The following is a 57,671-nucleotide window of genomic DNA, read 5'->3' as shown; positions in this document are numbered from 1 at the left end:
CTCTGCGTCCCCTCCGGCGAAGGCAGCGGCGTCGCCCTGCTCACCGGGCCGACGGTGCCCCTGACCGACACCACCTGGCTGGAGGCCCACTCCCGCGTCGTCGCCGCCCACGGCGACCGCCCCGCGGTCCGCACCCCGCAGGGCGACACCTGGGACCAGCGCACCCTCGACGCCCGCGCCGACGCCCTGGCCGCACTCCTGCACGAGCGCGGAGTGCGTCCCGGCGACCTGGTCGCCCTCATGCTCACCCGGTCCGCGGAATCGCTGGTCGCCGTACTCGCCGTCAACAAGCTCGGGGCGGCCTACGTTCCCATGGACTCCGAGCACCTGCGCCGCAACGCGGCGGACCTGCTCGGCGCGTACGACATCCGCTTCGCATGCGTCGAGGACGGCGACCACGACAGCTACCCGGTCCGCACCGTGACCCGCTCGGAGTTCCCCGCACCCGGTCCGGGCCTCACCCCGCCCGCGCACCATCCCGCAGGCACCGACCTCTGCTACGTGATCTTCACCTCGGGCTCCACGGGCCGCCCCAAGGGCGTGGCCGTCACCCACCGCGCGGTCACCAACTACCTGGCCCACAGCGCCGGCACCTACCTGGAACACGGTCCCGAGGAAGCGGTGGTCGTCGGCCCGCTCTCCTTCGACGCCACCGTTACCACCACCCTCTTCGCGCTCTCCGCCGGGCTGACCCTGCGGATCGTCGCGGAGGGCGACGAACTGCCCGGACTCGTCCGCGAGCTCGGCTCCGGCGCCGGCGGCCCGCGTCTGTTCAAGCTGACCCCGTCCCACCTCGTGGCCCTTGCCAACCTCGGCGTCACGCAAGAGGTCCGCGCCGACCGCCACACCTTCGTCATCGGCGGCGAGGACCTCAAGGCCGGCGTAGCCGCCCCCTGGTACCGGGCCTTCCCGAACGGAAGCCTGTACAACGAGTACGGCCCGACCGAGGCCACCGTCGGCTGCGTCGTCCACCGCGTCACCGCCACCGACCTCGCGCAGGGCTCGGTCCGCATCGGCACCCCGATCTGCAACACCACGATCGCCGTCGTGACCCGCGGCAGCCTGTGCGTCCCCGATCAGCGGGGCGAGATCGTCATTCTCGGCGAGAGCCTGGCCCGCGGTTACCTCGACCCTGAACAGACCGCGGCGGCATTCCGCCCGGTCGCCGCCCTCGACGGCGTGATCGGCTACCACAGCGGTGACCTCGCCTCGCTCACCGGCGACGACTTGCGTTACCACGGCCGCACCACGCGGGAAATCAAGATCCGCGGGTTCCGGGTGAGCCTGCCCGAGATCGAGAAGGCGATCGGGGACGTCGACGGCGTCACCGACTGCGTCTGTGCCGTCTCACCCGACGGCCGCAGCCTGCGCGCCTACGTCGTGACGGACGACTCCCTCCCGCGCACCACCGTCACCCAGGCGGCGCTGCGCGACACCCTGCGCAGGCGGCTGCCCGCCCACATGGTGCCCGACACGCTGCGCCTGCTGCCCGAGCTGCCGCTCACCCCGAACGGCAAGGTCGACCTCGACGGGCTCCACCGCGACGCGGCCGCCACCCCGATGGCCGCCGTGGCCCCCGCCGCGGCCGGTTCCGGGTCCGGTTCCATCGCCCGTCGACTGGAAGAGGTCTGGCAGGGAGTCCTCGGCACGTTCGAACCCCTGCCCACCGATGTGTCGTTCTTCTCCCTGGGCGGCAACTCCCTGTCCACCACGGTCCTGCTGCGCCGCATGAACGAGGATTTCGGCACCAGCCTCACCCTGGAGGCGCTCTACCGCGAGACCACCCTCGCCCACCAGGCCGAGCTGCTGGCCGCCGCAGGCCCGGACCGGGCCGCGGACCCGTTCCCCGTTCCCGACGGGAGCGACGTCCCGCACGAGTTCGAGCTGACCCCCGCCCAAAGCCGTCTGTACCTGCTGGAGAAGCTCGGTACCGGCGCCGACTACGTCAACCCGATCTGCTTCCGGCTCGGCCGGGGAATCGACCTCGCCCTGCTGCACCGGGCGCTGGAGGCCGTTCTCGACCGGCACCCCGTGCTCACCTCGCGGGTGGTGGAGGAGGGCGAGCGCCTGGTCCTGCGCCCGGGGAGCGGGACGGCCGCCGACCACATCGCCGAGCCGCACCCCTGCGCCGACGAGACCGAGGCCACCCGGCACCTGGGAGAGGCCCGCCGGGAGGCGGTCGACATCTTCGGCGGCCCCCTGTTCCACGCGGTCTGCCACCCACTGCCCGACGGATCGGCCCTCCTCCAGATGATCGTCCACCACGTCGTCTTCGACGGGTGGTCGGAGCGGATCCTCCTGGAGGACCTCGCGGCCCGCTACGCGGAACTCGCCCTGGGAACCGCGCCCGGCGACGCACCGAGCCCCGTCCACTTCGGGCACCACGCCGCCGCCCTCACCCGGCAGGACTCCGCCCAGGACACCTCGTGGTGGATCGACCTCCTCACCGGGGCACCCGCCGGCCACAACCTGCCCACCCGGGAAGGCGGCCGGAGCGACCGCGAGAACCCGGCCAAGACCTTTCACCGGGTCATCGACGGGACCGACACCGCAACCCTCACGGAGGCGTGCCGGACCTGGGGCGTGACCCCCTTCCACGCGGTCCACACCGCCCTGGCCCTGGCCGTGTGCAACATGAGCCACGAGGACGACGTCGTCATCGGCGTCCCTACGGCCAACCGCGGTGACACCCGCCACCACGACACCATCGGCCTCTTCATGGAGACCCTCCCGCTGCGTACCCGCGTCAGCGGGCCCGACGCCACCTTCACGGATCTCCTCCACGCCAACCGTGCCACGGCCACGGCCGCCCTCGGCCGCACCAACTTCCGCATCGAGGACGTCCTCAACGCCTGTGCCCCGCACCGCGACGGCAGCCGGAACCCGCTCTACCAGATCATGCTGTCCTTCAACGACGAGGGCGGCGAGAGCCTCCGGTTCGGCGAGGTTCGGGCCGACCGGTTCCTGCTCCCGAGCGGACCCGCGAAGCTCGACCTCATCGTCGACGCCAAGATCATCGATGGAACGCTGCACCTGTTCTGGGAGTACGACCCCGGCCTCCTCGCCGAGTCCACGGTCCTCGCCCTGGCCGACCACCTCGAGGAGTGGCTGCGGTGGGGCCTGGCCGACCCGGACCGCCCGCTCGGCACGTTCACCACGCGGGCCGGCCGCATCACGGCCGGCACCGCGCCCGACCGGGCCCCCGTCCGCCGCGGCGCGTACGAACGTTTCCGCTCGGCGTGGGACGGCCGTACCGGCGAACTCGCCTACACCGAACGGGACACCCGCCTGACCGCAGGCGAGCTCCACGACCGCGTCGACTCGCTCGCGGCCCTCCTCGCCGCCCGTGGCATCGGCCGCAAGTCACTTGTGGCCTGCCTGTCCGGCCAGGTCCTGGACCATGTCGTCACCCTGCTGACCTGCTCCCGCATGGGCGCCGTCCACGTGCCGCTGGACACCTCCAACCCGCCCGAGCGTATCCGCGAGATCCTCGAGACCGTCGACGCCGACGCGGTCGTCGCCGACGACCCGGCGGCGGTCCCGGCCCCGTACCCGGCGCTCACCACCGGGGACGACCCGGCCGGGCTCCCCGTTCCGCCGCCCTGCCCCGGCGGGCCGGCGGCGCCCTCCCACATCATGTTCACCTCCGGCTCCACCGGCCGCCCCAAGGGCGTCCGACTCGGCACCACCTCGCTGGACGCGTACGTCGACGGCATCAACGCCGCGTACGGCGGCACCGACGCCGTCATCGCCCAGTGCGGCAACCCCGCCTACGACGTGTTCATCGAGGAACTCGGCCTGTCCGTCCTCGTCGGCAACCGGCTCGCCGTACTCCCGCCCGAGGAGCGCGCCGACCCCGCCGCGTTCGCCGGCTTCGTCGCCCGCGAACGGATCACCCACCTGCCGCTGCCCACCTCCTACTGGGCCTTCCTCGTCGCCTCCATGAGCGACGAGGACTTCGACCGGCTGCGTGACGTCCGCGTCTGCGCAGTGGGCGGCGAGGACTACCCGACCAGCGCCGCGCAGACCTGGTTCCGCCATTTCCCCGCAGGACCCCGCCTGTTCAACGTCTACGGCCCCACCGAGAACGGTCCCGTCAGCCTCGTCGGCGAACTCCGCCCCAACACCCCGCCCTCCACCCTCGGCGCGCCCATGAGCGAGGTCGTGTGCGAGGTCAGATCCCGGTTCGGCGCCACCGTTCCCGTCGAAGGGCGCGGCGAACTCATCGTTCGCGGGCCGCAGCTGTTCGACGGGTACGTCGGTGGAGCGACCGTCGCCGCATATCCGACCGGCGACATCGTCCTGCGCGACGGCGTCCACGGCCTCCGCTTCGTCGAACGCGCCGGCGCCATGATGAAGATCTCCGGCTTCCGCGTCGAACCGGGCGAGTACACCGCCCTGCTCACCGGCATCCCCGGCATCGAGGACCTCCGCGTCACCGCCAACCCCGAGCGCACCGGCGTGATCCTCTACGCCCTCCTCCAGGAGGGCGCCGTCACGGAGGCGGAGATCGCCCGAACCGTCGCCCAGCGCGTGCGCGAGTCCCTGCCCGGCTACATGCGCGGCCATCAGCTGCGGTTCTGCCGGGAGATCCCCCTCACGCCCAACGGCAAGGCCGACTTCAGGGCCCTGGCCGACCGGTCCTGGGCCGCGCCCGAACCCGTACGCGCCCCCGAGACGGACGCCGACGCCGTCGGGCCCCGTGCCGACGTCCGGGAGCTGTGGCGGACCGTTCTGCCCGGCACCCCGCTCGACGACCACCGCGGCTTCTTCGACCACGGCGGCACCTCCCTGACGATGCTCCGGCTGCTCACCCTCTTGAACGAGCGGTTCCCCGGCTGCTTCGAGCTGATCGACCTCTACGAGAAGACGTCCGTCGACCTCCAGGCACGGCACGTCCACAAACGGAACCGGACCGAACGGGACACGGCACCGGCCGAGCCGTCCGCTCGGGAACGACTGGCCCGCAAGCGCAGGGCCCGACGCGAGACAGGAAGTGGGAAGTGAAGACCTTCGAAGCCTTCAAGGCCATGAGGTCGGGCCCCGTGGCCCGGCTGGTGCTGGGCTCCTCGGCCAGCCGGCTCGCCACCTTCGGCTTCAACGCCGCGATGGCCGTATACCTGCTCGACCTCACCGGCCGAGCCACCGACCTCGGTCTCGCCCTGCTGGTCGGCACCATCCCCTTCTTCGCGCTGAGCCTGGTCACCGGCGTCGTCTGTGACCGCTTCAACCGCAAGAACATCATCCTGGTGTGCGACGCGCTGCGCGTGCTCGTCGCTGTGGCGTTCCTGCTGGGGGCCTGGCTCCTCGACACCGACGCCACCGTCGCACTCGTCTACGCCACCGTCTTCTGCTTCTCCGTCTGCGAGGCCTTCGTCACCACCAGCTTCTCCAGCATCGTCCCCGATGTCATCGACGAGAAGGACATCCTGGACACCAACAACCTGCTCTTCGGCATCGGCGACTCCGTCCGCATGATCGGCCCCGTCGTGGGTGTCCTGCTCTACTCCACCGCGGGGTTCACGGCCACGGCGATCAGCACCGCCGCCCTGTTCGCCGCGGGCTTCCTGTGCCAGCGCGGAGTCGCCTACACCCAGGCCAAGGCGCCCGACGGCGGCGCTCAGGGCCTGCGCGCCGTCGCCCGCGAGGAACTGGGCATGTTCCGCAAGCTGATCACCGCGGACACCCGGCTGACCTCCCTGATGGCCAACGGGTTCACCACCCACCTGTTCATGTACCCCTTCATCACGGTGGGCCTGCCGTACGTCATCACGCAGGTCTTCCGGGCCGGATCCGTCGAGTACGGCTACCTGGAAGCCGTCTGCGCCGGCGCCGGCATCCTCTCGCTGCTGGTCGTGCCCCACACCAAACGCTGGGGCACCTCCACCAGCCTGGCCGTCAGCATGGGCGCGATGGTCGTCGGCGCCGCCGTCTTCCTGATCCTGCTCGTCGGCCCCGCCGTGGACCTCATGACCGACAAGGCACCGCTGCGCCTGGGCGTCCTCACCCTCGGCTGCTTCCTCCTCTTCCTCGCCTTCGGCGTCTACGGCACGTACTTCGTGAGCTTCATGCACACGAACGTCCCCAGCGAGATGCTCGGCAAGGGCCAGAGCCTGGTCATGATGTTCAACGCCCTCGGACGGATGCTCGGCTTCGCCCTCTTCGGCCTGCTCTTCGACCACTCCCTGCAGGCCGCGGTCGTCGTCTTCGTCGTCGGAATGAGCTGCAAGATCCTCGTCCACCTGCCCTTCGTCAAGGCCGACCGCCGCCGCCGCGCCGCCACGGCCACCGACGCACCCGCCTTCGACCCGGTGGAGGGACGATGACCTTCGACGACCGCATCGCCATCGTCGGCATGCACCTCAAACTGCCGACCGGCATCGACACCGCCGAGGGCTTCTGGCAGCTGCTGATTGACGGCCGGGACGTGTTCACGCGCGGTCCCGTCACCGGGGGCCGCGTCAACCTCACCTCCCACATCGCCGACGCCAACTGGTTCGCCGCCGAACCCTTCGGGATCTCCGAGTACGAAGCCGGCCTCACCGACCCGCAGCACCGGCTGCTCCTCGAACTCGCCTGGGAATGCCTGCGCACGGCCGGCTCCGGCCAGGACTCCGTGACCGGTGTCTTCTCCTCGTGCAGCCCGTCGTCGTTCTTCGAGGAGATCCTGCTCCACCGCCCCGACCTGTGGGCCCGCAACGTCAGCCAGATCCTGGAAGGCACCCAGGGCGACTACCTGGCCACCCGGATCGCCTACCGGCTCGGCCTGACCGGCCCCGCACTCCACATCGGCACCGGCTGCTCCTCCTCGCTGGTCGCCCTCAACCAGGCGATCCAGGCCCTCAATGCCTTCCAGTGCGACCGCGCCCTGGTCGCCGCCGCGAGCATCCACTCGCCGGGCGAGACCGGCTACGAGGTGCGCGAGGGCGGCATCTACTCGGCCGACGGCTACTGCCGGCCCTTCGCGGACGACGCCAACGGCACTGTCCCCGGCAACGGCGCCGCCGTGATCCTCCTCAAGCGCCTCGAGGACGCCCTGGCCGACGGCGACCCCGTCCACGCCGTCGTCCTGGGCAGCGCCGTCAACAACGACGGGGACCGCAAGGTCGGCTTCGTCGCCCCCAGCATCGACGGACAGCTCGACTGCGTCACCACCGCCCTCGACAACGCCGAGCTCGAACCGGCCCTGGTCTCCTACCTCGAGGCCCACGGCACCGGGACCCGGGTCGGCGACCCCATCGAACTGCGCGCCCTGGCCAAGGCGTACGGCACACCCGGACCCGGTGGCCGCCACCTCGGCTCCGTGAAGGCGAACATCGGTCACTGCGACGTCGCCGCCGGCCTGTTCGGCCTGATCAAGACCGCGTTGATCCTGACGCACGCCACCCTGCCGCCGCAGATCAATCTCACCGCCCCGACCACCGCCCACGACTGGTCCGACGGCTCGCTGAGCATCGCCCGCACCGCCGTGGACCTGCGCGCCGGGCGGGACGCCGACGCCCCGCTCATCGCCGGTGTCTCCTCCCTCGGCGTGGGAGGCACCAACGCCCACGTGCTGCTCCAGGACGCCCGCAGCCTGATCGGCGCCGACGAGGCCGACCGCCGCACCCCGCGTCCCGTGGTCCGCATCCCGGGCCGGATTCCGTACGAGGCCGTCGTCCACCCCGAGAGCAGCGGAGACGAGGCCGGGGCGGGGGTGCAGGCCGATGCCGACTCCGCGGCTACGGCGGCGCCGGTCGCCGACACGGTGCTGTTCGAGCTGTTCTCGCAGCACACCGCGGAACCCGTGACCGCGCTGGACGAGGACTTCTTCGCGCTCGGCGGGGACTCGTTCGGGCTGCTCCACCTCCTCGACGAGATCGACCGCCTCACCGGCGTGGAACTCTCCGTCGAGGAGTTCACGGCGCGTCCCACCGCGGCCCACGTCCGCGCCCGGCTCGATGCCGCAGCTGCCGCCGGTGCGGCCGCGGGCGCGGCCGGACCCGCCGCGGCCACCGGGGACCGCGGCGACAGCGCGGACGACGCCGGGGCGGACGACGCCGACGCCGACGGCGCGGACGCCGAGGCCATCCGTGCGATCGCCGACCGCCACGCCGGGCTGACCCTCGCCGACGCCGTCGCAGACCCGGACGGCCCCGTTCTGCTGACCGGTGCGACGGGCTTCGTCGGCGCCCACGTCCTGGCGGACCTCCTGGCCGCCGGACGGCAGGTCGTGTGCGTACTGCGCGGAGGCGAGGAGCGCCGCGCCGCCGTCGTGGAACAGCTGCGGTCGATCACCGGCTGGGACCCCGCCCGGGAGCGCCTCGTCACCTGCGTCGCCGGCGATATCACCCGTCCGCGCCTCGGCCTCGACGGCCCGGTGTACGACACCCTCGCGGACCGGGTCGCCTGGGTGATCCACAGTGCGGCCGCCGTCAACCACGTCTATCCGTACGCGGGCCTCGCCGCCGTCAACACCGACAGCGCGGCCGGCATCGTCGAGTTCGCCGCCACCACGCGACGCAAGGCCCTCACCTACCTGTCCACCACCGCCGTCTTCTCCACCGCCGCGTACGCGCCCGGCAGTGAGATCACCGCCGGGCCGGTGACCGCGCTCCCGCCGGAATCCGACGGCTACGGCCGGTCCAAGGCCCTCGCCGAGCACCACTTCCGCCACGCCGGCGAGCTCGGCCTGTCCGCTGTCGTCCTGCGGATCCCGAACGTCTTCGGCGACCGCACCAGCCGCCGGATCAACGCCGGCGACGCGATCTGGAGCTGGACCAAGGCCATCCTCATGACCGGCCACTACCCGCGCAGCTTCGACATGACCGGCGACGAACTCTTCCAGGCCCTGCCCGGCGACGTCGTCGCACGCGTCGTGACGGGGGAAGCACGACCCACGGGCGAGCCCGGCTGCCGCTTCGTCAACGCCGTTCCCAATCTGGTGTGCAGCTCCCGCGGCATGCTCGCCGGACTGCACACCGCCGGCCACCACCCCGAGTCGCTGGCCGACGCGGACTGGTACCGGATGGTCGCCGACCTCGACCCGCGCGACGTATGGGTGGCCAGCCTGGCCGGCAGGCTCGCCGACAGGCCCGAGACCGGGTTGCCCCTGCGCCTGCACCGCTTCCCGCTGGACGACGACCCGGCCGTGGCCGAGGCCGTCAACCACAACGCCGTGTGGTCGCCGGCCGATCTCGCCGGCTACCTGGCGGCCCCCGAACTCGTCTCCCCGACCGCCCTCACGCGCACGGAGCACTGAGATGGACACCAACGAGCTGCTGCGCCGCGCCGCCCACGAGCACGGCCCCCGCACGGCACTCATCGACGGCGCCGCCACCATCACCTACACCGGACTCCTCGCCGCCGTCCTCGCCCACGCCCACGCCCTGCGCGCACGCGGCCTCGGCCCCGGCAGCACGGTCGCCGTGTGTGTGAACCGGTCCACGGACACGGTGACGCTGTTCCTCGCCGCCCAGTGGATCGGCGCCGCCTTCCTGCCGATCGACGACCGGATACCCCTCGCACGGCTCCGGTTCATGCTGGCGGACGCAGGCTGCGACCTGCTCGTCCTGGAAGACGACAACCCCGACGCCGCCGCCCTCCGTGAGGGGGACACGCCCGTCCTGAACCGCTCCGTGCTCCACGCCGCACACCCAGGCGGTGCCGTGTCCGAGGCGGAGGTCCCCGCCACCCCCGGTCCCACCGCCTACGTCCTGTACACCTCCGGCTCGACCGGCCTGCCGAAGGCGGTGCCCGTTTCGGCCCGCAACCTGTCCTTCTTCACCGACTGGCTGCGTGACACGTACACCCCCGAGGAGATGGCCTACTCGGCGTTCACCATCTCCGTCGGCTTCGACGTCTCCTTCGCCGAGATCCTCGGCCCCCTCGTCCACGGCGGAACCCTCGTCCTCTTCGAGGACCTCTTCCGGATCGGGGACACCCCCGTCCCCCTCACCTCCCTGACCAACGTGCCCGGCAACCTGGCCCGCCACCTGGAGCACCACCGCACGTTGCCGGCCACCCTCAAGGTGGTGACCTCGGTCGGTGAGCCGCTGCGTGTGGAACTGGCGCGCCGGATCATCGTGGACCCGTCCCTCCGGCTGATCAACGCGTACGGGCCGACCGAGGCCACCGTCTACACCGCCCACCACGTCGTGACCCCCGACGACCTCGACGGCACCACGACCATCCCGATCGGCCTGCCGATGCCCGGGGTCACCGCCGAGGTTCTGGCACCGGACGGCGCCCCCTGCGCTGCGGGCGAAGCGGGCGAACTGGTGGTCACCGGCCCCAACGTCACCGCCGGGTACCTGTCCGCGCACGCCCGCGACAGCAAGGCCTTCTTCCGCCGCGCCGACTCCCCCCACCCCTCGTACCGCACCGGCGACATCGTCGTACGCGACGTGTCGGGGGTCCTGACGTGCCTCGGCCGGTCCGACCGCCAGTGCAAGGTCAACGGAATCCGCGTCGACCTCGAGGAGATCACCACCCACCTGCTGACCTGCCCGGGTGTCGCCAACGGGCACGTCGCCGCCCGCGAGACCCCCGCCGGCACCCGGCTGGCCGCCTTCGTCACCGCGACGCCCGAGGCCACCCCGCACCCGGAGGACATCCGGGACAAACTCGCCGCGATTCTGCCCCGCTACAGCGTCCCCCACGACATCCTGACCGTTGCCGCCCTCCCGACCACCATGAGCGGCAAGATCGACGAGAAGGCTTTGTCGGCGCTGCTCGCCGACGCCGGGAGTCCGGGTACCGACAGCGGCGCCGCCCGCATCGAGGACGTCCTCGCCCTCTGCACGACGACCGCGCCGGACCCCGCCTCCTACCGCCGCCGACTGCACGGTCTGACCTCCCTGGAGCTCATCTCACTGCGCCAGCGGCTGCTGCGTGACCACGCCACCGATGTGCCCCTGAGGGAGATCCATCGCTGCGAGGACCTCGGCGCCCTCGCCGATCTCGTCCACCGCCGGCGGGGCAACGCCCGCCCCACCCCGACCGAGGGGTCCCCGACTTCCGGCGCGGACGCCTGCGGCGTCGGCGAGCAGAACATCTGGCTCGCCGACATGCTCGCCCCCGGCAGCTGCGGCAACAACGAGGTCTACCGGCTGAACTTCACCCACGAGGTCCCCGCCGACCGCCTGGAGGCGGCCCTGCGGGACTGTGTCCGCGACCTCCCCTCCCTGCGCACCGCCTACCACCTCCGCGGCGGGCAACTCGTCAAGGAGGTGGCGGACCCGGCCGCCTGCGCCTTCCGGCTGGAACACCTCCCGGCCGACGGCCCCCACGGGGACGCCGCGGCCACGGCCGCTGCCCGCCGCCCGTTCGACCTCGCGGACGCCCTGAAGTTCCGCGCGTACCTGCTGCCCGGCCGACTGCCCACCCTCCTCCTCGTCGTCCACCACGTCGCCATCGACGCGCTCGCCGTGGACGTCCTGCTGGAGCACCTGGAGAACCTACTGCTCGACCGTCCCGCCGTCCCGCCGCAGCACGCTGCCGGCATCTGGCACGCGCCGGCCGACCCGGCCGCACTGCGCGCGTGGTGGCAGCAGCGGCTGGCCCCCCTCCGGGAGGGTTTCGCCGTCCCCGTGCCGCCCGGCGACGCCGCCACCCGCAGGCAGATCCACCTCGCCGGCCCCGCGCACACAGCCCTGTTGGCCACCGCGGACACGGCGCGCACCAGTGTCTTCGGCATCCTTCACGCCGCGCTGACCACGGTCCTCGCCCGCCGGCTCGCCACCGACGCGGTCTCCCTGGCCACGCCGATGACCAAGCGGAGCGCCGACGACCGACAGGTCGCCTGCCTCACCAACGTGGTGCCCCTGGTCGCCGGCCCCCGCACCTCCGACATCTCCGTCCTGGCCCACCTGGCGGAGCTGCGCCGCGGCCTCCTGGAAACCCTGGACCACTCAGACGTCTCCCTGAGCGACCTCCGGACGATCCAGGCTCGACCGGACGCCCCGCTGGTGCACGCCATGCTCGCCGAGGTCAGCCGGCCCGCCCCCGGGTCCACGCTCTTCGAGGCCGAGGAGGTGTTCACCGGCATCGCCAAACTGCCGCTCATCTTCCTCTTCGAGGACCGGCCCGACGCGCTCCACCTCGTCGCGGAGTTCGTACCCGGCCCGGAGGCGACCCCGTTCGTGGAGTCGGTGATGGCCGCGGTGGCCGGCGAGATCGAGGCCATCACCGACGCCGTCACCGGCCACTGACCCGCAGACCCGACCTCACCACCCACCCACCCACCACTCACTCACTCACTCACTCCGAGGGGAAACACACATGAGCACCGACAAGGTCACCGTCATCGAGACCTGGAAGCTGAAGGACGAGTTCGCGGGCCGGGCCCTGGAACTCATGCAGATCATGGACGACATCGTCGGCCCCGGCGCGCACGGAGACCCGGGCTGGTGCGAGCACGGGCGCTTCTACCAGCTCCAGGAGCGGGAGTCCGAGATCTGGATGATGTACAGCTGGCGCAGCCGTGCCGAACACGAGGTCTTCATCAAGAAGGAGGAGGAGCTGCTCGGCGGCTTCTACGAGGAGTACTGCGACGGCCCCCGCGGCATCGTCTACTTCACCGAGCTTCCCGTCGACGTCGAGGCGGGCGACCACGACGGCGCGCACCACAACGGGCATGCGCATGGCTGAGCCCACCACCAGGCTCGAAGCCACCGGCGACTGGGCACCCGTCGACTTCGAACGGCACGGCCGTGAGCTGCTCGCCTCCCTCCGGGACCACTTCGAGCACGTCCGGGACGTACCGGTCGCCCGCCCCTACGATCCCGGGGAACTGACGGCCCGCCTCGACACCGCCGCCCCCGAACAGGGCGACGACTTCTCGCGCATCCTGGCCGACACATGGGACAAGGTCGTCCCCGACCTGGTCCAGTGGAACCACCCGGCCTTCCACGGCTACTTCTCCACGTGCGCCAGCTTCCCGGGGGTCCTCGCCGAGACCATGACGGCGGCCCTCAACGTCAACGCCATGCTGTGGAAGACCAGCCCGTCGGCATCCGCTCTCGAGCTGATCGTGCTGCGCTGGCTCGCCGACATGGCCGGCTACCCCGCCGACGCGGACGCCGTCCTCGTCGGCGGGGCCTCGCTGGCCACGCTGTACGCCCTCGGCGCGGCTCGGGACGCGGCGTACTCCCACGACATCCGTGAGCAGGGCCTGGCCGGTCCGGACGTGCCCACCCCGCGGATCTACACCTCCGACCAGGCTCACAGCTCCGTCGACAAGGCGGCCATCACACTCGGCGTCGGCCTGCGCAACGTCGTGCGCATCCCCTCCGACAGCGGCTACCGGATGCGCCCGGACCTGTTGGAAGAGGCCGTCGTCGGCGATCTGGCGGCGGGCCGGCGTCCCGTCGCCGTGGTCGCCACCGTCGGCACCACCTCGGTGGCGGCGGCCGATCCGCTCGGCCCGATCGCCGACATCTGCCGGCGCCACGGCGTGTGGCTCCACGTGGACGCGGCCTACGGCGGGCTGTTCGCCCTCTCCACCGCCCTGCGCCCGGCCCTCGAGGACGTGTCCGTCGGTGACTCCCTCGTCGTCAACCCGCAGAAGACCCTCTTCGTCCCCCTCGACGCCACGTCCCTCCACTGCCGCCGCCGCGGGGCCCTCGCCAACACCTACCGGCTCGTCCCCGAGTACCTCACATCCACCCACCCCGGCGGCACGTCCGACTTCATGGACCTGTCGCCGCAGCTGGGGCGGGGCTTCCGCGCTCTGAAACTGTGGTGGGTGATCCGGACCTTCGGCCTCGACGGGCTCCGCAGCCGCCTCGACCACGCCGTCGACCTCGCCAACTCGCTCCGGGCCCTCGCCGACGCGCACCCCGACTGGCACTGCCCCGTGCCGTCCGACTACCCCCTGGTGTGCCTGCAGTACCAGCCGTCGGACGGGCCACGGCCCGGCACCCCGGAGGGACGGGCCGCCCTCGACGCCCTCAACGCCCGAGTCGTCGCGGAACTCAACGACGCCGGGGAAGCCTTCGTCTCCCATTCCGTCATCCGCGAGGGCTACGTCATCCGTGTCTCCCTCGCCAACATCCACACCACGCCCGAGGACATCGCCCGCCTCTGGACAGCCCTGAACCGCAGCGCGGAGAAATCCAGATGATCCACCACATCGTCCTCTTCCGCCTGAAACCCGGCATCACCTGGGACAGCCCCGAGGCCCGCGCCGCGGAGGAGCTCCAGGAACGCATGGGGGAGGAGATCGAGGAGCTGCGGGCCTGGACCTGCGGGCGGAACGTCTCGGACCGCCCAGCCGCCTACGACTACGCCGTTCTCGGGCTCCTCGACGACGAGGACGCCCTCGCCCTGTACCTCGCGCACCCCTTCCACCGGCGAGCCGCAGAGGCATGGACCGCCCTCAGCGACCGCGTCCTCGCGGACATCCCGGCCCGGCCCACCCCGTCCACGACCCCGCTGCCGCACCACCCGGAAGGAGACCCCCGTGTCCGCACCCGCTGATGCCTTCACCCTCACCCACGAGGAGCGAGACCTCCTCCCCGCCGACGCCGACGTCGCCTTCTACGCGGAGCACGGCTGGTACCTGTCGAAGAAGCTGTTCACCGACGAGGAGACGGCCCTCCTGCGCAGCGCCTCCGAGGAGTTCTACGGCGGCGCCCGCAGCCGCACCCTGCCCGCCCGGCCGCCGCGCCTCGCGTACTGGACCCCCGAGAAGGGAGCCGTCCAGCGCCACAACGACTACATCCACTACGAGAGCGACGAGATCGCCCGCGTCCTGCGCAAGCCCCTCCTGGGAGCCGTCGCCGCCCGCCTCGCCGAGGCCGACCGGATCCGGGTCTTCCAGTCCACCCTGATCCTCAAGCCGCCGAGCCCGCAGGAGCCGAGCAACCTCGTCCCCTGGCACTTCGACCGGGACTACTGGGCCACCTCCAGCTCCGAGCGCATGCTGACCGCCTTCATCCCGTTCCACACGTGTGACGAGCGGATGGGCACCATCACCATGATCGATGGCAGCCACCGTTGGCGGGAGCTCGACCGCGACGCCGTCACGGCCCGCCACTTCGTCGAACTGGGCCGCGATGCCGAATCGGTCCTGCACCGCACCGCGGAAGCCAACGGAGCCGAGGTCCGCAAGGTCCCGATGGTCATACCCGAAGGACACGTCAGCTTCCACCACTGCCGCACCTACCACGGCAGCGGCCCCAACCTCTCGACAGAGCCCCGCCGCGCCATCTCCCTCCACCTCCAGGACGGGGAGAACGCCTACCGGGCCTTCCCCCTCGCCGACGGCAGCTTCGCCACGTACAACCACGACGCCCTCGTCCGCAGGACCCCGGAGGGCACGCCGGACTACGCGGACCCTGAGTTCTGCCCCGCCGTCTGGGACGGGCAGCCGCCCTCTCCCGCCGCCTGACCGCGGGGACACGCCACACCGGGGTGGCGGACTCCGCGCCACGCACCCGGCCCGCCACCCCCGGCGCCCCACGTCACCTCCAGGAAGAAACGGATCACGCACCCATGACCACGGCAGCAGACATCGTCCGCCACGACGCCGGACTGCCCGTCGACGACCTCCGCCTCGACCACGTGGAGTTCTATGTCGAGGACCTGGAGCGCGCGAGCGCCCACTGGATCTCCCACTACGCGTTCACCCCCGTCGGCACGGCCCAGGGCCCCGGCCACCGGTCGCTCGCCCTGCGCCACGGCCGCACCCTGCTGATCCTCACCCAGGGCATCGACGACAACCACCCGGCCACCGCCTACGCGCACCAGCACGGCGACGGCGTCGCCCGCATCGCCCTGCGCACCGCCGACGCCGCCGCCGCGTACGAACACGCCGTGGCCCACGGCGCCGATCCCGTGGCCCCGCCGACCCGGCACCCCGGCCCCGGAACCCGCGCCACCGCCACCGTGTCGGGCTTCGGCGACGTGGTCCACACCCTCGTCGAACGGGACGACGGCGACGACCTGCCCCCCGGCTTCGAGCCCCTCGCCCCGGGCGACACCGAGCGGCCCGCCGATGGCCCGGACCTCCTGGAGATCGACCACTTCGCCGTCTGCCTGGCGGTCGGCGAGCTCGCCGACACAGTGGCCCACTACCGCCAGGCCCTCGGCTTCCGCGAGATATTCGAGGAGCGGATCGCCGTCGGCGCCCAGGCCATGCTGTCGAAGGTCGTCCAGAGCCGCTCCGGTGACATCACGTTCACCCTCATCCAGCCCGACCCCGAGGCCGAGCCCGGCCAGATCGACGACTTCCTCAAGAACCATGGCGGCTCCGGCGTCCAGCACGTCGCCTTCTCCAGCGCCGACGCCGCCGCCACGGTCCGCGTCCTGGCCGGCCGCGGCGTCGAGTTCCTCACCGCGCCCGCCACCTACTACGAACTCCTCGGCCACCGCGTGGCACTGCGGCACCACGACCTCGACACCCTCCGCACCCTGAACCTCCTCGTCGACGAGGACCACGCGGGCCAGCTCTTCCAGATCTTCACCCGCTCCACCCACCCCCGGCGCACCCTCTTCTTCGAGGTCATCGAACGACTCGGGGCGAAGACCTTCGGCTCGTCCAACATCCGAGCCCTCTACGAAGCCGTCGAACTGGAGATGTACCGACGCAACGGCCCCGGGCGATGACGGACACCACCCAGGCCGCCCCCGCGACGGCTGTCGAGCACCTCCACAGCCTCGCCGACATCGAACAGGCCGCGAGCCGGCTGCTGCCCGCCCCGGTACGGGACTTCGTGGCCGGCGGCGCCGGATCCGAACTCACCCTGGCCGCCAATCGCAGGGCCTTCGACACCACCCACCTGGTTCCGCGGGCCCTGCGTGACGTGTCGGGCTGCGAACCGGCGACGACCCTGCTCGGCCTGCCCGCCGCGATGCCCGTGGCCACCGCCCCCATCGGCTACCAGGGGCTGGTCCACCCGGACGGCGAACTGGCCGGGGCCCGCGCCGCCAAGGAAGCCGGCATCCCCTTCACCGTCGCCACGCTCAGCAGCCGCACCATCGAGGACGTGGCCGCGGTCGGGGCCACCACCTGGTTCCAGCTCTACTGGCTGCGCGACCGGGCCCGGACCTTCGACCTCGTGCGCCGCGCCGAGGACGCCGGCTGCACGGCCGTCATGCTCACGGTGGACGTCCCCTGGATGGGCCGGCGCCTGCGGGACGTCCGGGGCGGCTTCACCCTGCCCGAGGACGTCGTCGCCGCGAACCTCACCACGGGCGCCGCCTCCGCTGCTCACCGGGCTGCCACGGGGACCTCCGCGGTGGCCCGCCACACTGCCGCCGCGTTCGACCCGTCCCTGTCCTGGTCCGACCTGGAGGAACTGCGCCGCCGTACCCGACTGCCGCTGATCGTGAAGGGCCTGCTGGACCCCGAGGACGCCGTCCGCGCCGCCGAATGCGGCGCCGACGCCGTCGTCGTGTCCAACCACGGCGGCCGCCAGCTCGACGGCACGGTCCCCACCCTGGACGCCCTGCCCGAGATCCGCGCGGCGCTCCCCGCGGCCTGCGAGGTCCTCCTCGACTCCGGTGTCCGCAGCGGCGTCGACATCGTCAAGGCGCTCGCCCTGGGTGCCCGCGGCGTCCTCCTCGGACGGCCCGTGCTGTGGGGTCTCGCGGTCGCGGGGGACGACGGCGTCCGCCGCACCCTCGACCTGCTGGCCGCCGAGTTCCGGGACGCCCTCGGTCTCGCCGGCTGCACCGATCCCGCCGCAGCCGCCCTGCTGCGGACCCGTCGCGCGACGGAGCCCCTCGGCCGGCCCTGGCCGCAGCCCGACGCGCGCACGGCCCACCGGCCCCCGAGCAGTGGAGGACCCCAGCCGTGGTGACCGCACGCCGGACGACCACCGACACCCGCCCCGCCGTGCCGGCGTCCCTGAACCTCGCCGACCTGCACGCCTCGCTCACCGATCCGGCCCTCGGATCGATGACCTTCCTCAACGAGATCGCCCAGCGCTTCCCCGACGCGATCTCGTTCGCCCCCGGCCGCCCGTACGAGGGCTTCTTCGAGACCGCCCTCGTCCACCAGTACCTCTACCGCTACGAGCGCCATCTGCGCGAGGAGCGGGGCCTCGACGAGGACCAGGTCAGGCGCACCTTCTACCAGTACGGCCGTACCAAGGGCATCGTCCACGAGCTGATCGCCCGGCACCTCGCCGTCGACGAGGGCATCGTGGCCGATCCCGAGGCCCTGGTCGTCACCGTGGGCTGTCAGGAGGCCATGTTCCTGGTGCTGCGGGCCCTGCGCGCCGACGCCCGCGACGTACTCCTCGCCGTCTCACCCACCTACGTCGGCATCACGGGTGCCGCCCGTCTCGTCGACATGCCCGTTCTGGAGGTCCGCGGCGGCCGGCACGGCGTCGACACCGCCCACCTGGAAGAGGTGGTCCGCGATGCCCGGGCGCGAGGCCTGCGCCCCCGCGCGTGCTACCTCATCCCCGACTTCGCGAATCCCTCGGGCGTCAGCATCGACGTGCCGACGCGGCATACCCTGCTCGACCTCGCCGAACGCCTCGACCTGCTGCTGGTGGAGGACAACCCGTACGGCTACTTCACCGCCGACGGCGAGCCCCTGCCCACTCTGAAGTCCCTCGACACCCGGGACCGCGTCGTCTACCTGGGGTCCTTCGCCAAGACCGGCCTGCCCGGAGCCCGCGTCGGCTACGTCCTGGCCGATCAGCGGGTGACCGCCGCCGACGGCACGACCGGACTCCTGGCCGACGAACTGTCCAAGCTGAAGAGCATGCTCACGGTGAACACCTCGCCCATCGCCCAGGCGGTGATCGCCGGGAAGCTCCTCACCCACGACTGCGCCCTCCGCGAGGCGAACGCCCGGGAGATCGCCCTCTACCGAGACAACCTCAACCGGCTGCTGGCGGGGCTGTCCCGACACTTTCCGCCGGGCAGCGGGTCGGGCGTCACCTGGAATGTCCCTCACGGCGGTTTCTTCGCCGTCGTCACCGTGCCCTTCCCCGCCGACGACGCGCTGCTGGAGGTCTCCGCCCGCGAGTACGGCGTGCTGTGGACCCCGATGCGCCACTTCGGCACCGGGCCCGGGACCGAGTACCAACTGCGCCTCTCGTTCAGCCTGGTCACCGGGGCCCTGATGGACGAGGGCCTGCGCCGCCTGGCCGCACTGATCAGGAGCACCGCCGCCTCCGAGTGACGACGGCAGCGTCCGATCACGGTGCCCCTACCGGCGGGGCACCGTGATCGCGGTGGTCAGCAGCCCGTCCCGCATCACCCACCGGACGTGGAAGCCCCCGATCCGCCGACCCTCGACCACCGGCCCCGGCACCGCGAGCCGTGCGGCCAGCACCCCGTCACCGACGGGCCACAGCTCTGCCTCGTGAAAGGCCAGGAACCGCCCCGTCAGCGGGGACCACGCCTTGTAGACGCACTCCTTGGCGCTGAACAGCAACCGGTCCCACCGCACGCCGTCGTCGGCCGCCAGCGCCCGTCCCACCCACCGCTGTTCCCGCGACCCGGCCACGCGCCGCATCACCCCGTCCGGCACCGGCTCGTTGCGCTCGGCGTCCAGCGCCACGACGTGGAACTCCGCCGCCCGTGCCACCGCGGCCGCCCGGAACCCGGGGCAGTGCGTCATGCTCCCCACGACACCCTCCGGCCACACGGGAGCACCGAACGCCCCCGGCAGCAACGGCTGGTAGGCGACCCCCAGCCGCGCCATGGCCCGACGCGCGCAATCCCGCACGGTGGCGAACTCCCGCCGCCGCGCGGCAACCGCTCCGGCAACGGCACTCTCCTCCATGGGTTCCAACCGGGCACCGGCCACATCCCCGAACACGTGCTCAACTACGACACCGTCAGCCACCACTACCTCACCCACCACCCACACCCCTCGACCAGCCCTGTCCAAGCTATCCAAGCGTCCCGAATGGGGTTATCAGAACTTCCTCTCAGGCTTGACTCCGTCGGGGATCTTGGAGTCCCCCGGTGCGGCAGCGTGATCAACGGGCATGCTCGGCTGTTCCGGTGACCGATGGAATCGTCGAGGTGCCCGTTGTCTCTCCGCCCCCGTTCCCGTGAGCGAGCAAGCTCCTTAGCAGGGAGCGCGGTTGCCGCCTCCACCACCCGGATTCCTGATCGAGGAGGACGAGCCAGGTTCGGGGGTGTGCCGCTGGCCCCCGAGGCGTTCAGCTGGCCGGTGTGCGGCGACCACTGCGGAGGGCCGATGCAGTTCTTCGCGCACCTGCCGGTCGAGTACGGCGTCCTGTCGGTGTTCGTGTGCCAGAACGATCCGGGCGCCTGCGAGCTGTGGGACGCGACCTCCGGGGCGAATCGGGTACTTCTCTTCCCGCCCGCGGGACTGGTACCGGTGGCCGTACCCGAGAAGGGCGTGACGCTGCTGCCCGCAGTGTCGGCGATCACGACCCGGGTCGTGACGCTCGAACCCGAGGAGGATGACGGCGACGATCTCCCGCGCGACGCATACGACCTCGCCCGTTCAGGGTGGAAGCGGGAGCCCTACGAGCGGTTCGGGATGCAACGCGAGGTGCTCGGATCGCTCGGCGGCAGCCCCTCATACCTGGACGACGACCGGTTGCCCGGGTGCCCGTCCTGCTCCGGCACGACGGAATTCGCGGCACACGTGGAAGAGGGGATCGACCGGCAGACCCAGATGAACCTCGGTGGCCGGTTGGGCTACGTCTTCGTCTGCCGCCCCTGCTCCGAAGGCGCCTTCCTCACGGGCTGAGCGCGCCTGTGGTGGCAGGCCCCGCCGCTTCGCGGATGCGCCGCCCCCACTCTCCTCCTCCACCGCAGTCTCCTCCGTGCCGCCGCTGCCGGGGGCCGCACCGGCCCATAATTGCCCGTAGGGCACCCCGTATGCACCGCCGGGCAGCAGAAACGGCCTGCGGCCCCGCTGCCCGCAACCGTAGGCGTCCTCAACTGTCGAAACACCGGCATCCCCCCGGTTGCGCGTCTGTCTTCCACTGCGTCTTGGGGCCCGCTCTCGGCGGGCCCCAAGGATGTGCGAGTTATCCGGCGATTTCGATCTTGCCGTTGGAGGAGTTCGGCTCGGGCATGGCGGACGTCTTGGCGGCGGTCAGCCCGCCCAGGAGTTGGGCGAGGTCGACGCCGGTGGTGGAGGAGAGAAGTTCCATGCCCTGGGCGACGTTGTCAGTGACCGTGCGGGAGAGCTTGCTCGCGCCATCGGTGGAGATGACGGTCATCTTGTCGATGGCGGACAGCGGTTCGGCTGCCTTGGCCACGACCTGGGGCAGTGCCTCGACCATCATCTGGATCATCGCGGCGTCACCGTAGCTCTCGAAGGCGTCAGCCTTCTTCTGCATCGCCTCGGCCTCGGCGGCGCCCTTGGCCAAGATGGCCGCCGCTTCCGCGTCGCCCTCCAGGCGTACCGCTTCGGCGATGGCCGCACGGCGGGCGCGTTCGGCCTCACCGCGCTTGGCACCCTCGATGGCCTCGGCCTCGGCGAGGGCGGAGCGACGCTGCTTCTCGCCCTCACCCGTCAGACGGGCCCGCTCGGCCTCCGCCTGGGCGGCCGCGATGGCCGCCAGACGCTCCGCCTCGGCCTGCTTCACGCGGGCGACCCGCAGCGCTTCGGCTTCCTGTTCCGCCTGGTAGCGGCGGGCGTCGGCGGGCTTGCGGACCTGAGTGTCGAGCTGGCGGTCGGTCAGCGCCGCTTGGCGTTCGGCGACCTTCTCCTGCTCGGCCAGGATCTGCTGCTGCCGGTCGGCGTCCGCCAAAGGGCCTGCCGCGTTGGCCTGGGCGGTCGCCGCGTCGGTCTCCGCCTTGATCTCGGCCTGCCGCAGGTACAACGTCCGCTGGGCGACGGCGATCTCCTCCTCGGCCTTCAGGCGGGCCTGTTCGGCGGCCTGGCGGGAGTTGGCCTCGGCGATGTCGGCCTCCTGCTTGGCGCGGGCGGCCTCGGGGCGGCCGAGGTCCTCCAGGTAGGAGCCCTCGGTGGTGATGTCCTGGATCTGGAAAGCGTCCAGGACCAGGCCCTGGCCGGACAGGCTGGCCTCGGCTTCCTCCGCCACCTGCCCCGCGAAGGCGGCCCGGTCGCGGATGATGTCCTCGACCGACATCCGGCCGACGATGGCCCGCAGCGCGCCCGACAGAACTTCTTGGGTGAAGCCGACGATGCCTTCCTGCTGCTGGAGGAAACGCTGGGCGGCGGCGCGGATGGCGTCCTCGTTGCCGCCGACCTTGACGATCGCCACGCCTTCGAGGTTCGCCTTGATGCCGCGCAGCGTGACCGCTCCCCGCACGGCGATCGGGATGTGCCGGCTGGACAGGTCGAGGGTGTAGCGCTGCTGGACGAACGGGACGACGAACACGCCGCCGCCGACCACGACTTTCTGGCCGGTGTTGTCGGTCGATATCCGCCCCGTCTCCGGATCGGTGGACCGCTTGCCCCGGCGTCCGGTGATGATGAACGCCTCGCTGGGGCCGGCGACCTTGTAGCGGGTGACGACGACGAGGGCGAGCAGGACGAGGAGTACGGCGACTCCTACGACCGCGGTGACAACAGGACTCATGGCGGTTCCCCCCTGCCTCCCGGAAGGAGGCGGACTCAAGGGCTGATGGAAAGAGGATCGGAGGGTGGAAGGCTTTGGTTGGCGCTGCTCAGCGGTGCACGGCGCGGACGCTGACCGAGGTCGTGGACGGCGTGGCCGTCACCCAGATCTCGGCCCCCCGCTCTATCGGGGCATCGGCGGTCGCGGCGTACTTCAGCGGCTGGCCGCCGAGCGACAGCAGTACCTCGCCGTAGCCGTCGGCCGGGATGGCGGTGACCACCCGGCCCGCTGAACCGACGAGGTCCGCTTGACGGGGGGCGCTGCCGTCGCCGTCGCGTTGCAGGGCCCGGCTGAAGCCGTACGTCGCCCAGCCCGCGCCTGCTCCGGCCACGGCCCCCGCGGCGGCTGCCGCTCCCTGCCCGAGCCCCGTGGACCCGAGCACGATCGCCCCCGTGAAACCGAGCATCGAGACGAAACCCGCGATCACCGGCAGCGACAGCCACCCGTCGAACAGTCCGTCCAGGACGCCGTCCAAGGCACCCTCGAGGACCCCGTCGAACACCAGCGAGGCAGCAAGCAGGACGATCCCCCCGATGCCGAGACCCAGAAACAAGCCCATGAGCACCTCCCCGTGCGACTTCCTTTTCCCGCTGGACGACAGCAGATTGCCAGGAGGTCCCAGGCTCACACATTGCCTGTCGTCGGCAATCTTTACGCCTCTTTGACGCAGATGGGGGAGGCGTCGAGGATCGGGGCCCGCTTGTCAGTCGGCTGCGGCGCCGCGCGGAGCGTCGTAACCGGAACGGGGGCGCGCGTGGCTGCCGGGTACAAGGCATCCTGAGGCCGTGTCGAATTCCCTGCCGGCTCAACTTCTGCTTCCCGCTGGTCAGATGGCCGTCTGTGGCGACGACAGCCGGCGGCTCCGCCACCCTCGTCGGCGACCCGCCCGACATCGTCATCGCCAGCCGGGCCGGCCTCACCTTCAACTACTTCCCCGGCGGCTCGCAGGAACCGCGCGCCCTGAGGCGGGGGCTCACCCCTGGGTGTCGGGCCAGTCCAGCAGGCGGGCGCCGATCACCGCGGTCTGGAGGGTGTAGCGGTTGACCGGGTCGGCCGGGTCCGCGCCGGTGAGGCTGTGGATCCGCTCCAGCCGGTAGGTCAGCGCCCGCACGCTCAGCGACAGCCGGCGCGCGGCCTCGGTCGCCACGCAGCCGCTGTCGAAGTACGCGGTGAGGGTGTCGATGAAGGTCTGGGCGCCGCCGCGCCCGTTGCGGAGAGGGCCCAGTACGTTTTCCACCAGGTCGGCCATCGCCTGCCGGTCCCGCGTCAAAACCGGGTAGACCAACAGGTCAGCGGCGTGTAGCACCGGCCCGTCGAGGCCCATCCGCTCGGCCAGGTCGAGGGCGTTGAGCGCTTCCTCGTAGGAGTGCACCACGCCGCCGGCGCCGGGATGGGAGCGGCCTATGGCCACTTTGCCGCCGTCAGTGGCGGCGTACGCCTGCTTGGCGATGAACGCCAGAACGTCCGGCTGGTCCCCGGGGGCCACGCAGATCAGGCGCCCGTCCTTGGTGGTGAGCAGGATCTGCCGGCCCGCGAACCGAGTCAGTACCGCCGACTCGATCCTGCGTGCCACCTGGTAGCCGTCGCCGTACGGCTCCGGGCCGCTCGCCACAGCCACCGCGTGGGCCTGAGAGAGGCGCAGCCCGAACCGTTCGGCGCGCTCCGCCAGCCTCCCGAGATCGCTGCGCCCGTAGAGGAGGTCGTCGATGAACTCGCGACGTGCGGCCTCCTCCTGGCGCACGGCCTGGTGCTGGGCGCGCTCGTAGCCTTCGACGAAGGCGTCCACTGCTTGTTCGGTCACGGCAAGAAGCGAACCCGCCTGCTGGATCGGCACCCGGGTGAGGACCTCCTGGGACACGGCCAGGTGCTCGCGGATCATCACGCGCAGCATGAGGCCGAGCTCCGCGGCCCGCTCCCCCTCGGCGCGGCGTGCCTCCAGCTCGGAGCGCGTCATCCGGCGCCCGGTGCTGCAGGCGTCGCGCAGGCATTCGGCATACCCCGTCAGCTGGACCTGCGGTGCTTCCCGCTCCGTCACGCACTCCCCCGTTCTCCTCGCGCCGGCGAACCCATTGACGCGCAATCAGGGTGCCACAGGCAGCAAAGGGTCCTCCCCCGACCCCGAATAGCGGGTAGAGACTGCCGGGCGACGGCAATGCGCTACCGCAAAGCGACCGAGATGATCAAGAAACGCCCTTGTGTCGAGGAGAGCTGCGCCGTGCCCGGCATCCGATGGTCGCTGCCGCGCGGCAGTTGGACGCGGCAGGCACTGACCCGCGGCCGCCCGCAACTCCCAGACGTCGTCGGCCCGTGGTTCGTCAGCAAGCATGGGCAGCCTGGCCACAGAGACGAACACCGTCGTCTCCCCGGGTCCGGGCGGTCAGCCGGTCGATCCCAGCGCTTACGTCTTCCCGCAAGGATGGGCGTAAGCCGTGGCGGCCAGGGCCCTCTGGGCCAGGTGGAGGAGGCCACCCCCTGCTGGGTGACGACGCGGGTCGCCTCGACGGCGAGCAGGCCGCTGGTACCGGCGAGGTGCACGCCGATGGCTGGGGCGCTGACCGGGGTCCACTTCGCCCAGTCGACGCAGGCGGGGCGGTCTGGGCGTTGTCGCGCTGACTGTCGCTGTGGCCTTTGGCCGCGCAGTCCAGGCCCACCGGTCCCCCTCAACGGCCCTGCGAACCACGCGGCGGGCCCCGCATCGGTCATGCTGCGCGGGACAGTGCTGCGTTCGGACATGAAGGCTCTACGAAGAGACACGGCGCAGGCCGACATAAGTGTCGGCACCGCAGTCACCGTCACCCCCGCCCTGGGCAAGCCGCCATGCCGGCCGCGCCGAACGGCCCTGCCTTCGAGCTCTACGGCCACAGTCAGGTGACCTGCCCACTCGGATGGGCCTTGCGACCGGTCGCAGGGGTCAGGGCACAGGGCTCACGGCCCCCGTCCGGCCGACGGAGCCGCCGCTGCTGAGTCCGGCCGCCGGCCCCGTACCACACCGCGGCCACGACCGTGGCGAGCGCGGCTTCGAGCAGGTCGCCGCCGTAGTACATGACCTGGGCTCCGGCTCGCAGATCTGCCGGCGCGAACGCGGTGCCGGGGGGTGGCACGGAGTAGAGAGTCTTGGCCAGGACTCCGTGCGCGGCGCCGGCGGCCAGCAGCGTCGCCCCGCGCACGGCGACGTTCCAGCGGTGGTTCACGGGGTCGAGCTGGCAGATGGCGGCGGTGAACAGCAGCCCGGCCGCCAGGACGTGTGCGTTGACCAGAGCGTGCAGCCACGGCTCGTGCCGTACGGCGGCGATCAGCGGTGTGCGGTACAGCACCCAGAGCCCCCCGACGTCCACCAGTGCGGCCAAGGGCGGGAAGACCAGCCAGGCAACGGGACGGGACCGGGCGAACGCGATGACCCCCCGACGCGCCGGCCCGGGAGCCAGGGCGCGCAGGGCGAGGGTGAAGGGGCGGGCCAGGACGAGCAGGAACGGGACCGCCATCCCGACGATCACGTGCTGGACCATGTGCGTCGTGAAGGGCCTTCCCGGCAGCGGGCCCACGGTCGCCCAGACGACCGCGAAGCCGCCGGCGCAGAACACCGCATCCCGCCACCACGGCCAGGCATCCCCGCGCCGGCGCAGACGCCGCGCGGCCCCCAGATAGGCGACGGTGACCAGGACCGCGGCCACCACCGCGATCAGCTCGGTCAGCCCGCGGCCCGGGGCAGGACCGGAATGGACGTGCGCGAAGATCACGTCGTCGGGCTCGGCCGGCTGCCACGCGCCGCGCGGACGGCCAGCGCTGTGCCGAGCAGCAGCAGGGTCACCGCGGCGGAGTTCCAGGCCCAGTCGTAGGGGGTGACGTCCACGCCGTAGCGGATCTGGTGCAGGCGCAGCAGCTTGTGGTCCACGATCCCGTCGAACAACTGGAACATCCCCAGGCCCAGGACGAACCCGGCCCAGGCGTGGGCGGGGGCCAGCGCGCGGCGGCGGCGCAGATCGGCGTACAGAAAGAACCCGGCGACCAGGGCCAGCAGTTCGGCCGTGTGCAGCAGTCCGTCGGACATGAGCCCCACGCCGGGGGTCGACCGGTCGTAGAAGTGGTGCCAGCCCAGGATCTGATGGAAGACGATCTCATCCACCGCGGCCATCACCGCCACCCCGATCAGACCGCACACCACCATCGACCTGCGCGGTTCAGGCCGAACGCCGGGGACCGTGTGCGGATGGGCCGATGAGCTCATGAAGTGCCTTCCGCCGTGCCGAAGATCGGTCTGCTGCTTGAGTACGCCTACCCCAGCCCACGGTTCGTGCGCGCGGGGCGCTGCATTCGGGTGACGTCGACGTGGCCACGGCTGCATGGGGACAACCCCGGCAGCGGGTGGCCGCACAGCATGCAGGCACCCCCTTGCGGGGAACGGGGCCCTGCACTTCGACCAGGCCGCGCTGACCGCGTTGTTCGATGTGGCCAAGCCGGAGACGCCCTGGGTCATCTTCGGGCCTCGCGAAGCGGTTGAAGACGACGTCCGCGCCGAGGAGTTCGCCGCGGGGGTCAAGGATCCCGACGTCGTTCATCCGTATGGAGGGTGACTTCCTCACGTGGCCCTGGACCTCGATGTCTGGCGACCCGAGGCCGCCGGGCGCCCGAAGGTTTCCTGAGTCCGGGCCGTACGGGACCCGGTTCGACTCCTCGGACCGGCCCAGAACCTGGACCGTCGGCATGCCGGCGTGCCCGCCGCCCACCGACCCGACCAGGGGGTTGGAGGAGGCTCACTGTGGGACAGTCCGCGTCTGCGGCCCTCGCGGCTACGCGTCCGTAGGGCCGGGTACCGCCACCGGATCGAGGGAGTCGACGTCCTCCATGAAGCTCAGCATCCGGGCGTTGACCAGGTCGGGGTGGTCGATCTGCGGCCCGTGGCCGGTCGCGGCGATGATCTCGGCGCGGGCGCCATGCATCAGACGCGGTACGCGCTCCAGCTGCCGCTTGGGGTGTACGAGCAGGCTGCGCTTGCCCATGATCAGGTAGAACGGCGTCCGGATGGAACCCAGTTCCGCGTCCGACAGCGGCAGCGGCGCGGGGCGGCGGATCTTGAAGGCCTTCACGCCAGCCTGGATCCACGTACGCAGCTCGGGAACGATGATCACCGGCTGCTCCAGCCACTTGGCGAGTCGCGGTCGCCACGCCTTGGGGGCGTAGGTGGCGAAGAGGCTGGCGAAGATCCATACGAAGAAGCGCAGCCCCACCTTCTCCAAGCCGCCCGGGTCGAGGGCGGTGACCGAGGCGAGGCGTTCGGGCCGAAGGTGGGCCTGGTTGATGACCAGCCAGCCGCCGTACGAGGAGCCGACGAGGTGGACCTTGTCGAGGCCCAGCGCGTCGAGGGCCTCATCCATCCACTGCGCCGCGCGCTCGGGCTGCCACATGGGCTCGCGCTGGACGCTGCGGCCGGGGTCGCCGGGAGTGTCGAGGGCGTAGACGGGGCGCTCGGCGCTCAGCGCGCGGGTGTTGGGGTACCACTGCGCGGAGCAACCGCCCGAACCGTGTATCAGGACCACGGGCGTGCGTGACGCGGCTGCCGGGTCGGCGGGACCGTACCGGTAGACGTGGGTGGTGCCGAAGCTCGTCTCGACGTCCGTCTCGGAGCGGACGGGCGCTCCCTTGGCGTAGAGGACGTCGCAGGTGGCGAAGTAGAGGTCGCGCAGCTCGTCGCTCACGTAGCGGCCGATGTCTCGTCGCACTCGGGGCGCGTTCTCGGGCACGGGGCACCTCCAGGAAGATCCGTTTTTCGTGATACGAACGTACCACAGTGTTGATACGGCGGTACCATGAAGATGTTCGGACCGAGCCGGACTGTGAGCCCTGAACCACCCACCCCACCCACGGCCGGAGACAGCACTGATGCCCAAGCGCGTGGACCACGAGGAACGGCGCGCCCAGATCGCCGAAGCGCTCATCCAGGTCGCGGGGCGGCGAGGGCTGCACGCCGTCGGCATGCGCGACGTGGCCGCCGAGGCCGGCGTATCCCTCCGGCTCGTGCAGTACTACTTCGAGACCAAGGAGAAGCTGCTCTTCTACGGACTCCAGCACCTGACCGACCGCTTCACCGCCCGCGTGGGCGCCCGCCTGGCCGCCGCCGGCCCGGACCCGGGCCCACGCGCGACGATCGAGGCGCTGCTGCTGGCATCCCTGCCGACCGACGAGGAGAGCCGGACCTTCCACCTCCTGTACAGCTCCTACTCGATCCTGTCCGTGACCGACGGAGCACTCGCCGCCCAGCCCTTCATCGACAACCCCGACGCGGCCGAGAATGCGCTCACCGGCCTGATCGAAGGAGCCCAGGCGGCAGGTCTGGCCGATCCCGGCGCCGACGCACGCACCGAGGCCATCAGCCTGCTCGCCATGACCGCGACCATGGGCACCAGCATCCTCGTCGCCCAACGGACAGCAGAGTCAGCTATCGCCGTACTCCGCCACCACCTCGACCGCATCTTCAACGCCAGCGGCCACACGCCCCCGGACGCCGGACAACGGACAGACCCCAACACCTGTTCATGATGTCGGCTCGTACCAGTGCCCGGACCCGCGCGACAGCACGGGCGCCGGACGGGCAAGCACGACTGCGAGCGGGAAGTCCACCCGCCCAGCCTGATCCCGGACCCTGATCGGCCTGGACACCGCCGGGGCCAACGGCAACCACGGCGGCCGCCCGTCCGCGGTCGACGGCGACGTCCTCGCCGTCGCCCTGCATCGCCGCGACGCCGCGGAGTCCGGCACCGCCATCACCAAGCACCTCGGCGTCGGCCACTCCACCCTCTACCGCACCCTCGCCACGTACGACGAAGCCGCCGCGACCACCGCGGATGTCTGCGCCCGGTGACCTCGATCGGCCCGACCGCGTTGGAGGATGTGTGAGTACCCAGCGGACGATCTCCACCTCGCGTCGTCCGGCATCAGGCGCCGAGGCCGGGCTGGGCCGCCCCCATCGCCGGGCACCTCGACACCGGCCGGCCCACCCTGTACCGCACGCTCGCCGCATACGACGAGGCCATGGCGGCCACCCGCCCGACGGCCGCCGGCACGTGACGAGCAACCCCACGACCAGGCATGACGGGCTGGGGCGAGATATTGCGTTGCGGGAAGGCCCGGGGCCCGCCTAGCCTGTTTCAGTTCCGTCGGTGCCCGTTCCGGGGCCCGGCGCTGTGTTTCGAGGTGATGACGTATCTCCCAGGCCAAGTAAGTAGCCGCTCGTTCTGAGGCTCTTTTCCAGTTGTCCGCCATGGCGGACAACTGACGCATGCCTCGACGGCGGTGCCCCCTCATGGCCTGGGCCCGTTGCACCCTGCTTCCCCCCTGTCGCGCTGTCGGCGTGCGGGGGCATGCCCAGGCCTGCCCCTTTTTCCTTCTGTACGCGAACAGGACTCTTCTCCGTGTCAACCGACACCCATACAACCGGCCACCCACGCCCCACCGGGGCCAGCCGGGCCGCCACGATCGCTTTGGTCGTGGTGCTGATCGCCGAGCTGATGAACGCGCTCGACGGCTCGATCGTCCACACCGCACTCCCGTCGATCCAGGCGGACACCGGCGCCACCAGCGCCGCGGTGCAGTGGATCCCCGCCGCGTACACCCTCACCTTCGCCCTCGCCTTGATCACCGGCGGGCGCCTGGGCGACCAGTTCGGGCGCAAGCGGGTCTTCATCGCCGGCACCACCGTCTTCACGCTGGCGTCGCTGCTGTGCGGGATCGCGACGAGCCCTGAGCTCTTGGTCGCCGCGCGGGCCCTGCAGGGGGCTGGAGCGGCGGCGATGGTGCCGCAGGTCATGGCCGTCATCGCGGTGACCTTCCAGGGCGAGTCCCAGGCCAAGGCCTTCGGCATGTACGGCATGATCATGTCGCTGGGCGGCGTCCTGGGACCCGTCCTGGGCGCGGTCCTGACCGCCGCCGACATCGCAGGTCTCGGCTGGCGGGCCATCTTCCTGATCAACCTGCCCATCGGCCTGGCCACCGTGCTCTTCGCCCTCCGGTTCCTCCCGGAGTCCCGGGAGCAGCAGGCCCGGCGCCTGGACCCGCTGGGCATGCTGCTCTCGGCCGCGGGCATGCTGCTGATCGCCTACCCGCTCACCGTGGGCGGCGAGCACGACTGGCCCGTTTGGAGCTTGGGCATGCTCGCCTCGGGTGTGGTCGTGCTGGCCCTGTTCGTGGCGCAGCAGCGGGCCAAGACCGCCAAGGACGGCTCCGCGCTGGTGGCGCTGTCCCTGTTCGAGAGCAAGGCGTTCGCCGGCGGGCTCGCCGCCCAGCTGGTCTTCGGGCTGGTCTCCGGGACGTTCCTGCTGACGTGGGTGCTGTTCATGCAGTCCGGCCTCGGCCTCACACCCGGACAGTTCGCCCCCGCGTCCGTCGCCATCTCCATCGGCGGCATGGCCGGCGCCATGCTCGCCTCCACATGGGCGGGCCGTCACCTGCGGCGCGTGCCGCAGACCGGCGCGGTCCTCATCGCGCTCACCCTGGTCGGCTACCAGCTGCTGGTCTCCGCCCAGCAGACCGGGATGCCGTTCGCGGCAGCCGTCGCCCCGATGATCCTCGTCGGCGCCGGATTCGGCATGGTCGGCGCGGGTCTGGCCGGTCTGACCCTCAGTCAGGTCGGCCACCAGGACGCGGGATCCGCGGCGGGACTGTTCAACACCGCCATGCAGCTCGGCACCGCCCTCGGCATCGCGATGGCCTCGGTGGTGTTCTTCCAGTACGCCCCCGCGGGCAGCCACGGCACCACCGTGACCGATGCCTTCGCTGACAGCGTCTGGTACGTCATCGCCGCCCTCGCGGTGATGTGGGCGCTCATGTTCCGGCTCCCCAAGCCGTCCAAGGCCACCGCCTGACCCCGTCGGCGGCCCGCCCTCACCGGGTGGGCCGCCGGCCCCCTTTCCCCTTGGCGGATGTGTTCCGCCGCAGTCGATGTGAGGTGATGACGTATCGCCCAGGCCCGGTAGCCGTCCCTTCCGGCACGGACAGCACCCCCGCGGTGCCGCATCGGCATGCCGGAAATGACGGCCTCGCTTCGGCCTGGGCCCCTTCTTCCCGTGCGCTGTCGGCGTGCGTGGCGGCCCTGGCCTGCCCGCATCCCCGAACGCACCGGAACAGGAACTCCTCCCGTGTCCCACGACACCCACCAGACCATCAGCAGCCCGCCGCAGGGCGCAGTCCGCGCCGCGGGCCGTACCCGGGTCGTCACCCTCGCCGTCGTCCTGACCGCCGAGCTGATGAACGCCCTCGACGGCTCCGTCGTCTACACCGCACTGCCCACCATCGCCGCCGACACCGGCGCCACCACCGCCGCCCTCCAGTGGATCCACGCCGCCTACACCCTGACCTTCGCCCTCGGCCTGATCACCGGCGGCCGGCTCGGCGACCTCTACGGCCGCAGGCGGGTCTTCCTGACCGGGACCGCCGTCTTCACCCTCGCGTCGCTGCTGTGCGGGATCGCGACCGGCCCCGAGCTGCTGATCGCCGCCCGCGTCCTCCAGGGCGCGGCGGCCGCGGCGATGGTGCCGCAGGTCCTGGCCACCCTCCACGTCACCTTCAACGACGGTTCCCGGGCAAAGGCGTTCGGGCTGTACGGAACCGTCATGTCGCTCGGCAGCGTCACCGGCCCGGTCCTGGGCGGAGTCCTCACCCAGGCCGACCTGTTCGGCCTCGGCTGGCGCCCGATCTTCCTGATCAACCTGCCCATCGGGATCGGCGCCGTCGTCCTCGGCCGACGCTTCCTGCCCGAGTCCCGCGACCGCGCCGCCCGCCGACTGGACCCCTGCGGCATGCTCCTGTCCGCGCTCGGTCTGCTGCTGATCACGCTCCCGCTCACCGTGGGCGGCGACCACGGCTGGCCCGCCTGGACATTCGCGACGATGGGCACCGGCCTGCTCATCGTGGCGCTGTTCGTGGCCCAGCAGAAGGCCAAGACCCGTCAGGGCGACTCGCCCCTGGTTGTCCTGTCCCTGTTCACCGGCCGCGCCTTCAGTGCCGGGCTTGCCACACAGCTGGCGTTCGGCCTGCTGTCCGGGGTGTTCTTCCTATCCTGGTCCCTGTTCATACAAGACGGCCTCGGCCTCACCCCGGGCCAGGCCGCCGCCGGGTTCGTCTCCGCCTCCCTGGGAGAGATGGGCGGCGCCTGGTTCGCCATGAGCCTCGTCGCCCGTTACGGACGAGCCGTCCCTCAAGCCGGAGCGCTGCTCGCTGCCGCCACCCTGGCCGGCTACCACCAGCTCATCACCACCGAAGGCACCGGGATGGGAACCGTGCTGGCCGCGGCCCCGATGCTCGTCGTCGGCCTCGGCCTCGGCATGATCGGCGCCCCCCTCGCCGACCTCACCCTCGGCAGGGTCCCCAACAAGGACGCAGGATCGGCCTCCGGCCTCTTCAACACCGCCACCCAACTCGGCATCGCGCTCGGCACCGCCCTGACCAGCGTCATCCTCTTCAACCACCTCAGCGCCGGCACCCGAGGCCCCGCTGTGAACACCGCCTTCGCCACCAGCCTCTGGTACGTCATCGGCACCCTCATCACCATGTCGGTGCTGATGCTCCTACTCCCCAAGGCGACCCACTCCAGCTGACTGACAGGGAGAGCGGCGTGCCCCGCGCTGTCGCCCTCCCCCAGCAAGAGGCCACTGACGAAGGTAGGGGGATGCACCCCGCACCCGGCTCTCCGAGTGGCCGGGTACGGGCCCTGTTCGAGCGGCTCGGTGCCCCGAGGTGTGCCGGACGAGACGAGAGGTCGGGCAGGCCTGGGCCGGGGCCGACGACGTCGGACTGTTCGGCCGTTCGGAGACCTTCAGCCCCAGCACAAGCCGGCCTCCGGCTGCCGCAGTCCGCCTCCGCGCGGTGACCGCACGGCTGGTCAAAGCCGCCGCGCCATCGCAGGCGACCACCCCCGGGTCCCGTGCAGCCGCTCTCCGGTGGCCGCTGTCCACCAGTATGCGAGCGTCCGGGGGCGCGGGCCTGGCGCACCGTTCCTGCAGCGCTTCGGGCCGCGAGGGGCCCCGTACGCGGGGGCCGCGCACGGGGAACGGGCCGTACCGGGCAGGTCCCGCCCGCCTGATCGGGCCCCGGGATCCCGCGCAGGCATGCCGTCGCCGGGACGGGGCAGAAGCCGATCGCGAGATGGGAGAAAAGACATGATCGCACTTGGAATCATCCTGTTGATCGTCGGCTGGCTCCTCGGCATCTCCATCCTCTGGACCATCGGCATCATCCTGCTGGTCATCGGTGTCATCCTGTTGATCATGGGGTCCGTCGGTCACGCGGTCGGCGGGAGGCGTCACTATTGGTAGTCGTCCGGTCTCACGCGAAGGCCTCCCGGCCACGGGCCGGGAGGCCTTCGCGTTCCGCCGCCCGGGCCAGGCCGGCGTAGACCGAGGCGAACGCCGACGCGGCTGCTTCGATCGAGTAGTCACCCCGGACGGTCTCGGCCGCCCGCGCCGTCATCGCCGCGACATCGCCGTCCGGCAGCGCGAGCAGCCGTTCCACCCCCTGTGCCAGCCGCGCGGCCGAGGACGTGTCCAGGAGCAGGCCGTTGACCGTGTCCCGGAGGTAGTGCGGGACGCCCCCGCGGCCCGTCGCGGCGACGGGCAGACCCGCCTCCATGGCCTCCAGGACGGCGATGCCGAACTCCTCCTTGGCGCTGGGGCAGACGTAGTGGGCCCGGCCGGTGGTGGCGGACCGGGCAAGGGCCCGTTCCAGGCAGCGCACCTCCGCGTTGGGCAGGGCGGGGACCAGGGCGAGGCGGGCGGCGGCCTCGGGGTGGGCCGCGCGCAGGCCCGCGATGGCGGCGCGCACCTCGCGTTCCGCGTCGTCCGCCGTGTCCGCGCGGGCCGATCCGCCGACGACGACCAGCGTGGAGCGCAGGTGCATCCCGGACTCGATCCAGGCCCGGACCAGCACGTGCTGCTGCTTGAGCGGGTGCAGCCGGCCGACGGTCAGCAGGAGCGGCAGTCCCCGGGCCGCCGGGTCCAGCGCCGACGGCCGGTCGCCGGCGCCGAAGAGCAGCTCCAGCAGCCGTTCGCCGCGCGGGCGCTCGTCGGGGTGGGACCGGTGGGCGGTGATGCCCTCCGGCGGCGCGGCGGGGCCCCTGCCGCCCCGTACGCCCGCGAGTTGCGGAAAGTGGCGGACCAGCTCGGCCGTGCCGCCGGGGCCCGGGATCCCGACGACCTCGTCGGCCCGCTCGACCAGCCGGTCGGCCGCGAAGACGCGGTGCAGGTCCTGGCGCAGCTCTTCCCGGTCGGCCGCCGTACGGACCCCGTCCCCCGTGTGCCGTTCGCTCACGCGGCGGTGCGGGTCCGGTGTGGCCGTGAACACCACGCGGGCCCCCAGCCGCCGGGCCGCCTCCGCGACGGCCAGGGAGCCGTCGTCGGCATACCGGACGTGCACCAGGTCGGGCCGACGGGGCAGCTCGCCCAGGAGCCGTCCCGTCCACCAGGCGACCGCGCCCGCGGTGTCGGCGGCGGTTTCGGTCCCCGCGTGGGTGTCGGCGGGCAGGCCAAGGGTCCAGTGCCCGGGGCCGCGCGGCCGCAGGAGCCCCTGACCCGGCTCCCGGTCCGGGTCGCCACCCCCGCCGGTCACGAGGGTAACGACCGCATCGACGGGGGCGGTGCACGCGAGCGCGTCGCCCAGGCTCCCCAGGAGCACCCCGAGACCGCCGCTGGCCCCCTCCCCGGGGCTGTCCATGGCGCCGAGGAGCATGGACTGGACGACCAGGAGCCCCCCGCCCCCGGGGATCCGCGGCGGGTCGAGCAGCCGCGCGCCCGACACGGCGGCGAGCAGGAGCCGTTCGTACGGGTCGGCGGCCGTCTGGGGTGCGGGCAGCAGGCCACGGTCGTGCGGGTGCCGCGCGAGGTGCCGCCACAGGGCGTGCCGGGCGGGACGGGCCGTAAAGGGCTCCCGTTCCCGCAGCCGCGCCCAGCGGACGGCGTCCAGGGGCCTCAGCCGGCCCGCCGTGGCCAGGTCGAGGAGGAGCGCGGCGGTACGGGGATCCGTACAGCGCGGCAGCTCGTCGCCCAGGGCGCGCCGGGCGCGTTCGGCACCGTAGCGGCGCAGGGAGTCCGGCCACGCCTCGGTGACCGTGGCGCGGGTGCGCCGGTCCCCGCACCGGGCGGCGGCCACGAGTTCCTCCGGGGGCGTGGCCAGGCCGAGGCGCAGGGACCGCCGCATCCGGGCGATCCGGCGGTCGACGGGATCGGAGAGGGCGCCGAACTGCCCGGAGGGGAGGTACTCGGCCCGCAGATAGGGGGCCAGCGGACCGGCGGGGAGCGGGAGCCCCCGGGACGCGCCGGGCGTCCAGAACGCGTGGCGGACGGCGACGAACGGATCGGGCCGGTCCTGCGGGGCGGCTGAGTCCACGGGGCCTGCTCTCTCGCTCGGGTGGGGGGTCACCCGTGCTTCCGCCGACCCGGCGGCTTCGGATGCGGACGGCCCCCCGGCTGCTGCGCGACGGGGCGGACGTCCTGCTGCCGGCCACCGGCCGCTGCGTGGCCGAGGCCCTCGCCGCGGCCCGTCGGCACGCGAACCGAGGGCGGGCCCCGGGCGGGCTTCGCGGACCCGGCGCGGTGGACCGGTCGCCCGGCCCGCACCGGCACCCCCCGGGGCCGGGCTCGGCCCGGCGGGGCCCCTTTTGCCGGACGGTGCCTCCGCGGCGGGCCGGGCGGCGGAAGAGCAGCCGAGTGCCGAGTGCCGAGTGCCGGATACCGCGTACCCGTGCCGAGGGCCGCAAGCCCGGAGCCGAACCTACGGAAGTGAGCCCCGCATGCCCCGCGTCCACGTGATCGCACCCCCCTTCCGGTCCCACGCACAGCCGCTGTCCGTACTGGCCGGCGAGCTGCGGGCCGCGGGGGCCGAGGTGCGCTTCGCCTGCGCCGAGGCCTTCGCACCCCTGGCCGGGGCCGCGGGCGTGGACTTCACACCGCTGACGGTCACCCGCAACGCGAACACCGGCATCGCCCGGCGCACGGCGCAGGGCCGGGAGGAGGCGGCGCGCCTGGAGGAGTTCCTCGACGCCACCCGCGCGGGCGCCGTTCCCGCCCTGCTCGCCCAGGCCCGTCACCGCCGGGCCGACATGCTCGCGGAGCCCGAACGCGTCCTGGCGGAGTTGCGGGCGCTGCACGCACGGTGGCCCGCCGACTGGTACGTGGTGGACCAGCTGAGCTACGCGGTCACGCTCGCGCTGCACTGCCTGGGCCTCCCGTACGCCACGTTCTGCCCGGGACACCCCAGCTACCTCACGCACTCCGCGGGCGCCCTGTTCGGGGTGCCGTACGCCTGGCCGCGGGCAGTGCGGCCACCGGCGGCGGACCTCCTCGCACTGCGCCGGGAGGCGCAGGCCAACGACATCGCCTTCACCGAGCTGTTCGCCGCGTTCGCCGCGCGCCACACACCGCACCGGCCCGCGCCGGGCCGGGCGTTCGCCCTCAGCTCCCCGCACGCCGTGGTCCTGAACTATCCGCGGCTGGACTGGCTGCCCGGGCCTGCGCAGGACCCCCGGTACGTCTTCAGCGGGCACTGCACGCGCGCGGAAGCGGCCGGCCCGGGCCCGTTCTGGGAGACGGAACTGCGCAGGCTGCGGCGGGCCGGCCGCCGCGTGGTGCTGGTGGCGCTCGGCACCTTCCTCTCGGCGCGGGAGGACGTGCTGGAGACGGTGTGCCGGGGCATCCTCGCCGCGCGGCCGGACGTGTCGGTCGTCCTGGCCGCGGGCGACCGGGCCGACGTACTCGCGCACCTGGCGGGACCCCGTACGGCGATCGCGGCGACCGTCCCCCAGCAGGCCCTGCTGTCACGGGTGGACGCCATGGTCCACCACGGCGGCAACAACTCCTTCACCGAGTGCCTGGCCGCCGGGGTTCCGGCCCTGGTGCTGCCGTTCTCCAGCGACCAGTTCGCCATCGCCCACGACGCCGAGCGGGCGGGCGCCGGCCTGTGCCTGGACCCGCACGGGCTGCGCCCCGACGACGTGGGCAGGGCCGTGTCGGCGCTGCTGGACGCCCCGGGGCACGGTCTGGCGGGCCTGAGCCGTCAGGTCCGCTCGCTGGGCCCGGCCCGGGCGGCCCGGCGGCTGGTGGCGCTGATGGCCTGAGCGGGACGTACGGAGCGGACACGCCGCGCGGGGCAGGACGTACGGAGCGGGCACGCCGCGCGGGGCGGGACGTCAGCGTGCCGGACCGCCGAGGTCCGCCAGGACCTCGCGGGCCGCCCGGGCCCCCGAGGCCAGCGCGCCCTGCACCGAGCCGGTGGCACGGTGGTCCCCGCACACGTACCGGTGCGCGCCGAGCCGGGCGGGGCGGGAGAGCGGCCACGGGCCCGTCATCGCCGGCAGCGCCTCCTCGACGGTGCGCACGGCCACCTCCTCCCACGAGGCGGAGTCCGTCCCGTACACCTCCGCGAGCGTCCCGAGCAGCGCCGTCCCGGTGCCGGACGAGCCGGTCCCGAGCACGGAGGTGGCGACGAGGGACGTCCCGGCGGGCGCGTAGCCGGGCGACACCTCGCTCAGGACACAGGTGTTCAGGAACCGGCGCGCCACGTCCGTGACCAGGTCGGGACCGTACCCGCGCAGGCCCGGTGCCGCGTGGTACCAGGTCGTCACGGTCCGGTACGGGGGCGGCTCGACACCGTCCAGCAGGCGCCGGGCCACACCCGGCCCGGTGGCCACGACCACGGCGGCGGCCGCCAGTTCGCCGTGCTCCGCGGTGAGCACGCCGTCGTCGGTGAGCGCGGTGACGGCGGTCTCCAGGCGGACCGTGCCCGGGGGCAGGCCGTCGGCCAGCTGCGCGGGCACCGCCCCGATGCCGGCGGCGGGCAGGCACAGGGTGCCGCGCAGCATGCTGCGCCATACGAGGTGGAAGACGCGGCCCGACGTCTCCAGTCCGTCCTCCAGGAACACCCCGGACAGGAACGGCCGGAAGAACTCCTCGACGAACGTCTCCGAGAACCCGGCCCCGCGCAGCACTTCGAGGGTCGTACGCTCCCGGCCGCCCCTGCGGAGCAGCGCCGCCGGGGCGCACACGTCGCGCGCGGCCAGGGCGCCGAGGGCGGCCAGGTCCCGGAGGGACACGCCGCTCGCGAGCAGTCCGCGTGCCTCGCGCGGGCGCCGGCTCGGGTCGACGAGCCGGCGCATCCGCCCTTCGCCCGTATGGGTCACCACTCCGGGGGTGAACGGCGAGAGCCTCAGGGCCCGCAGGTCCATCCGGGCCTTGACCTGCGGGTAGGACGTGTTGAAGACCTGGAACCCGCGGTCGATGACGAAGCCCCGCACCCGGTCGCTGCGGACCCGGCCGCCAACGGCGTCACCGGCCTCCAGTACCTGTACCGGCAGCCCGGCCGCCGCGAGGTCGCGGGCGCAGGCCAGCCCCGCCAGGCCCGCTCCGACGACCAGTACGTTCCGACTCGTCCGACGCGTGTCCACGGTGTCCTCCGCTCTCCGTCCGTCCCCGTACTCCTGGGTACCGGATACCCGGTCCATTCCCCCGCCGACGCCCCGGGGGATGCACGCCCGGTCCGCTCGGGATCCGCTCCGGGACCCGTGCCAGGACCATTCCGGGACCGCCGCGGACCCGGTGCGCCGGCCCGCCGCGCCGTCGGCCGCGGGCGGACCGGGTGAACTCCGCGGTGATGGTTTCGCCTGATCGGGGCAGGCACGGCGTATGACACATGCAACTGCCCGTCTGCTGCACCTCGTACGCCGGTACCGGGAGCCGGCCGTCGTCCAGGCCGTCCGGTCGACCGCCGCCGCGGTCGTCTCCTACGTCATCGCGCTGCGGCTCAGCAGCGAGCCGGCTCCGCTGACGGCGCCCCTGACCGCGCTGCTCGTCGTCCAGGTGACCCTGTACACGACGCTCACGACGGGCGTCCGGCGCGTGAACTCGGTCGTCGCCGGGGTGCTCCTCGCGATCGGTTTCAGCGCCCTGGTCGGACTGACGTGGTGGAGCCTGGGCCTGATCATCCTGGCGTCGCTCGTCGTCGGCCGGGTCGTCAAGGCGGGCGAGTTCGTCCCGGAGGTGGCGATCAGCGCCATGCTGGTCCTCGGCGTGACGCGGGTCGCGGACACGGCCTGGGACCGGGTGCTGGAAACGCTGATCGGCGCGGCGGTCGGCCTCGCGTTCAACGTCCTGTTCGTCCCGCCGGTCTGGGTCGGTCCCGCCAGCGAGGCCATCACGGACCTGGCCGCGCGCATGCGCACCCTGTTGCTGCACATCGGCGACGAGTCGGGCGATGCGACGACGGTGGAGAAGGCGGCCGCCCGCCTCCACGAGGCCCGCCGGCTCGACAACGACATCGCCGAGGTCGACGGCGCGCTGCGGCAGGCCGAGGACAGCCTGCGGCTCAATCCGCGCGTCCGCGAAGGTCTCCTCTTCCGGCTGGTGCTGCGCACCGGGCTGGACACGCTGGAGATCTGCGCGGTGGTGCTGCGCGTGTCCTGCCGTACGCTCACCGACCTCGCCCGGTATCGCGGCGACGAGCCGCTCTTCCCGCCGAAGACGGCCCTCGCGCTCAACGACCTGTACCAGCACACGGCGGTCGCGGTGGAGTCCTTCGCCCAGCTCATCACGGCCCAGGTCAGCGCCAACGCGGAGGCGGCCGAGTCCCGGCTCTCCGAGGAACTGGCCACCGCCCGCCACAGCCGCGAGCGCCTCGCCGCCCTGCTGCCGGAGGAGATGGAACGCAACCCCGGGCAGTGGCAGCTGTACGGGGCCCTGCTCGCCGAGGCGGACCGCGTACTGGACGAGCTGAGCGTGGAGAAGCGCTCCGAGCGGTTGATGGAGGAGCTGGACCGGCACGCGCGGGCGCGCCGCGAGCGCTATCCCCGCCTGCACCGCCTCACCCGGCGCACCCGCTCCCTCACCCGGTCCCTCACCCGCTCCCGGTGAGCGGGCGGGTGCGGGAGCTCCGGGTCAGGGCGCGTGGCCGGGCTCCACGTCCCGGACGTCGCCGTACCGGAGCGGGGCGGGGCGCGTGCCCCCGGCGGGACGCTCTCGGGCGGGACCGTCCCCGGCGGGCCCGCCCTGGTCGGGACGGGGACGGCCCTCCGCCACGGGAGCCAGGAGGAAGCCCACGTGGTCGCCGCCCTCGATCTGTCCCTCGACGCGGCCGGTGAACCAGGTGTCGGCCTCCACGAGGACCGGACTGCCCTCCGTCCCGGGCCGCCAGGCCGTCCCGGCGAACGTGTCCACGCGGTCCCCGGTCCGGCTCCCGAACCTCTCGGCCAGCGTCTTCTGGTCCGCGCGCAACAGGTGAACGGTCAGGTGGGAGGCATCACGGGCGACGCGGTAGGTGTGGTTGGCAGTGGACAGCCAGACCACGAACCGCGGGGGGTGGATCGAGCACTGCGAGGCGAAGCCCACCAGGCAGCCCGCCCGGCGGTCCCCGGCGGCGGCCGTGACCACGTACATCGGACCGTCCAGATCTACGGTGAAGGCGTCCAGATCCGTCACAGTGGCTCCTCGTGGTGCGTCCCGTACGGGGCGGCTGCCCGCGTTACCTCCGGTCAAGCGTGCGCCGGGGCGACCGGCCGACGTGGTTGCCGCGGCGCGTTCCCCCGGCGGTGGCGAATCCGACGGGCGCCCCGGGACAGAAGGAAGGACGTGAGGCAGGTGCGGCAGTCACATCCGCGCGGGCGTCACGACCCCGGAGCACGCCGACCCCCAGGAGTACAGCCGTGGCAGCATCCGCGACACCGACACCGACGCCGACCCCGACCCCCGCGCGGCGCGGTGGGGCGAGGAGCTGGGCGGCCCTCGCCGCCTTCCTCGCCGTAACCTTCTGCGTCGCCGCCTTGGGCGCCCTCGCCTCCGCCGACGCGGGCGACGTCTACGGGGCGCTGCGACGACCGGCGTGGGCGCCGCCCGCCTGGCTGTTCGGCCCGGTGTGGACCGTCCTGTACGCCGCGATCGCCGTCGCGGGGTGGCTGGTCTGGCGCCACCCGGACCGTTCGCGCGCCCGGCGCGCCCTCGCCTGGTGGGGTGTACAGCTCGCCCTCAACCTGGCCTGGACGCCCTTGTTCTTCGGCGCCCGCCAGTACGGGCTCGCCCTGCTGGACATCGCGCTGCTGCTGGCGGCGGTGGCCACGACGCTGGTCCTCTTCCGGCGTCTGAGCCGCACGGCGGCGCTCCTGTTCTTCCCCTACCTGCTGTGGGTGGCCTTCGCGGCCGCCCTCAATGCGGCCGTCTGGCAGCTGAACACGTAGCCGGGGGCGGGCGGGCACCCCGCCCATGCCGGATATCGGGCGTTCTCCTCACCATGGCCGACGGGCGCCGGCTCGCCGGCGCCCAGCGCGGCCCCGACGGCGCCGACCGCGCGGCGCCCACCGTTCGTCCGCCGTACGCGACGGCCTGACGGGGCCGCCGCCCGCCGCATCCGCATCCGAGGTCAGACGCCGGTGAGGGCCGCCGCGCCGAAGGAGACGTCGAAGCGGTCACACCAGATGGTGACGCTCGTGTAGTCCGCCGGGTTCACGCCGGCCGGGAGGGCGTAGTTCTGGTCGCCCTTGTTGCCCTTCAGCTTGCCGAGGCTCACATGCGCGCCGTCGTCGAAGACGCGCCAGCCCGCGACGCCCTCCAGGACCGGGGCGTCGGTGAGCCACACCCGCAGGTCCGGCCCGTCGCTGGTGTCGAGGTCCTCCAGCCGCAGCGTGTGGGAGCCGTCGGGCAGCCGGATGAGGGCGGCCTTGCCCGTGGTGGCGTGCTCGTGGCTGGTGAACGTCCCACCGGACAGCGTGGCCGGCGTGGCCGGCGTGGCGGCGGGAACGGTCGGGGACGCGGCTCCGGGCGGGGCCACGGCCGCCGGCGCGGTCGGCAGCGCGTCGCTGACGGTCGTGTCCTGCCACAGCTTCCAGGGCTGGAACCAGTACAGCCCCACCCCCGCCACCAGGGTCCCGGCGACCAGGCCGCCGGTGAACAGCCTGCCGCGGCGCCGCTTCGTCTCTGCCACTGCCACTGGTGTTGCCTCCTCGAAGGGATCCGTTCCCCGTATTCAACGGGTCCGGGGCACGTGACACCAGGTCAGAGGTGATGACGGAATCCTTACACGGTCCGCACCGGCCCTCCATCCGGATCGCTGCCGTGCCCGACCCGGGCGGGCCCGCCCCTCGAACCCCGCCCGCCGCGGTGCAGGCCGGCGCGGAGTCGGTCTCCGCGCCGGCCGGCCCGGGAGCGCGGGCGAGGGGCAGCTCAGCCGCGGCGCCACAGGGCGGGGACGTTCGGAGGCTCCCAGCCGGGCACGGCGGTGTGCCCCTGGACGCAGGTGTACGCCGTCCCTCCGTAGGTGACCCGGTCACCGGCTCGGTACGCGGTCCCCGGCGCCCAGGTACCCGCGGGCGGGGTGCTCGGGCCGGGGGTCGTCGCGGTGGGGGAAGGCGACGGTGTCTGCGGGACGTCCAGGACGAAGTCGAAGGTGCCCTCCTTCCCCGGGCCGTTCTGACGTACGTTCATCAGCAGCCGGGCGTCGAAGATCGAGTCCGTGGAGTTGCGCGGCTCCCCCGGAAAGTACAGCTGGGTGGTCAGCACCCGTCGGCCCGGGGCCTGAACCTTGACGTGGAGGTGCCGGGTGCGCCCCGGGTAGAGCCCCGGCACGATGGTCGTCAGCCGGAACGCGCCCTGTTCGTCGGTGAACTGGTGGCCCCGGAACGCGAACCCGGTGTTGTCGTACGCTCCGTTCACATCGGCCTGCCAGAAGTCGAGCAGGGCGCCCGCGACGGGCAGGCAGGCCCGGCCGAAGACGTATCCGCTGACCGTGAGCCGCGTGCCCGGGGTGGACGCGGTCACCAGGGAGGTGCGCGGCGGGGAGTTCGGCTTGAAGTAGGGGCCTTCCGTCTGGGGCACGGTGGGGTGGTCGCCGTCGTCGCAGGCGGGGGTCAGTCCGGGCACGGCGCCGGACCCGCGCTGGTCGCGGGCCAGGGCCGCTCCCCCGCCGATGAGCAGCGGTGTGCCGGCGGCGAGGGCGGCGGCCTTGAGGAAGCTCTTGCGGCTCAGGCGGCCCGGCCGGACGGTGGGGGCGGGGAGGCTGTCCGGCAGTGCGGGCCGTGACGGGTCGGTGGCGTCTTCTCCGGGGCTTGGCACGGGTCGGTCTCCTTCTCACTCGTGGGGCGGGGGAAGGTGGAGGGCTGATCCGGACCCCCGGGCCGCGGTGGGGCGCGGCCCGGGGGCGGGAGGCGCGCACCCGCTCGCCCGGACCCTCGGCGTCAACCTACGGTTTCCGTCGCGGCGGCCGCGATGGACGCAATCCGGGGATCGTGGTGAATTCCTCCGCCCTGCGGGTGGGTTCCCGGGCCGATCGCCGCCCGGTAGTCCCCGGGGGTCAGGCCGGTTTCGCGCCGGAAGAAGCGGCAGAAGTACGCGGGGTCGGCGAAGCCCGTGTCCCGTGCCACCTGTCTGATCGTGAGGTCGGTACGGGCCAGCAGCCGCTTGGCTTCCAAGGTCTGCCGACGGCGGATCAGCCGGCCCGGGGTCTGGCCGGTGGCCTCCTTCACCAGCGCGTGCAGGTGCCCGGCGGACACACCCAGCTCCTTCGCGCAAGAGGCCACGGAGGACTCCGTACCGCCCGGGGACGCGATCAGACGGGTGAAGGCGGCGGCCAGCTCGGCGGCACGCCCCGGGGCAGCGGCGGCTCCCCGCCCCGGGCCCGGCTCGCGGTTGCGCAGGGCCCGGACGATCAGGATGTGCAGGTAGGCGCGGAGCACCCCGGCGTACCCCGTGCGCAAGGTCCGGTACTCGTGCTCCATCTCGGCCAGCAGTTCCGGGATCCCGTCCTGGCGGTTCCTCAGGGGCAGCCACGGCCGGTCGGCCAGCAGGTCCAGGGCGGTGGCGTCGTCGGGGTGGGAGAGGAGGAAGTCCTCGTTGAAGAGCATCACCCGGCCGGTGAGTCCGTCGGCGTCCTCCCAGTGGTGGACCTGGCCGGGCGTGATCACGCACAAGTGCGGCGGGTCCAGGGGCCGGTGGGCGAGATCGAGCACGTGGGCGCCGCGGCCGCCGGTGACGTGGACGATCTCGTAGAACGCGTGCCGGTGCGGGAAGCTCGCGCGGGAGAGCGGCCCGATGGAGTCGAAGGATCCGATGGCGAAGGGCAGGAGGTGCGGGAACGGGACCTCCAGTCGGTGCAGCGGCAGTTCGCCGGTCCGGTGCGTGCTCACGAGGTGGTCCGTAACGGGTTCATCGGGACAGTCTGCGACCGGCCCGCCGACTGGTCCAGACCAGGACCCGCCACCGGTGCGCCCGCCCGGGGGGACACGCCGCGGCCACCGGACCGGCCGGTCGTGTGCGCACTCCGGCGCGCACACGTCCGCGCCCTCCGGCCGCCGCTGCACGAGGAGTTCCGCCGAACCGCGTGACCCGAACCGCGTAACCCGAGCCGCGTAACCCGAGCCGCGGCGGATCGTTTCTCTTGATGTCGCAGAAACACACCCGCGTCCCCCGCGGTGTACGCGGCCCAGGGCCCGGGAAGACCTTCACTCCCCGGGCCCTCGGTCTGCCCCGGCCCGCACGAAAGGCCCGTGCGAAAACCCCGTGCCCCGGGCGCACTTCGCTCTCTACACTCACCACACGCGCTACCGACAGGTCGGCGCGCGCCTCGAACCGAGTGAAGAGAAGGGGAGCCGGACCATGTGCACGCACCGCACCGCCGCCGCGTTCGCTCCCCCGTCCCGGTACGACGTGATCCCGGTGTCTCACGGGGCGCGGTGCCGGCCGCGCGGCCGGCACCGTACGCCCCTGACGCACGCCTAGCGTCCGCTCCTCACGCCCCCTCCGTCCCGTACGCCCGGACTCCGTCCCGGCGGCACGGTCACGCCGCGGCCCGCCGCCCGGTGCTCCCCTCCGCGGGGCACCGGCGCGCACGGCCCGTGGACCGGCAGGGGGGGCGGGCGTGGGGACCGTCGTCGGGGAATCGCGCCGCCCCCTTCCCATCGTTCGAAAGGCTTCGGGCCATGCGCACCGACCGGCGACCGTTCGCCACCGCCTCCCCCGCCCACGCCACTGCCACCGCCCAGACCACCGTCCGCAACCTGGGCATCCTCGCCCACGTCGACGCCGGCAAGACCACGATCACCGAACGGATCCTGTTCGCGACCGGCGCCATCCACAAGCGGGGCGAGGTCCACAACGGCACGACCGTCACCGACTTCGACGCCCAGGAGCGCGACCGCGGCATCACCATCTTCGCCGCGGCCGTCAGCTGCACCTGGGGCGGACACCGCGTCAACCTGATCGACACCCCGGGGCACGTCGACTTCTCGGACGAGGTCGAGCGGTCCCTGCGGGTCCTCGACGGGGCGGTCGCGGTGTTCGACGCCGTCGCCGGAGTCGAGCCGCAGAGCGAGACGGTGTGGCGCCAGGCCGACCGGCACGGGGTCCCGCGGATCGCCTTCGTCAACAAGCTGGACCGGGCGGGCGCCGACCTCGACACGGCCGTCGCCTCGATCCGCGACCGGCTGGGCACGGTCCCGCTGGTGGTCCAGCTGCCCGTCGGGCGGGAGGACGGCTTCACCGGTGTGGTCGACCTCCTGGAGATGCGCGCGCTGCTCTGGCGTGCGGGCTCCGACGCGTACGAGGCGGGCCCGGTCCCCGAACCGCTGCGCGAGGAGGCGGGCCGGCGGCGCCGGCTCCTGGAGGAGACCGTGGCCGAGCTCCATCCGGACGCGCTGGAGGAGTTCTGCGCGACCTCGGCGCTGAGCGGCACGACCTTGGCGCGCGCCCTGCGGGAGCTGACGCTGCGCGGCGACGGCGTGGTCGTGCTGTGCGGCTCGGCATACCGCAACCGGGGCATCGAACCGCTGCTCGACGCCGTCCTCGCGTACCTGCCGTCGCCCGCCGACATGCCGCCGGTACGGGGCCTGTCGGACGGCACGGAACAGGAGCGCGCCCCCGATCCGCGGGAGCCGTTCACGGCGCTCGCCTTCAAGGTGACGGCGACCGCGACCGGGCGGCTCACCTACCTGCGGGTGTACGCGGGCACCCTGCGCAAGGGCGGGTCCGTACTGGACGCCGGGACGGGCCGTACGGAGCGGGTGGGCCGCATCCTGCGGGTGCAGGCCGACCGGCACGAGGAACGGGAGGAGGCGGTCGCCGGTGACATCGTCGCCGTGATCGGGCTGAAGGCGGCCCGGGCGGGCACGACCCTGTGCGCGGCGGGGGCGCCGCTGGTCCTCGAACCCCCGTCGGTGGCGGAACCGGTGGTGTCGGTCGCCGTCGAGGCCCGCGGCAGCGCCGACACCGGCCGGCTCGCGTCGGCGCTGGCGCGGCTCGTCGAGGAGGATCCGTCGCTGGCGGTGCGGTCCGACGCCGAGACCGGGCAGACCGTGCTGTCGGGGATGGGCGAGCTGCACCTGGAGGTCGCGGTGGAGAAGATCCGCAGCGGCCACGGGGTCGAGGTCGTCGTGGGCAGGCCGCAGGTCTCCTACCGGGAGACCGTCGTGCGCGGCGTGTCGGGCCTGGTCTACCGGCACGTCAAACAGGACGGTGGCGCGGGCCAGTTCGCGCACGTCGTCATCGACGTCGAGCCCGCCGAGGAGGTCGGGCCGAGCGGCGCCGCGGGCTTCACGTTCCGCTCGGTGGTCGGCGGCGGCCGCGTGCCGCAGGAGTACGCGCGTGCCGTCGAGGCCGGCTGCCGGGACGCCCTCGCCGAAGGGCCCCTCGGCGGGTACCCGGTGACGGGCCTGCGGGTCACGCTCACCGACGGGGCGGTCCACTCCAAGGACTCCTCGGAGCTCGCGTTCCGCGCCGCGGGCCGGTTCGCGCTGCGCGAGGCGCTGCGGGCGAGCGCGGTGGAGCTGCTCGAACCGGTCGTGGAGGTCACGGTGACCGTTCCCGAGGACGGTGTGGGAAGCGTCCTCGGGGACCTCGCGGCCCGCCGCGGGCGGGTCTCGGGGTCCACCGCGGAGTCGGGCACGGCGGTGATCACGGCGACCGTGCCGCTGGCCGAGCTGTTCGGGTACGCCTCGCGGCTGCGCGGCCGCACCCGGGGGCGGGGCACGTTCACCACCCGCCCGGCCGGCCTCGCGCCGGTTCCGGCCCCGGTCGCGAGCGTGGTGCTGGACCGGTAGCCGCGCGCCGGGCGGCTCAGGGCCGAGGTGCCCCCCGGCCGGGGCCGCCGGGGCCCGGGGCCGCCCGGCACCTTCCCGTACGACGACGGCGCCCGCACCGGAGGGGTGCGGGCGCCGTCGTCGAGCGGGGGTGGGGCGGGGGCTCAGGCGCGGATGATGTTCTCCGCCTGGGGGCCCTTCTGGCCCTGCGTGATGTCGAACGACACCGTTTCGCCCTCGGTCAGTTCGCGGTATCCGTTGCCGGAGATGTTGGAGTAGTGGGCGAAGACGTCCGGTCCGCCCCCGTCCTGGGCGATGAAGCCGAAGCCCTTTTCGGAGTTGAACCACTTCACGGTGCCGCTGGCCATGCTCGTCCTTCTGTCCAATGCTGCGAGCGGCCCGGATCGGGGCCGCCCGGGTGCCCGTGGTCGGGCGCCCGACACCTTCCTCCCCGCACCGTCCGGCGTCTACACCTGCTCGCCGGAACTCGTCGCGGACCGCGTCCGCACCCGGCGAGCAGACCCCCCACCGGCGACTCCGCGCGCCGCCCGCGGACCGCCGGGGGGAAGATGGGAGGGGGCCGACGCGGAGACAGGAGTGATCATGTTCCGGGACACGAAGGCATTCAGCGGATTCTCGGTGGACGACGTCGGGGCGGCCGAGGAGTTCTACGGCGGAACGCTCGGTCTGCGGGTCACCCGGGAGCACGGCATGCTCTTCCTGCACCTCGGGGGCGGCGGCTCCGTGCTGCTGTACCCCAAGGACGACCACCGGCCGGCGGAGTTCACCGTGCTGAACTTCCCAGTGGCTGACATCGAGGAGAGGGTCGACGCCCTCGCGGCCCTCGGGGTGGCCTTCGAGCGCTATCCGGGCTTCGACCAGGACGCCAAGGGCATCGCCCGCGGGGAGGGCGACGCCATGCCGTCCATCGCCTGGTTCAAGGACCCGGCCGGAAACGTCCTGTCTCTGGTCGACGAGTAGGGAGCGTCCCGGACGAGGCCGGCACGCGCTCCGGCAGCCGTAGGTGCACCCATCGGGCTGTGTCCCGGGCGGGGGTTTGTCGCGGGAGCGCACCGGCACGGGATGATGGGCGCATGAGCGAGTACCGATCCACCCTCGACAGCACCGACCCGGCGTCCCTCCCGCGCGAGTCGCGCCCGCCCGCGTACCGGCACAAACTCCGCTACGAGAACCACGACACGGCGCTCGACTCCCAGGACACCCCCGCGCAGCAGTGGACCGGGCGGGTACCCACCGGCAAGACCACGGTGACGTGCCTGTGCGGCCTGGACACGGGTGCGGTCCCGAGCGACGAGGCGCACCTCGTGTACGAGGAGCACCGCAACCAGATCCGCGACGAGATCGCCACCGACCCGCGCGCCTGAACCGACCCGTGCGCCTGAACCGGTCCGTACGCGGGGCGGGCCACGGTGGAGCCGGACCGCGGCGGGGTCGTCGCAGGGGACGCGGCGGGGACCCGGCCGGGCGCGGCCACACGGCCGGACGCGGGGCGGCGACGCGCCGGGCACCGGCCCTGGCCGATCGGGTGACGTCCGGGCGCGGTCGAACGCCTGTCGCGGCGAGCGTGGCTAGCGTGGACGAGCGCATCTCGTTCCCGTCCCCGAGCCCCCGCGGAGCAGGTCCATGAGCACCACCCCCCTCACGTCGCTGACCGGGAAGTACACCCTCGACCCCGCACACAGCCAGATCGGCTTCGTGGCCCGGCACGCCATGGTCACCAAGGTGCGCGGCGCGTTCAACGAGTTCGAGGGAACCGGCTACTTCGACGGTGAGGACCCCTCCAAGTCCTCCGCCTCGATCACGATCAAGTCCGCGAGCATCGACACCCGCAACGAGCAGCGCGACGGGCACCTGCGGACCAACGACTTCCTGGACGCGCCGGCCTTCCCCGAGATCACCTTCGTGTCGACCGGTGTACAGCGGCTGGGCGACACCACCTTCCGGCTGACCGGCGACCTCTCCATCAAGGACGTCACCCGCCCGCTCGGCATCGACTTCGAGTTCCAGGGCAGCGCCACGGATCCGTACGGGAACCTGCGCGTCGGCTTCGAGGGCACGGCGGCGATCAGCCGCAAGGACTACGGCATCACCTGGAACGCCGCTCTGGAGGGCGGTGGCGTCCTGGTCGGGGACAAGGTGGTCCTGGAGTTCGAGGTGTCCGCGATCCGTCAGCCCTGACCCACCGGCGGCCCAGGTCTCCGTAGACGCCGCTGCCGGCGCTCCGGCGCCCCGGCAGCGGCCCCGTGCCGGGGCCGCCGCGCCGCGCCGCACGACGGCGTCGAGACCGTGACGGAACCGCTCCGCACCGGCCTGTACGCGGAATCAGGCGCCCCCCGCCGGGCGTGGCGCCCCCGCCTCCCGCCCGCGCGCGTCGGGCCGCGCTCCGCGGAGCCCTCCCGGCGCGCGCCCTGCCCGCGGTCTCCCGGCAGCAACCTGCACCCCGTACCCGTACGTGCCACCGGCCGACGCGACGGCAGCGGGACCGCCCCCACCGTACGCAGCTGCGCGGCCCGCGCGCGGCCCGTCGAGCCGTCCCCCGTGTGGCGGGCGAGGACGAGGCTCGTGAGCATGCGACCCGCCGGAGCCCCGACGGCCGTGCGGCCGGCCGCATGTGCGTGGGGAGCGGGCGCAGTTGCTCCATACCGACGGATGCGGCGGCCCGCCGTTCCCCGCTCGCCGTACGGGCAGACGGCCTCAACACCCGCGCGGTTCCCGTCCGTTCGACGGCCGGCGCCGCGAGGGCAGCACGTCGGCACCGAGGCCCGAATCCGCCCCCCTCGCCCACCGTCGGGGCGCCCCCGTGGAGGGCGGCAACTTCCCGCGGCCCGACACGCCGACGTCAACGCGTGTCGTTTTTGCATATATTCGCAGATCTGTTACAGAATCGATACAATCCAAGCCATGTCCGGAAAGGAATTCGGGACGCCATCGGAGAAAACTGTCGGCCGTCGCACGCCAGGAATCACGTCACTGAAAGCAGGGCCTTCAGGTATCCGATCGACCGCTATCTGCATCCGAACGCGGAGGTACTACGATGTCCGTCCCCAGGGCCGACTCCCGTAAGACTCGACAGGATTACCCACTTGCTCGCCGCGCCGCCAGATTTCGAATCCCTCGCGTCTTTCCCCTCCTCTTCACCCTGACCGCCGGCATACTGGTCGGCCCCGCCTCCCCCGCTCATGCGGCCCCCGAATACGGCGCCAAAGCCGTTGCCGTCGCGGCCTCCAAAGAGGGAGCCCCCTACGCCCGCGGGGCGACGGGTCCCAAACGCTTCGACTGCTCGGGCCTGACCCTTTATTCCTTCAGGAAAGCGGGCAGACGGCTGCCCCGCACCGCCGAGCAGCAGTACGAGCAGACCTCCCACGTCTCCCGCAGCAACCGCGCACTGGGAGACCTGGTGTTCTTCCCCAAGGGCTCGACCGTGGAGCACGTCGGCATCTACGCCGGCCACGACAAGATCTGGCACGCCCCCCGCCCGGGCACCCGCGTACGGCTGGAGCGAATCTGGAGCGGAAACGTCCGCTACGGCCGCGCCCGTTGACCACGCACACCCCCACCGGCACGCCGACGGGGGCCCGCACCGTGGTGCGGGCCCCCGGACCTGGCGGAGCATCAGGCGGAAGGGCCGCCGTACGGTGCGCCGTTGCCGTAGTAGTGACCGAGCCGCTCGCGGTACTCGGTGTCCTCCAGGTGCTTGTTCCGGTGGAACTCCGGAGCGGCCTTGATCTCGTCCTTCGTACGGTCGACGTAGATCTTCTTCTCGTCCACGTCGACCTTCGTGATGGCGCCCGCCGGGAGCAGGACCTCCTTGCCGAAGATCCACACACCGGTGTCGACCACCAGGTAGGACGAGCCGACTTCATCGGAGTGCTTGTCGACCTTGCCGATGACGCCCTCGGTCGCCTCGACCTTGAATCCGGTCAGATCGGTGCCCCGGAGGAAACCCGAAGTCTGGCGATAGGCCCACACGTTGTTCGTCACGGAAAGCCAACTCCTTCATATCGAACGGTCGATGGCCGAACGGATCGGCCGGGAGAATCTCTCGACGGCTACCAGCGGTACCAGCGACCACTGCTGCCCTTGGGGCGGGCGACAAAGCCGACGAGCCATACGACCAGCACGATGACCGCAATCCACCACAATGCCTTCAAGGCGAAACCGGCACCGAACAGGATCAGGGCGAGCAGAAGAACAAGAAGCAGGGGAACCATTGTTATCAACCTCCAGAGCCTCTGCTGCCCCGATGTCCCGCGCTTACACAGAACTAAACAGAACCGTCCGACCCTCCGGCGGACATGGCGGGACCGTGCCCCTCCGGGGAGGATCGAATCGACGTAGCCGCCGTCGCCGCGGAGGGCCCCCTCGGTGGTCCCCGGCTTCCCGGTGAGATCGATGAGCACGCTCCTGCCCGCCTGTCCGTCTGTCTGTTGTCTGTCCGTCCGTCCGTCCGTCCGTCCGTCCGTCTGCCGCGACGCGGCCGTGAGAGGGAAACATCCCCGTCGCGCACGGTCTGATTCATTTCACCGGCCCCCGCCGACTGCCGGACCGGGCAGGGGGTAGACGGCTGGCATGTCTCCTCACGCACGGCCCTCGTCCGGGTCCGGAATCTGAGCGCCCGGTGGTCCCACCGTCCTCTCCGCCCCCGCCCCCGTCCCCGCAGGCGTCACCACGGCCGCCCGCGCGCAGGCGCGAGCGCGTCGGCACCGTGCTGCGGGGCACCGTCGTCCGGGGCTGGCACGACAACCTCTCCGACTGCGCGGCGGCACTGACCTACTACTCGGTGCTGGCCCTGCTGCCGGCGCTGCTGGTGGCCGTCTCCCTGTTCGGCCTGGCCGGTACGCCGACCCGCGAGCGGCTCGTGTCCGACCTCACCTCGTACCTGCCGCCGCAGTCCGCCCAGGTGCTCCAGGAGGCCCTGGCCGGCCTGGTCGGTTCGCAGAGCTCCACCTGGGCCCTGCTCGTCAGCGGCCTGCTCAGCGCCCTGTGGTCCGCGTCCAGCTACCTCGCGGTCTTCCGCCGGGCCCTGCACACCATGCACCGCGTGCCCGACGCGCGGCCGCCGCTGCGCACCGCGCACACCATCGTGCTGACCGCCCTGACCCTGCTGGCCCTGCTGCTCGCGGGGGCCGCGCTCCTGCTGCTGTCGGCGCCCGCGGCGCGCAAGCTCTCGCAGTTCCTCGGCCACGACACCAGCGGGGCCTGGGCCGTGGCCCGCTGGCCGGCGCTGCTGCTCGTCGTGACGGCGCTCGTCCTCGTCCTGTTCCGCACGGGACCCAAACTGAGCCCCGGCCGCACCCGGCGGGGGCTGCCCGGAGGCGTGCTGGCAGCGGTGCTGTGGCTCACCGCGTCGTTCCTGTTCACGCTGTACAGCCAGAGCGGGCTCGGCACCTACAGCAGGGTGTACGGATCGCTGGCCGGGATCGTGGTCTTCCTGATCTGGCTGTGGCTCGGGAACCTGTCGCTGCTGATCGGCGCGCAGTTCAACGCCGAACTCCAGCGCCGGTCCCCCACGGCCGCCCCACCGGAACCGGAGCCGGAGCCCCTGCCGGCCGCCCCCGCGCGCTCCACCGGTCCCTGGCCGCCCTGGGCCAGGGCGGCGCGGACGCGCGGTACGAAGGCCCGCGCGGCGCGGGGCCTGCGGCTCTGACCTCCGCGGGCCGAGGTGCCCGTGCCGTCAGTGCTCCGCGCGGGGAGGCAGCACCATGGCGCGCCCCTCGTCGACCGAGGGGGCGGCGGCGAACACCCGGTCGGCCCCCGTCAGTCTGAGCAGTTGCGCGAGGTGCGACGGCTGGGAGCCCGCCAGCACCACGTCCCGCGCCAGGGTCGCCTGCAGCAGGATCGTCAGGGTGATCGAGTCGGCGAACGACACCTCGGTGACGTCGACGACGAAGCGTCGGACGCCTTCGGCCTGCGGGTCCAGGGCCAGGCGCAGCGGACCGGCGTTGTCGAGGTCGAACTCGCCCGCCATCACCACGACGCGTACCCCGTCCTGCTGATCCAGCACTTCGACATGGCAGCGCTCGGCAGTCACCCTGGACTCCCCTCCGTCTTCGTTCAGTGCGGCGATGGACTACCCACGGCCTGGAGCAACCATGCACGGTGGCTTCCGGACACCGGTGGGCGGCCCCCGGTTCGCCGGACCCGTCCGCCTGCCCTCAGCGCAGCGGCATGAGCACCTCTATGCTCTTGCCGCCGCCGGGCAGCGGGGTGATCGCGACGTCCTTGGCCAGCCGGCAGATCAGCGGCCAGCCGAACCCGCCCGGACCGGCGTACCCCTCCTCCCGGAGGAGGGCCACCGGCATCCGGGGGCTGGCGTCGACGACGGTGAGCACGATTCCGTCCGCCTCCATCCTGACGCCGAACCCGGTGAGGCCCCCGCCGTGCCGGATGGCGTTGGTGGCGAGTTCCGACGTCACCAGCAGGAGGTCGGTGAGGCCCTCGTCCGTCCCGGCCCGCTCCGGGGGCATGCTGTCGACCAGATCCCGGACCCGGGCGCGCGCCTGGGCCACCGTGGCCGGCAGCTCCTGTGAGAGCTCCGGGTGCTGCCGTCCTTCGTACTCCATCGACTCCGCCGTTCCGCCTTCTCCGCCGTGGCCCCCGCGACCCGGCTCGCCGCCCGAACCGCGGCCGCTGACAAGGCCCTTCCCCGTGTACCGGGACCGCACCCGTCACACCAGCTGGATTCCGATCAAGCAGGTGTCGTCATCGGTGTCGGACTTGCTGTGGGTGAGCAGCCGGTCGAGGCGCCGTTCCAGGTCGCGCGGAGCGTCCCGGGTGCGGAGGAGGAACTCCCCCACCGCCTCGTTGACCGACAGGTCCCTGCGTTCCACCAGCCCGTCCGTGAACATGAGCAGGGTATCGTCCCCCTCCAGCCGGATCTCCTGCTCGGTGTAGGTGACGTCGTCGAGGACGCCGAGCAGCAGGCCGTCCGAGAGCGGCAGCGACTCGACGCTCTCGCCGCGGATCAGGACGGGCGGCAGGTGACCGGCCCGCGCCCAGCGCAGGATCCCCGTCTCGGGGTTGTAGAGGCCGCAGACGGCGGTGGCCGTCACCTGGTCGGTGAGGCGGTGGGCGACCCGGTTGAGCCAGGACAGCAGTTGCCCGGGTCCGGCGCCGGTCACGGCCAGACCGCGCAGTGCGTTGCGCAGGACGACCATCCCCGTCGCCGCGCCGATGCCGTGTCCGGCGACGTCGCCGACGCACAGCATGACCTCCTTGGAGGGGAGCAGGACCGTGTCGTACCAGTCACCGCCGACGAGCGCCTCGGACTCCGCCGGCCGGTACCGTACGGCGATCCGCATGCCCGGCACCTCCAGCGGCGCGGGAGCGGGCGGCATGATGGCCTGCTGGAGCTGGAGGGTCAGCCGGACCCGGTCGGCCGACTCGGCCTCCGTGTGCGCGAGCTGGTCGCGGGTCGCGGCCAGCGCGACCTCCGTCCAGTGCTGGGCGGAGATGTCCTGGTAGGCACCCCGGACGGCGATCAGGCCGCCCTGGGCGTCGAGGACGGGTTCGGCGACCACGCGGATGTGCCGGGTGATCCCGTCGGGCCGCTGGAGCCGGAAGTCGACGGACGCGTCGCGCCGGTGGTGCAGCACCGTGCGCAGGAAGCGCCGGATGTCGACCCCGTCGTCCGGGTGGGCGTGGTCGGGCAGTTCCTCCATCGGGACGGGACGGGCCGCGGCGGACCGTCCGTAGATGTCGAACAACTGACTGTTCCAGGTGACCTTCCCGAGGGTCAGGTTCTCCTCGAACCCGCCGACCCGGCCGAGCCGCTGGGCGTGCTGGAGCAGGCTCGCCAGCCGCGCCGTCTCATCCTCGGTCCGCCACAGCAGCAGGAGAGCGGCGCCGTGGCGGCTGATGCTGACCTCGGCGACCGCCGGGAGGGCCACCTGGCCGACCAGGGCCGTCAGGGTGGTCCGCTGGTTGCGCAGCGGCTCGCCCGTCGCGTGGACCCGTTCGGCCTTCTCATACAGTCCGTTGTCCTCGGCGGCCGTGGGGTACGCCTCCAGCAGCAGGGAGCCGCTGATGGCGCCGCGGGGCCGCCCGACGGGGTCCACGAACCGCTCGTTGACGTAGTGGATGCGGAAGTCGGTCAGATTTCCCTGCTCGTCGAGGGCGGGCGTGAGGAGGAGGGCCGGATCGTGCAGGTTGTCGGCGAGGGCGGTGAGCTCCTCCAGCTCCGGCCAGGCGGCCGGAGCTCCGTACGCGCGCTCGGGCGCCGGCAGGTCGTGCAGGGTGTGGGAGCACAGCTCGGCGAGGGCTTCCAGCTGGCGCAGGACCTGCGGCGGCTGCGGAGCCAGCGGTGCGGGCCAGCAGACCTCCAGTACACCGTGGACCCGCCCTCCGGAGCCGGACGGCAGGGCGATCCGGCCGCCCTCGGGCCAGGTGTGCCGGCCCAGCGACGGGGCCTCCCGGTCGGCGGGGTGGTAGGAGGCCACCGGCCCGCGCTCGGTGAGGGCCAGCCGGGCGAAGGTGCCGACCTCCGGGGGGACGTAGCGCCAGCGCGCCGCCTCCACCTCGGGGAAACCGGCGTGTCCGGCGAGGACGAGCGACCCGTCGGTTCCGGCGGTCCACACGGCGACGGCCACCGCGCCCAGCGGGTCCAGGGCGTTCTCCAGCAGGGACCGCGCGACGGCCTGGGTGTCGCTCGCGGCCAGGACGCCGCTCTCGGCGGTGCGCAGGCGCACGGAGAGCGGGAGCGCCGCCGGGTCCGCCGACGGCGGTTCCTTCGTACGCTCGGCGAAGTCGGCGGCGAGCTCGCTGACCCGGTCCCGGGACGCCTGGTTGACGATGTCGGCGGCCAGTTCCAGCCGGGACACGGCCGCCTGGGCGGCGAGGCGGTCCAGCTGCTCCGCCGCGTGGGCGGGTCCGCAGCGCAGGCGTTCGACGAGGATGCCCTTGGCCAGCTCGACCAGGGCCCGCCCGTCGGCGGCCGCGTCGGCCTCCCGTACCTCGCGGCGCAGCCGCTCCACCGTGGCCACCAGCCGGCCGACCGCCGAGTCGGGCGGGGCCGCCGCTGCGGGGGGCCGGGCCGCCGGGGCGGCGGGCGAGCCGGGCTGGAGTACGGGCACGGGCACGACGAGCTGTTCGGACGTGCCGGTCCGGGTGGGCGCGGGCTCGGCCGCCTCGGGTTCCTGTGACGGGCTGTACGGGGTGCTCACCCTGTCCCCTTCTCGTTGCTGCGGTGTGCCGGCTGCGGTCCGCCCCGGCGCGGGACCGGCCCCGGGGGCCGGCCTGCTCCGGTCACGGGGTCAGCCAGCGGCGCACCCGGTCGATGAGGTCGACCGCGTCCACCGGCTTGGTGACGTAGTCGCCGGCGCCCGACGCGAGGCTCTTCTCCCGGTCTCCCGGCATCGCCTTGGCGGTGACCGCGATGATCGGGAGGTCCGCGTGGCCGGGCATCCGGCGGATCTCCGCGGTGGCCGTGTACCCGTCCATCTCCGGCATCATCACGTCCATCAGGATGAGATCGACGTGCGCGTGCCGGACCAGTGCCTCGATGCCGCGGCGGCCGTCCGCGGCGTGGAGCACGTCGATGCCGTGGAGCTCCAGGATCCCGCTGATGGCGTAGAGGTTGCGGGCGTCGTCGTCGACCACGAGGACCGTACGGCCGGCCGGCCCGGCGTCGGAGCCCAGGAACGCCTGCGCGCCGGGGACGGTCGGATCACCGGGTTCGGTCCGCGCGTACCGGGGCGTGTCCCCCGGCTGCTCGACGGAGAGGTGGTAGGCCATCCGCTCGCGCAGTTCGTCGAGGCCGGCCACCAGCCCCAGCGGCTGCCTCCCGGCGGGCCGGTGCGGCGCGGGCTCCGCCGGAGAGCCGGGCCGCCGGCTGCGGTGGGCCAGTACGGGGAGGCCGGCGAGCGCCGCGTCGCCCTCCAGGGCGGCCAGGAAGTCCGCCCGACTCCTCCTCGGGCATGCCGAGGTCGAGCACGACGCAGTGGAACGGCTCCGCGGCCAGGGCCGCGGCGGCGTCCGGGGCGCTGACCGCGGCCACGACGCTCCAGGATCTCGCCGCCCGCGTCCACGTCGATCTTCTGGGACAGGTCACGGCGGGCCACCGCCGTCGCCACCTGGGCGATGTCGCGGACCTGTGTCGCCAGGTTGCC

The 57,671-nt window shown here is 72.7% G+C and carries 44 protein-coding genes and 2 pseudogenes (2 of these 46 running past the window's edge); 25 read left to right on the top strand and 21 right to left on the bottom strand.

The features are described from left to right. The 11 genes from dltA to ACFWW8_RS22650 all read left to right on the top strand — a co-directional run. Nucleotides 1–5,007 carry the final stretch of a D-alanine--poly(phosphoribitol) ligase subunit DltA gene (gene dltA, locus ACFWW8_RS22700; protein ID WP_386530758.1) on the top strand. 6,036 nt of this gene lie to the left of the window's left edge, so only the last 5,007 of its 11,043 coding nucleotides appear in the window; its start codon lies beyond the left edge, outside the window; the stop codon is at nt 5,005–5,007. Further along, nucleotides 5,004–6,326: an MFS transporter gene (locus ACFWW8_RS22695; RefSeq protein ID WP_386530757.1), complete on the top strand. Its 1,323-nt coding sequence runs from the start codon at nt 5,004–5,006 to the stop codon at nt 6,324–6,326. Before dltA ends, ACFWW8_RS22695 begins: the two co-directional genes overlap by 4 nt. Then, nucleotides 6,323–9,241 (top strand): beta-ketoacyl synthase N-terminal-like domain-containing protein, encoded by a 2,919-nt coding sequence (locus ACFWW8_RS22690; RefSeq protein ID WP_386530756.1) that lies wholly within the window; start codon nt 6,323–6,325, stop codon nt 9,239–9,241. Before ACFWW8_RS22695 ends, ACFWW8_RS22690 begins: the two co-directional genes overlap by 4 nt. Nucleotide 9,242: 1 nt before the next feature. Further along, nucleotides 9,243–12,191: an AMP-binding protein gene (locus tag ACFWW8_RS22685; RefSeq protein WP_386530755.1), complete on the top strand. Its 2,949-nt coding sequence runs from the start codon at nt 9,243–9,245 to the stop codon at nt 12,189–12,191. 70 nt (nt 12,192–12,261) lie between these two features. Next, on the top strand, nt 12,262–12,630 hold the full coding sequence (locus tag ACFWW8_RS22680) for a hypothetical protein (RefSeq protein ID WP_386530754.1): 369 nt from the start codon (nt 12,262–12,264) through the stop codon (nt 12,628–12,630). Continuing rightward, nucleotides 12,623–14,104 (top strand): pyridoxal phosphate-dependent decarboxylase family protein, encoded by a 1,482-nt coding sequence (locus ACFWW8_RS22675; RefSeq protein WP_386530753.1) that lies wholly within the window; start codon nt 12,623–12,625, stop codon nt 14,102–14,104. Before ACFWW8_RS22680 ends, ACFWW8_RS22675 begins: the two co-directional genes overlap by 8 nt. Continuing rightward, entirely contained in the window at nt 14,101–14,460 is a 360-nt protein-coding gene (locus ACFWW8_RS22670; RefSeq protein ID WP_386530752.1) for a Dabb family protein, read from the top strand. The genes ACFWW8_RS22675 and ACFWW8_RS22670 overlap by 4 nt, the downstream gene beginning before the upstream one ends. Beyond that, nucleotides 14,444–15,373 carry a phytanoyl-CoA dioxygenase family protein gene (locus ACFWW8_RS22665; RefSeq protein WP_386530751.1) on the top strand — a complete coding sequence of 310 codons (930 nt, stop codon included), beginning with the start codon at nt 14,444–14,446 and terminating at the stop codon, nt 15,371–15,373. Before ACFWW8_RS22670 ends, ACFWW8_RS22665 begins: the two co-directional genes overlap by 17 nt. 104 nt (nt 15,374–15,477) lie before the next feature. Further along, nucleotides 15,478–16,590 (top strand): 4-hydroxyphenylpyruvate dioxygenase, encoded by a 1,113-nt coding sequence (hppD, locus tag ACFWW8_RS22660; protein ID WP_386530750.1) that lies wholly within the window; start codon nt 15,478–15,480, stop codon nt 16,588–16,590. After that, on the top strand, nt 16,587–17,786 hold the full coding sequence (locus ACFWW8_RS22655) for an alpha-hydroxy acid oxidase (protein WP_386530749.1): 1,200 nt from the start codon (nt 16,587–16,589) through the stop codon (nt 17,784–17,786). The genes hppD and ACFWW8_RS22655 overlap by 4 nt, the downstream gene beginning before the upstream one ends. Beyond that, on the top strand, nt 17,780–19,123 hold the full coding sequence (locus tag ACFWW8_RS22650) for a PLP-dependent aminotransferase family protein (protein WP_386530748.1): 1,344 nt from the start codon (nt 17,780–17,782) through the stop codon (nt 19,121–19,123). Before ACFWW8_RS22655 ends, ACFWW8_RS22650 begins: the two co-directional genes overlap by 7 nt. Before the next feature lie 27 nt (nt 19,124–19,150). Here the strand turns inward: ACFWW8_RS22650 and ACFWW8_RS22645 are convergent, their stop codons facing one another. Continuing rightward, entirely contained in the window at nt 19,151–19,729 is a 579-nt protein-coding gene (locus ACFWW8_RS22645) for a 4'-phosphopantetheinyl transferase (RefSeq protein ID WP_386530747.1), read from the bottom strand. A gap of 363 nt (nt 19,730–20,092) precedes the next feature. Between ACFWW8_RS22645 and ACFWW8_RS22640 the strand changes: the two genes are divergently transcribed. Next, nucleotides 20,093–20,674, top strand: coding sequence for a hypothetical protein (locus ACFWW8_RS22640; protein ID WP_386530746.1), 582 nt, complete (start codon nt 20,093–20,095; stop codon nt 20,672–20,674). Between the two features lie 283 nt (nt 20,675–20,957). Here the strand turns inward: ACFWW8_RS22640 and ACFWW8_RS22635 are convergent, their stop codons facing one another. The 6 genes from ACFWW8_RS22635 to ACFWW8_RS22610 all read right to left on the bottom strand — a co-directional run bounded on the left by ACFWW8_RS22635 (nt 20,958) and on the right by ACFWW8_RS22610 (nt 28,258). Beyond that, nucleotides 20,958–22,481: a flotillin family protein gene (locus tag ACFWW8_RS22635; RefSeq protein ID WP_386530745.1), complete on the bottom strand. Its 1,524-nt coding sequence runs from the start codon at nt 22,479–22,481 to the stop codon at nt 20,958–20,960. 88 nt (nt 22,482–22,569) lie between these two features. Continuing rightward, the gene (locus tag ACFWW8_RS22630; RefSeq protein ID WP_386530744.1) at nt 22,570–23,079 is read right to left on the bottom strand and encodes a hypothetical protein; all 510 of its coding nucleotides are present in this window, start codon (nt 23,077–23,079) and stop codon (nt 22,570–22,572) included. A gap of 414 nt (nt 23,080–23,493) precedes the next feature. Beyond that, on the bottom strand, nt 23,494–24,555 hold the full coding sequence (locus tag ACFWW8_RS22625; RefSeq protein WP_386530743.1) for a PucR family transcriptional regulator: 1,062 nt from the start codon (nt 24,553–24,555) through the stop codon (nt 23,494–23,496). 829 nt (nt 24,556–25,384) lie between these two features. Beyond that, the gene (locus ACFWW8_RS22620) at nt 25,385–26,257 is read right to left on the bottom strand and encodes a cytochrome c oxidase assembly protein (protein WP_386530742.1); all 873 of its coding nucleotides are present in this window, start codon (nt 26,255–26,257) and stop codon (nt 25,385–25,387) included. After that, complete coding sequence (locus ACFWW8_RS22615; protein ID WP_386530741.1) at nt 26,254–26,745, bottom strand: DUF2243 domain-containing protein; 492 nt, start codon at nt 26,743–26,745, stop codon at nt 26,254–26,256. Before ACFWW8_RS22615 ends, ACFWW8_RS22620 begins: the two co-directional genes overlap by 4 nt. A gap of 562 nt (nt 26,746–27,307) precedes the next feature. Further along, entirely contained in the window at nt 27,308–28,258 is a 951-nt protein-coding gene (locus tag ACFWW8_RS22610) for an alpha/beta fold hydrolase (RefSeq protein ID WP_386530740.1), read from the bottom strand. Nucleotides 28,259–28,397: 139 nt separating this feature from the next. Between ACFWW8_RS22610 and ACFWW8_RS22605 the strand changes: the two genes are divergently transcribed. The 4 genes from ACFWW8_RS22605 (at nt 28,398) to ACFWW8_RS22590 (ending at nt 33,823) form a co-directional block, all read left to right on the top strand. Beyond that, complete coding sequence (locus tag ACFWW8_RS22605; protein ID WP_386530739.1) at nt 28,398–29,054, top strand: TetR/AcrR family transcriptional regulator; 657 nt, start codon at nt 28,398–28,400, stop codon at nt 29,052–29,054. Between the two features lie 947 nt (nt 29,055–30,001). After that, nucleotides 30,002–31,375, top strand: a complete 1,374-nt coding sequence (locus ACFWW8_RS22600) for an MFS transporter (RefSeq protein ID WP_386530738.1) — start codon at nt 30,002–30,004, stop codon at nt 31,373–31,375. 273 nt (nt 31,376–31,648) lie between these two features. Beyond that, nucleotides 31,649–33,106: an MFS transporter gene (locus ACFWW8_RS22595; protein WP_386530737.1), complete on the top strand. Its 1,458-nt coding sequence runs from the start codon at nt 31,649–31,651 to the stop codon at nt 33,104–33,106. Nucleotides 33,107–33,667: 561 nt separating this feature from the next. Beyond that, nucleotides 33,668–33,823 carry a DUF6131 family protein gene (locus ACFWW8_RS22590; protein ID WP_386530736.1) on the top strand — a complete coding sequence of 52 codons (156 nt, stop codon included), beginning with the start codon at nt 33,668–33,670 and terminating at the stop codon, nt 33,821–33,823. Between the two features lie 10 nt (nt 33,824–33,833). Here the strand turns inward: ACFWW8_RS22590 and ACFWW8_RS22585 are convergent, their stop codons facing one another. Continuing rightward, the gene (locus ACFWW8_RS22585; protein WP_386530735.1) at nt 33,834–35,888 is read right to left on the bottom strand and encodes a glycosyltransferase; all 2,055 of its coding nucleotides are present in this window, start codon (nt 35,886–35,888) and stop codon (nt 33,834–33,836) included. 403 nt (nt 35,889–36,291) lie between these two features. On the opposite strand from ACFWW8_RS22585, the gene ACFWW8_RS22580 reads away from it, so the two are divergent. After that, the gene (locus ACFWW8_RS22580) at nt 36,292–37,614 is read left to right on the top strand and encodes a glycosyltransferase (RefSeq protein WP_386530734.1); all 1,323 of its coding nucleotides are present in this window, start codon (nt 36,292–36,294) and stop codon (nt 37,612–37,614) included. Nucleotides 37,615–37,686: 72 nt separating this feature from the next. Here the strand turns inward: ACFWW8_RS22580 and ACFWW8_RS22575 are convergent, their stop codons facing one another. Next, a complete protein-coding gene (locus tag ACFWW8_RS22575) occupies nt 37,687–38,940 on the bottom strand; it encodes an NAD(P)/FAD-dependent oxidoreductase (protein WP_386530733.1) in 1,254 nt (417 codons plus the stop codon). Nucleotides 38,941–39,178: 238 nt separating this feature from the next. Between ACFWW8_RS22575 and ACFWW8_RS22570 the strand changes: the two genes are divergently transcribed. Further along, nucleotides 39,179–40,402, top strand: a complete 1,224-nt coding sequence (locus ACFWW8_RS22570) for an aromatic acid exporter family protein (protein WP_386530732.1) — start codon at nt 39,179–39,181, stop codon at nt 40,400–40,402. Between the two features lie 24 nt (nt 40,403–40,426). Here ACFWW8_RS22570 and ACFWW8_RS22565 read toward each other — a convergent pair whose 3' ends face one another. Next, a complete protein-coding gene (locus tag ACFWW8_RS22565) occupies nt 40,427–40,966 on the bottom strand; it encodes a flavin reductase family protein (RefSeq protein ID WP_386530731.1) in 540 nt (179 codons plus the stop codon). Nucleotides 40,967–41,190: 224 nt separating this feature from the next. On the opposite strand from ACFWW8_RS22565, the gene ACFWW8_RS22560 reads away from it, so the two are divergent. Further along, nucleotides 41,191–41,718, top strand: a complete 528-nt coding sequence (locus ACFWW8_RS22560) for a TspO/MBR family protein (protein WP_386530730.1) — start codon at nt 41,191–41,193, stop codon at nt 41,716–41,718. Nucleotides 41,719–41,900: 182 nt separating this feature from the next. Here ACFWW8_RS22560 and ACFWW8_RS22555 read toward each other — a convergent pair whose 3' ends face one another. The 3 genes from ACFWW8_RS22555 to ACFWW8_RS22545 form a co-directional block, all read right to left on the bottom strand. Continuing rightward, nucleotides 41,901–42,461, bottom strand: coding sequence for a DM13 domain-containing protein (locus ACFWW8_RS22555; protein WP_386530768.1), 561 nt, complete (start codon nt 42,459–42,461; stop codon nt 41,901–41,903). A 239-nt stretch (nt 42,462–42,700) separates the two neighbouring features. Then, entirely contained in the window at nt 42,701–43,543 is an 843-nt protein-coding gene (locus tag ACFWW8_RS22550) for a carbohydrate-binding protein (RefSeq protein ID WP_386530767.1), read from the bottom strand. 167 nt (nt 43,544–43,710) lie between these two features. Continuing rightward, a complete protein-coding gene (locus tag ACFWW8_RS22545; protein ID WP_386530729.1) occupies nt 43,711–44,658 on the bottom strand; it encodes an AraC family transcriptional regulator in 948 nt (315 codons plus the stop codon). 792 nt (nt 44,659–45,450) lie between these two features. Here ACFWW8_RS22545 and fusA point away from each other — a divergent pair. After that, nucleotides 45,451–47,565 carry an elongation factor G gene (gene fusA / locus ACFWW8_RS22540; protein WP_386530728.1) on the top strand — a complete coding sequence of 705 codons (2,115 nt, stop codon included), beginning with the start codon at nt 45,451–45,453 and terminating at the stop codon, nt 47,563–47,565. A gap of 143 nt (nt 47,566–47,708) precedes the next feature. Here the strand turns inward: fusA and ACFWW8_RS22535 are convergent, their stop codons facing one another. Then, the gene (locus ACFWW8_RS22535) at nt 47,709–47,912 is read right to left on the bottom strand and encodes a cold-shock protein (protein ID WP_267719484.1); all 204 of its coding nucleotides are present in this window, start codon (nt 47,910–47,912) and stop codon (nt 47,709–47,711) included. Between the two features lie 235 nt (nt 47,913–48,147). On the opposite strand from ACFWW8_RS22535, the gene ACFWW8_RS22530 reads away from it, so the two are divergent. From ACFWW8_RS22530 to ACFWW8_RS22515, 4 genes are all read left to right on the top strand, one after another. Continuing rightward, nucleotides 48,148–48,525: a VOC family protein gene (locus ACFWW8_RS22530; protein ID WP_386530727.1), complete on the top strand. Its 378-nt coding sequence runs from the start codon at nt 48,148–48,150 to the stop codon at nt 48,523–48,525. A gap of 113 nt (nt 48,526–48,638) precedes the next feature. Next, on the top strand, nt 48,639–48,929 hold the full coding sequence (locus ACFWW8_RS22525) for a hypothetical protein (RefSeq protein ID WP_386530726.1): 291 nt from the start codon (nt 48,639–48,641) through the stop codon (nt 48,927–48,929). 259 nt (nt 48,930–49,188) lie between these two features. Next, nucleotides 49,189–49,743, top strand: a complete 555-nt coding sequence (locus ACFWW8_RS22520; RefSeq protein ID WP_386530725.1) for a YceI family protein — start codon at nt 49,189–49,191, stop codon at nt 49,741–49,743. Between the two features lie 856 nt (nt 49,744–50,599). After that, nucleotides 50,600–51,106 (top strand): C40 family peptidase, encoded by a 507-nt coding sequence (locus ACFWW8_RS22515; protein WP_386530724.1) that lies wholly within the window; start codon nt 50,600–50,602, stop codon nt 51,104–51,106. Between the two features lie 71 nt (nt 51,107–51,177). Here the strand turns inward: ACFWW8_RS22515 and ACFWW8_RS22510 are convergent, their stop codons facing one another. Then, nucleotides 51,178–51,546: a PRC-barrel domain-containing protein gene (locus ACFWW8_RS22510; RefSeq protein ID WP_386530723.1), complete on the bottom strand. Its 369-nt coding sequence runs from the start codon at nt 51,544–51,546 to the stop codon at nt 51,178–51,180. 68 nt (nt 51,547–51,614) lie between these two features. Beyond that, entirely contained in the window at nt 51,615–51,776 is a 162-nt protein-coding gene (locus tag ACFWW8_RS22505) for a hydrophobic protein (protein WP_267726685.1), read from the bottom strand. Between the two features lie 494 nt (nt 51,777–52,270). Between ACFWW8_RS22505 and ACFWW8_RS22500 the strand changes: the two genes are divergently transcribed. Next, nucleotides 52,271–53,212 carry a YihY/virulence factor BrkB family protein gene (locus ACFWW8_RS22500; RefSeq protein ID WP_386530722.1) on the top strand — a complete coding sequence of 314 codons (942 nt, stop codon included), beginning with the start codon at nt 52,271–52,273 and terminating at the stop codon, nt 53,210–53,212. A 27-nt stretch (nt 53,213–53,239) separates the two neighbouring features. On the opposite strand, the gene ACFWW8_RS22495 is transcribed toward ACFWW8_RS22500, so the two are convergent. The 5 genes and pseudogenes from ACFWW8_RS22495 to ACFWW8_RS22475 form a co-directional block, all read right to left on the bottom strand. Continuing rightward, nucleotides 53,240–53,596, bottom strand: a complete 357-nt coding sequence (locus ACFWW8_RS22495) for an STAS domain-containing protein (protein ID WP_386530721.1) — start codon at nt 53,594–53,596, stop codon at nt 53,240–53,242. A 124-nt stretch (nt 53,597–53,720) separates the two neighbouring features. After that, on the bottom strand, nt 53,721–54,128 hold the full coding sequence (locus ACFWW8_RS22490) for an ATP-binding protein (protein ID WP_386530720.1): 408 nt from the start codon (nt 54,126–54,128) through the stop codon (nt 53,721–53,723). A gap of 105 nt (nt 54,129–54,233) precedes the next feature. Further along, the gene (locus tag ACFWW8_RS22485; RefSeq protein WP_386530719.1) at nt 54,234–56,726 is read right to left on the bottom strand and encodes a SpoIIE family protein phosphatase; all 2,493 of its coding nucleotides are present in this window, start codon (nt 56,724–56,726) and stop codon (nt 54,234–54,236) included. A gap of 82 nt (nt 56,727–56,808) precedes the next feature. Continuing rightward, a pseudogene (locus ACFWW8_RS22480) lies at nt 56,809–57,562 on the bottom strand (response regulator); the annotation flags it as partial. A gap of 1 nt (nt 57,563) precedes the next feature. Next, nucleotides 57,564–57,671, bottom strand: a pseudogene (locus ACFWW8_RS22475) (HAMP domain-containing protein) (its annotated part continues 345 nt past the right edge of the window); the annotation flags it as partial.

Origin of the sequence: Streptomyces sp. NPDC058701 (genome assembly GCF_042715295.1) — a bacterium.
In the GTDB taxonomy this organism is placed as follows: Bacteria; Actinomycetota; Actinomycetes; order Streptomycetales; family Streptomycetaceae; genus Streptomyces.
The sequence above is the reverse complement of the archived record's forward strand: the minus strand, read 5'-3'. Positions and strand labels throughout refer to the sequence as shown.

Excerpts from the sequence above, each read along its gene's own strand:
- ACFWW8_RS22690 (WP_386530756.1), top strand. The coding sequence starts at position 6,323 with ATGACCTTCGACGACCGCATCGCCATCGTCGGCATGCACCTCAAACTG.
- ACFWW8_RS22685 (WP_386530755.1), top strand. The coding sequence starts at position 9,243 with ATGGACACCAACGAGCTGCTGCGCCGCGCCGCCCACGAGCACGGCCCC.
- ACFWW8_RS22680 (WP_386530754.1), top strand. The coding sequence starts at position 12,262 with ATGAGCACCGACAAGGTCACCGTCATCGAGACCTGGAAGCTGAAGGAC.
- ACFWW8_RS22675 (WP_386530753.1), top strand. The coding sequence starts at position 12,623 with ATGGCTGAGCCCACCACCAGGCTCGAAGCCACCGGCGACTGGGCACCC.
- ACFWW8_RS22670 (WP_386530752.1), top strand. The coding sequence starts at position 14,101 with ATGATCCACCACATCGTCCTCTTCCGCCTGAAACCCGGCATCACCTGG.
- hppD (WP_386530750.1), top strand. The coding sequence starts at position 15,478 with ATGACCACGGCAGCAGACATCGTCCGCCACGACGCCGGACTGCCCGTC.
- ACFWW8_RS22655 (WP_386530749.1), top strand. The coding sequence starts at position 16,587 with ATGACGGACACCACCCAGGCCGCCCCCGCGACGGCTGTCGAGCACCTC.
- ACFWW8_RS22645 (WP_386530747.1), bottom strand. The coding sequence starts at position 19,729 with ATGGAGGAGAGTGCCGTTGCCGGAGCGGTTGCCGCGCGGCGGCGGGAG.
- ACFWW8_RS22635 (WP_386530745.1), bottom strand. The coding sequence starts at position 22,481 with ATGAGTCCTGTTGTCACCGCGGTCGTAGGAGTCGCCGTACTCCTCGTC.
- ACFWW8_RS22630 (WP_386530744.1), bottom strand. The coding sequence starts at position 23,079 with ATGGGCTTGTTTCTGGGTCTCGGCATCGGGGGGATCGTCCTGCTTGCT.
- ACFWW8_RS22615 (WP_386530741.1), bottom strand. The coding sequence starts at position 26,745 with ATGAGCTCATCGGCCCATCCGCACACGGTCCCCGGCGTTCGGCCTGAA.
- ACFWW8_RS22605 (WP_386530739.1), top strand. The coding sequence starts at position 28,398 with ATGCCCAAGCGCGTGGACCACGAGGAACGGCGCGCCCAGATCGCCGAA.
- ACFWW8_RS22590 (WP_386530736.1), top strand. The coding sequence starts at position 33,668 with ATGATCGCACTTGGAATCATCCTGTTGATCGTCGGCTGGCTCCTCGGC.
- ACFWW8_RS22580 (WP_386530734.1), top strand. The coding sequence starts at position 36,292 with ATGCCCCGCGTCCACGTGATCGCACCCCCCTTCCGGTCCCACGCACAG.
- ACFWW8_RS22570 (WP_386530732.1), top strand. The coding sequence starts at position 39,179 with ATGACACATGCAACTGCCCGTCTGCTGCACCTCGTACGCCGGTACCGG.
- fusA (WP_386530728.1), top strand. The coding sequence starts at position 45,451 with ATGCGCACCGACCGGCGACCGTTCGCCACCGCCTCCCCCGCCCACGCC.
- ACFWW8_RS22535 (WP_267719484.1), bottom strand. The coding sequence starts at position 47,912 with ATGGCCAGCGGCACCGTGAAGTGGTTCAACTCCGAAAAGGGCTTCGGC.
- ACFWW8_RS22530 (WP_386530727.1), top strand. The coding sequence starts at position 48,148 with ATGTTCCGGGACACGAAGGCATTCAGCGGATTCTCGGTGGACGACGTC.
- ACFWW8_RS22525 (WP_386530726.1), top strand. The coding sequence starts at position 48,639 with ATGAGCGAGTACCGATCCACCCTCGACAGCACCGACCCGGCGTCCCTC.
- ACFWW8_RS22520 (WP_386530725.1), top strand. The coding sequence starts at position 49,189 with ATGAGCACCACCCCCCTCACGTCGCTGACCGGGAAGTACACCCTCGAC.
- ACFWW8_RS22515 (WP_386530724.1), top strand. The coding sequence starts at position 50,600 with ATGTCCGTCCCCAGGGCCGACTCCCGTAAGACTCGACAGGATTACCCA.
- ACFWW8_RS22505 (WP_267726685.1), bottom strand. The coding sequence starts at position 51,776 with ATGGTTCCCCTGCTTCTTGTTCTTCTGCTCGCCCTGATCCTGTTCGGT.
- ACFWW8_RS22490 (WP_386530720.1), bottom strand. The coding sequence starts at position 54,128 with ATGGAGTACGAAGGACGGCAGCACCCGGAGCTCTCACAGGAGCTGCCG.